The 57,671-nt window shown below is 72.0% G+C and carries 48 protein-coding genes and 1 pseudogene (1 of these 49 running past the window's edge); 21 read left to right on the top strand and 28 right to left on the bottom strand.

Translation table 11 applies throughout. The annotated features are described in order from the left end of the window. A protein-coding gene (locus PSH25_RS28220) for a SigB/SigF/SigG family RNA polymerase sigma factor (RefSeq protein ID WP_238661925.1) crosses the window boundary here: on the top strand, positions 1–735 show its 3' portion. The gene continues 72 nt to the left of window position 1, outside the view; 735 of the gene's 807 nt are visible here — the last part of the coding sequence; the start codon falls outside the window, past its left edge; its stop codon occupies positions 733–735. A 6-nt stretch (positions 736–741) separates the two neighbouring features. On the opposite strand, the gene PSH25_RS28215 is transcribed toward PSH25_RS28220, so the two are convergent. From PSH25_RS28215 to PSH25_RS28185, 7 genes are all read right to left on the bottom strand, one after another. Further along, on the bottom strand, positions 742–1,809 hold the full coding sequence (locus PSH25_RS28215) for a DUF2855 family protein (protein WP_238661924.1): 1,068 nt from the start codon (positions 1,807–1,809) through the stop codon (positions 742–744). Between the two features lie 98 nt (positions 1,810–1,907). Continuing rightward, complete coding sequence (locus PSH25_RS28210; protein ID WP_238661923.1) at positions 1,908–3,125, bottom strand: PP2C family protein-serine/threonine phosphatase; 1,218 nt, start codon at positions 3,123–3,125, stop codon at positions 1,908–1,910. A 124-nt stretch (positions 3,126–3,249) separates the two neighbouring features. After that, positions 3,250–4,755 carry a glycoside hydrolase family 130 protein gene (locus PSH25_RS28205; protein WP_238661922.1) on the bottom strand — a complete coding sequence of 502 codons (1,506 nt, stop codon included), beginning with the start codon at positions 4,753–4,755 and terminating at the stop codon, positions 3,250–3,252. Further along, positions 4,752–5,804 (bottom strand): glycosyltransferase, encoded by a 1,053-nt coding sequence (locus tag PSH25_RS28200; protein ID WP_238661921.1) that lies wholly within the window; start codon positions 5,802–5,804, stop codon positions 4,752–4,754. Before PSH25_RS28200 ends, PSH25_RS28205 begins: the two co-directional genes overlap by 4 nt. After that, positions 5,801–6,937, bottom strand: coding sequence for a glycosyltransferase (locus PSH25_RS28195; protein WP_238661930.1), 1,137 nt, complete (start codon positions 6,935–6,937; stop codon positions 5,801–5,803). Before PSH25_RS28195 ends, PSH25_RS28200 begins: the two co-directional genes overlap by 4 nt. Positions 6,938–7,053: 116 nt before the next feature. Further along, the gene (locus PSH25_RS28190) at positions 7,054–8,058 is read right to left on the bottom strand and encodes a glycosyltransferase family 4 protein (RefSeq protein ID WP_238661920.1); all 1,005 of its coding nucleotides are present in this window, start codon (positions 8,056–8,058) and stop codon (positions 7,054–7,056) included. Beyond that, entirely contained in the window at positions 8,055–8,228 is a 174-nt protein-coding gene (locus tag PSH25_RS28185; protein WP_238661919.1) for a hypothetical protein, read from the bottom strand. The genes PSH25_RS28190 and PSH25_RS28185 overlap by 4 nt, the downstream gene beginning before the upstream one ends. Before the next feature lie 420 nt (positions 8,229–8,648). Between PSH25_RS28185 and PSH25_RS28180 the strand changes: the two genes are divergently transcribed. After that, positions 8,649–9,830 carry a low temperature requirement protein A gene (locus PSH25_RS28180; RefSeq protein WP_238661918.1) on the top strand — a complete coding sequence of 394 codons (1,182 nt, stop codon included), beginning with the start codon at positions 8,649–8,651 and terminating at the stop codon, positions 9,828–9,830. Between the two features lie 7 nt (positions 9,831–9,837). Here the strand turns inward: PSH25_RS28180 and PSH25_RS28175 are convergent, their stop codons facing one another. From PSH25_RS28175 to PSH25_RS28165, 3 genes are all read right to left on the bottom strand, one after another. Next, positions 9,838–10,869 (bottom strand): medium chain dehydrogenase/reductase family protein, encoded by a 1,032-nt coding sequence (locus tag PSH25_RS28175; RefSeq protein ID WP_238661917.1) that lies wholly within the window; start codon positions 10,867–10,869, stop codon positions 9,838–9,840. A gap of 88 nt (positions 10,870–10,957) precedes the next feature. Further along, the gene (locus PSH25_RS28170) at positions 10,958–11,500 is read right to left on the bottom strand and encodes a TetR/AcrR family transcriptional regulator (protein WP_238661916.1); all 543 of its coding nucleotides are present in this window, start codon (positions 11,498–11,500) and stop codon (positions 10,958–10,960) included. 62 nt (positions 11,501–11,562) lie between these two features. Beyond that, positions 11,563–13,032, bottom strand: a complete 1,470-nt coding sequence (locus tag PSH25_RS28165) for an MFS transporter (protein ID WP_238661915.1) — start codon at positions 13,030–13,032, stop codon at positions 11,563–11,565. A 226-nt stretch (positions 13,033–13,258) separates the two neighbouring features. On the opposite strand from PSH25_RS28165, the gene PSH25_RS28160 reads away from it, so the two are divergent. Both PSH25_RS28160 and PSH25_RS28155 read left to right on the top strand, forming a co-directional pair. Continuing rightward, positions 13,259–13,738, top strand: a complete 480-nt coding sequence (locus PSH25_RS28160; RefSeq protein ID WP_238661914.1) for a winged helix-turn-helix transcriptional regulator — start codon at positions 13,259–13,261, stop codon at positions 13,736–13,738. Positions 13,739–14,193: 455 nt separating this feature from the next. Next, positions 14,194–15,435: an HNH endonuclease signature motif containing protein gene (locus PSH25_RS28155; RefSeq protein WP_238661913.1), complete on the top strand. Its 1,242-nt coding sequence runs from the start codon at positions 14,194–14,196 to the stop codon at positions 15,433–15,435. A 100-nt stretch (positions 15,436–15,535) separates the two neighbouring features. Here PSH25_RS28155 and PSH25_RS28150 read toward each other — a convergent pair whose 3' ends face one another. Continuing rightward, a complete protein-coding gene (locus PSH25_RS28150) occupies positions 15,536–16,072 on the bottom strand; it encodes a hypothetical protein (protein WP_238661929.1) in 537 nt (178 codons plus the stop codon). Between the two features lie 243 nt (positions 16,073–16,315). Here PSH25_RS28150 and PSH25_RS28145 point away from each other — a divergent pair, with 243 nt between their 5' ends. Further along, positions 16,316–19,342 carry a S8 family serine peptidase gene (locus tag PSH25_RS28145; protein WP_238661912.1) on the top strand — a complete coding sequence of 1,009 codons (3,027 nt, stop codon included), beginning with the start codon at positions 16,316–16,318 and terminating at the stop codon, positions 19,340–19,342. A 98-nt stretch (positions 19,343–19,440) separates the two neighbouring features. Beyond that, positions 19,441–21,963, top strand: a complete 2,523-nt coding sequence (locus PSH25_RS28140; RefSeq protein ID WP_238661911.1) for an ATP-binding protein — start codon at positions 19,441–19,443, stop codon at positions 21,961–21,963. Positions 21,964–22,076: 113 nt separating this feature from the next. Here PSH25_RS28140 and PSH25_RS28135 read toward each other — a convergent pair whose 3' ends face one another. Genes PSH25_RS28135 through PSH25_RS28110 form a run of 6 tightly spaced genes read right to left on the bottom strand, consistent with a single transcriptional unit; the run spans position 22,077 to position 29,491 of the window. Next, positions 22,077–24,326 (bottom strand): DUF8189 domain-containing protein, encoded by a 2,250-nt coding sequence (locus tag PSH25_RS28135; RefSeq protein ID WP_238661910.1) that lies wholly within the window; start codon positions 24,324–24,326, stop codon positions 22,077–22,079. Positions 24,327–24,372: 46 nt separating this feature from the next. After that, positions 24,373–26,460 carry an alpha-galactosidase gene (locus PSH25_RS28130; protein ID WP_238661909.1) on the bottom strand — a complete coding sequence of 696 codons (2,088 nt, stop codon included), beginning with the start codon at positions 26,458–26,460 and terminating at the stop codon, positions 24,373–24,375. After that, positions 26,457–27,017 carry a carbohydrate ABC transporter permease gene (locus PSH25_RS28125; protein WP_238661908.1) on the bottom strand — a complete coding sequence of 187 codons (561 nt, stop codon included), beginning with the start codon at positions 27,015–27,017 and terminating at the stop codon, positions 26,457–26,459. Before PSH25_RS28125 ends, PSH25_RS28130 begins: the two co-directional genes overlap by 4 nt. Further along, complete coding sequence (locus tag PSH25_RS28120) at positions 26,999–27,277, bottom strand: ABC transporter permease family protein (RefSeq protein ID WP_238661907.1); 279 nt, start codon at positions 27,275–27,277, stop codon at positions 26,999–27,001. The genes PSH25_RS28125 and PSH25_RS28120 overlap by 19 nt, the downstream gene beginning before the upstream one ends. Beyond that, positions 27,274–28,194 (bottom strand): carbohydrate ABC transporter permease, encoded by a 921-nt coding sequence (locus PSH25_RS28115; protein ID WP_124859248.1) that lies wholly within the window; start codon positions 28,192–28,194, stop codon positions 27,274–27,276. The genes PSH25_RS28120 and PSH25_RS28115 overlap by 4 nt, the downstream gene beginning before the upstream one ends. Before the next feature lies 1 nt (position 28,195). Next, the gene (locus PSH25_RS28110; RefSeq protein ID WP_238661906.1) at positions 28,196–29,491 is read right to left on the bottom strand and encodes an ABC transporter substrate-binding protein; all 1,296 of its coding nucleotides are present in this window, start codon (positions 29,489–29,491) and stop codon (positions 28,196–28,198) included. A 159-nt stretch (positions 29,492–29,650) separates the two neighbouring features. Between PSH25_RS28110 and PSH25_RS28105 the strand changes: the two genes are divergently transcribed. The 8 genes from PSH25_RS28105 (at position 29,651) to PSH25_RS28070 (ending at position 36,806) form a co-directional block, all read left to right on the top strand. Beyond that, positions 29,651–30,397, top strand: a complete 747-nt coding sequence (locus PSH25_RS28105; protein WP_238661905.1) for an SDR family NAD(P)-dependent oxidoreductase — start codon at positions 29,651–29,653, stop codon at positions 30,395–30,397. 35 nt (positions 30,398–30,432) lie between these two features. Then, positions 30,433–31,143 (top strand): FadR/GntR family transcriptional regulator, encoded by a 711-nt coding sequence (locus PSH25_RS28100; protein ID WP_238661904.1) that lies wholly within the window; start codon positions 30,433–30,435, stop codon positions 31,141–31,143. After that, on the top strand, positions 31,140–32,285 hold the full coding sequence (gene dgoD / locus PSH25_RS28095) for a galactonate dehydratase (RefSeq protein ID WP_238661903.1): 1,146 nt from the start codon (positions 31,140–31,142) through the stop codon (positions 32,283–32,285). The genes PSH25_RS28100 and dgoD overlap by 4 nt, the downstream gene beginning before the upstream one ends. 14 nt (positions 32,286–32,299) lie before the next feature. Next, the gene (locus PSH25_RS28090) at positions 32,300–33,133 is read left to right on the top strand and encodes a hypothetical protein (protein WP_238661902.1); all 834 of its coding nucleotides are present in this window, start codon (positions 32,300–32,302) and stop codon (positions 33,131–33,133) included. Positions 33,134–33,142: 9 nt separating this feature from the next. Beyond that, on the top strand, positions 33,143–33,763 hold the full coding sequence (locus PSH25_RS28085) for a bifunctional 4-hydroxy-2-oxoglutarate aldolase/2-dehydro-3-deoxy-phosphogluconate aldolase (protein WP_238661901.1): 621 nt from the start codon (positions 33,143–33,145) through the stop codon (positions 33,761–33,763). Continuing rightward, entirely contained in the window at positions 33,760–34,701 is a 942-nt protein-coding gene (locus PSH25_RS28080; RefSeq protein WP_238661900.1) for a sugar kinase, read from the top strand. Before PSH25_RS28085 ends, PSH25_RS28080 begins: the two co-directional genes overlap by 4 nt. 19 nt (positions 34,702–34,720) lie before the next feature. After that, positions 34,721–35,602 (top strand): SMP-30/gluconolactonase/LRE family protein, encoded by an 882-nt coding sequence (locus tag PSH25_RS28075; protein WP_238661899.1) that lies wholly within the window; start codon positions 34,721–34,723, stop codon positions 35,600–35,602. A 100-nt stretch (positions 35,603–35,702) separates the two neighbouring features. Next, positions 35,703–36,806, top strand: a complete 1,104-nt coding sequence (locus PSH25_RS28070; RefSeq protein ID WP_238661898.1) for an L-dopachrome tautomerase-related protein — start codon at positions 35,703–35,705, stop codon at positions 36,804–36,806. Between the two features lie 21 nt (positions 36,807–36,827). Here PSH25_RS28070 and PSH25_RS28065 read toward each other — a convergent pair whose 3' ends face one another. After that, positions 36,828–37,580: a dienelactone hydrolase family protein gene (locus PSH25_RS28065; protein ID WP_238661897.1), complete on the bottom strand. Its 753-nt coding sequence runs from the start codon at positions 37,578–37,580 to the stop codon at positions 36,828–36,830. A gap of 142 nt (positions 37,581–37,722) precedes the next feature. Between PSH25_RS28065 and PSH25_RS28060 the strand changes: the two genes are divergently transcribed. Further along, positions 37,723–38,694, top strand: coding sequence for an SDR family oxidoreductase (locus PSH25_RS28060; protein ID WP_238661896.1), 972 nt, complete (start codon positions 37,723–37,725; stop codon positions 38,692–38,694). Between the two features lie 18 nt (positions 38,695–38,712). Here the strand turns inward: PSH25_RS28060 and PSH25_RS28055 are convergent, their stop codons facing one another. The 8 genes from PSH25_RS28055 to PSH25_RS28020 all read right to left on the bottom strand — a co-directional run bounded on the left by PSH25_RS28055 (position 38,713) and on the right by PSH25_RS28020 (position 50,447). Further along, entirely contained in the window at positions 38,713–40,722 is a 2,010-nt protein-coding gene (locus tag PSH25_RS28055; RefSeq protein ID WP_238661895.1) for an FAD-dependent oxidoreductase, read from the bottom strand. A 103-nt stretch (positions 40,723–40,825) separates the two neighbouring features. Next, positions 40,826–41,506: a response regulator gene (locus PSH25_RS28050; protein ID WP_238661894.1), complete on the bottom strand. Its 681-nt coding sequence runs from the start codon at positions 41,504–41,506 to the stop codon at positions 40,826–40,828. Continuing rightward, the gene (locus PSH25_RS28045; RefSeq protein WP_238661893.1) at positions 41,503–44,052 is read right to left on the bottom strand and encodes a sensor histidine kinase; all 2,550 of its coding nucleotides are present in this window, start codon (positions 44,050–44,052) and stop codon (positions 41,503–41,505) included. Before PSH25_RS28045 ends, PSH25_RS28050 begins: the two co-directional genes overlap by 4 nt. 73 nt (positions 44,053–44,125) lie before the next feature. After that, positions 44,126–45,007, bottom strand: coding sequence for a potassium-transporting ATPase subunit C (locus PSH25_RS28040; RefSeq protein ID WP_238661892.1), 882 nt, complete (start codon positions 45,005–45,007; stop codon positions 44,126–44,128). Further along, complete coding sequence (gene kdpB, locus PSH25_RS28035; protein ID WP_238661891.1) at positions 45,007–47,202, bottom strand: potassium-transporting ATPase subunit KdpB; 2,196 nt, start codon at positions 47,200–47,202, stop codon at positions 45,007–45,009. The genes PSH25_RS28040 and kdpB overlap by 1 nt, the downstream gene beginning before the upstream one ends. A 20-nt stretch (positions 47,203–47,222) precedes the next feature. Beyond that, positions 47,223–48,878, bottom strand: coding sequence for a potassium-transporting ATPase subunit KdpA (gene kdpA, locus PSH25_RS28030; protein WP_238661890.1), 1,656 nt, complete (start codon positions 48,876–48,878; stop codon positions 47,223–47,225). Then, positions 48,878–48,967 carry a K(+)-transporting ATPase subunit F gene (gene kdpF / locus PSH25_RS28025; RefSeq protein WP_036390805.1) on the bottom strand — a complete coding sequence of 30 codons (90 nt, stop codon included), beginning with the start codon at positions 48,965–48,967 and terminating at the stop codon, positions 48,878–48,880. Before kdpF ends, kdpA begins: the two co-directional genes overlap by 1 nt. Before the next feature lie 439 nt (positions 48,968–49,406). Further along, positions 49,407–50,447 (bottom strand): TRM11 family SAM-dependent methyltransferase, encoded by a 1,041-nt coding sequence (locus PSH25_RS28020; RefSeq protein ID WP_238661889.1) that lies wholly within the window; start codon positions 50,445–50,447, stop codon positions 49,407–49,409. A 72-nt stretch (positions 50,448–50,519) separates the two neighbouring features. On the opposite strand from PSH25_RS28020, the gene PSH25_RS28015 reads away from it, so the two are divergent. Then, the gene (locus PSH25_RS28015) at positions 50,520–51,395 is read left to right on the top strand and encodes a zf-HC2 domain-containing protein (protein WP_238661888.1); all 876 of its coding nucleotides are present in this window, start codon (positions 50,520–50,522) and stop codon (positions 51,393–51,395) included. A 37-nt stretch (positions 51,396–51,432) separates the two neighbouring features. On the opposite strand, the pseudogene PSH25_RS33770 reads toward PSH25_RS28015, so the two are convergent. Then, positions 51,433–51,498: pseudogene (locus tag PSH25_RS33770) on the bottom strand (MarR family transcriptional regulator); the annotation flags it as partial. Between the two features lie 69 nt (positions 51,499–51,567). On the opposite strand from PSH25_RS33770, the gene PSH25_RS28005 reads away from it, so the two are divergent. After that, on the top strand, positions 51,568–51,957 hold the full coding sequence (locus PSH25_RS28005; RefSeq protein ID WP_238661887.1) for a hypothetical protein: 390 nt from the start codon (positions 51,568–51,570) through the stop codon (positions 51,955–51,957). 40 nt (positions 51,958–51,997) lie between these two features. Here PSH25_RS28005 and PSH25_RS28000 read toward each other — a convergent pair whose 3' ends face one another. Further along, positions 51,998–52,660, bottom strand: a complete 663-nt coding sequence (locus PSH25_RS28000) for a TetR/AcrR family transcriptional regulator (RefSeq protein WP_238661886.1) — start codon at positions 52,658–52,660, stop codon at positions 51,998–52,000. Positions 52,661–53,000: 340 nt separating this feature from the next. On the opposite strand from PSH25_RS28000, the gene PSH25_RS27995 reads away from it, so the two are divergent. From PSH25_RS27995 to PSH25_RS27980, 4 genes are all read left to right on the top strand, one after another. Beyond that, positions 53,001–54,167 carry an acyl-CoA dehydrogenase family protein gene (locus PSH25_RS27995; protein ID WP_238661885.1) on the top strand — a complete coding sequence of 389 codons (1,167 nt, stop codon included), beginning with the start codon at positions 53,001–53,003 and terminating at the stop codon, positions 54,165–54,167. After that, complete coding sequence (locus PSH25_RS27990) at positions 54,157–55,371, top strand: acetyl-CoA C-acetyltransferase (protein WP_238661884.1); 1,215 nt, start codon at positions 54,157–54,159, stop codon at positions 55,369–55,371. The genes PSH25_RS27995 and PSH25_RS27990 overlap by 11 nt, the downstream gene beginning before the upstream one ends. Before the next feature lie 14 nt (positions 55,372–55,385). Beyond that, positions 55,386–57,551 (top strand): 3-hydroxyacyl-CoA dehydrogenase NAD-binding domain-containing protein, encoded by a 2,166-nt coding sequence (locus tag PSH25_RS27985; protein WP_238661883.1) that lies wholly within the window; start codon positions 55,386–55,388, stop codon positions 57,549–57,551. Then, positions 57,548–57,671: CoA transferase (locus PSH25_RS27980; RefSeq protein WP_238661928.1), on the top strand; the 124-nt coding region annotated here is incomplete at its 3' end. The genes PSH25_RS27985 and PSH25_RS27980, both read left to right, overlap by 4 nt.

Here is a 57,671-nt window from a genome sequence, read left to right as displayed (position 1 = left end):
CTCCTCGCCGCCCTGGCGGCGACACCGGCGGACGACCCCCGCCGCCCAGCCGTGCGGGACCGCGCCATCGAGGCGTGGCTGCCGCTCGCGCGGCACCTGGCGCGCCGCTACGGCGGACGCGGCGCACCCGACGACGACCTGGCCCAGACCGCGTTCGTCGGGCTCATCAAGGCCGTGGACAACTTCGACCACAGCCGAGGTGTCGACTTCAGCGGGTACGCCATTCCCACCATCATCGGCGAGATCAAGCGGTACTTCCGGGACCGCACCTGGGCGGTGCGCGTGCCCCGCCGCCTCCAGGAGCTGCGTCTGTCGATCAGCGCGGCGAACAGCGCCCTGACCCAGACCCTCGGCCGCTCGCCGACCGTCGCCGACATCGCGTCCCACCTCGACGTGACCGAGGAGACCGTCCTGGAGGGGCTGGAGGGAGCGCGCGCCTACCGGGCCACGTCGCTGTCCACCCCGACCGGGGCCGACGGCAGCCGGGAACTCGGGGACACCCTCGGCGACGACGACCGGTCGTTCGATCTGGTCGAGATCCGCGTCGCCCTCGGCCCGGCCCTCGCCACGCTTCCGGCACGTGAGCGGCAGATCCTGAGCCTGCGCTTCCACGGCAACCTGACCCAGGCCCAGATCGCCGACCGGATCGGCGTCTCGCAGATGCACGTGTCCCGGCTGATCACCCGCTCGCTGGCCGCGTTGCGCCTCCAGCTCAGCGAGGACATCGCCGCCTGAGCCCGGTCAGAGTTGGATGACGTGGCCCACCCGTGGCGGCGTACGACCGGCGAGAACGTCGAGCCACGCGTGTTGCAGCGCCGCCGGGCCGGCACCCACCCGGACGTCCAGCCACCCGCTCACGACGGCGGCGAAGCGTTGCCAGGCCTCGGTGAACCGCTGGTCGAGCCCGTCGCGGCCCCAGTCGTGGCTGCGCTTGCGCATCTGCACCGGCGCGAAGAACACCTCCTCGGCGGCGTCGGCGTTCGGCGTCTGGTTGGTGAGCCCGACCGCGACGTCCCGGACGAGCCGGTCCCCGAGGCGCCGACGCAGGGCGGCACGGGTCGCGGGCGCGCCGGACAGGTCGAGGTAGACGGTCGGGACCACGTCGAGGGCGTCGATGTCGTCGTACGCGACGACCTCGTCGTAGCAGCCGAGCGACCGGGTGAACGCCAGGTTGCCGGGTGAGGTGAGACCGACCAGGCGCGGCCCGCGCCCGTGCAGCTCGAACGCGGCGGCGTACGCGGTCTTGCTCGACGCCGACGACACGAGCAGCGCCTCGGCACCGTGGAAGTCGTTGTCGACGACCTGGTCGGCCAGCATGAACGAGGTGAAGAACAGCGGCCGGAACAGGATCAGCAGATCCTCCTGGTCACGCTGGTACGCCGGGTCGCCGCTGGTCGACCGGTACGCGTTGTACGGCGACGGCAGCTCGGCCCGGTGCGGGCTCGCCTCCCGGAACCCGGACGCGTCCACCCGGTCCGGCCGCACCACGAGGTGACCGGCGGGCGGGAGGTAACCGTAGATCCGTTGCCCCACCTCGACCCCGGCCACCGCCGAGGCGACCACCTCGGCGAAGCCCCAGAGCGGCGGGAGGCCCCACTGCGGCCCGAGCCCCTGCGCCGCCGGCGGAAAGAACCGCCAGTAGCGCATCGAGTCGCCGAGCACCGCGTAGGTCACGTTGTTGGCGGTGAGACCGACGCGGTCCACGCGCAGCAGCGCCTCGCCCTCGGCCACGGCGGGGGTGGAGCCATCGACGAGCGTGGTCTGCCCGAGGTCGTCACGCGCCACGGCGAAGGTCCATGAGTCAGCCATGAGGTGACGCTAGACAGCCCCGCAATCGGAGACAAGTGCACTGCGAGTGCAAAATCCCACTGCGGGGTTCGCGGCTCGGCGACGCGGCGGGCGCGCGATTAGGGGCCGGTGCCGGCGGCGAGGTCGCGGAGGTGCGCGAGCGGCAGGTGCGGTGGCCGCCACTCCACGAAGAGGGCCGTCGCGTCGTCCTCGAGCTGGTCGTCCTGGTACCCGACGACCGCGTGGACCAGACGACGCATCGTCTCTGGGCTGGGCAACCCGTCGTTGAGAGCGCGGTTGACGAAGTCGACGAGCCGGTCCAGCCCGAACTGCTCCCCCTCCGCGCTACGCGCGTCGGTGATGCCGTCGGTGTAGGCGAGGATGCGGTCGCCCGGGTGCAGATTCTCCTCGTGCACCCGCGGTCGGTGCGGGGACAGGTGACCCAGGCCGAGCGGCAACATGGTCGGCCCCGGCAGCTCCCGAACGGCCTTGCCGTCGCGCAGCAACATCGCACCGGGATGCCCCGCGTTGATGATGCTGAGGCGCCCGGTCCGACGGTCCAACTCGATCAGCAAGCCGGTCGCGAAGAAGTTCGGGTGCTCGGATCGCACCCACCGGTCGATGCTGATCGCCGTGTCGACCAGGTCGAGGCCGCACCGACGGGCGTTGCGGTACGCGCTGACGACCAGCGAGGCCAGGGTGCTGGCCTTGATGCCGTGCCCACAGGTGTCGAAGAGCCCGACGCTGAGCACGTCATCGTTCAACGCGTAGTCGAAGATGTCGCCGCCGACGTCGTAGCACGGTTCGAGGATGGCGGTGACCACCAGATCGTCGGTGGCGAAGGTCAGCGGCGGGAGCAGGCCCCACACGATCTCGGCCGCCACCTGCATCGGCATCCGCCGCCGCATCCGCTCGACCACGTCACCGTAGAGCCGGCGGTTGACCAGGATCTGGGCGATGTTGACCGCCACCTCCCAGGCCGGACCGTCCATCTTCTGGTCGGCGGCGGCCGGCGAGACAATCTCCAGTACGCCCATCCGCTCACATCCGAGCAGCAGCGGCACCCAGACCCGGTCCGGGTTGTCGGGCGCGCGCTGGATGTCGAGGGTGGTGAAGGCCCGACCGGCGAGCGTCGTCTCGATCGGCAGCTGGTCCCGGTCGAGACCCGCGCCGAGCAGTGGCACGAGCAGGGTCTGCCTGTAGTCGGCCAGGTAGATCACGATCTCGCTGGCGTCGATCGCGGGCGCCGCCCGGGCGACCAGCTGCGACACCTCGTCCGGGCCGCCCCGGGGCGCGTTGAGCTGCAACCAACGCACCACCTCGCCGACGTCCGCCATGCTCCACCTCCCCCTGCAGCTCCTCCCCGCATGCAGGAGCACGTAGTGCGAGCGTGAGGCTACCTCGCCCGTCGCGCACCTGGCGTATGCCGAGTCGTCTCCTTGCCAGCGCGCGTCGTGCTCGTCAAACCGTCGGCGCTCTTTCGTCCCGATTGCCCGATGGTGGGGCCTCGACCATCGCGCTCAGGAGCGCGGACAGCGGCACAGTGGCGAATCCCACCCGCGCGTCGCTCGCCCCGTACGGCACCCACAGCTCACCGTCGTGCAGGAGCGCACCGCAGGAGTAGACGACGTTCGGTACGTACCCGTCCCGGTCGTTCTCGTCGGGTGCGAGAAGCGCACCGGGCAGGTGGGCGACGACCCGCTCGGGTGTGCGCAGGTCGAGCAGGAGCGCACCGATCGCATAGCGACGCATCGGCCCGACACCGTGGGTGAGCACGAGCCAGCCGACGTCGGTCTCGATCGGTGATCCGCAGTTGCCGACCTGAATCAACTCCCAACTCTCGCCCGGCGCGTGCAACGGGGTCGGGGCCTGCCAGCGGTTCTCGCCGTCCAGGGCGGTCAGGCCGATGGTCTCGCCGTCGGCACGGCACAGGGCCAGGTGCCGGCCGCCGACGGTACGCGGAAACAACGCGAGCCCCTTGTTTCGGGCGCCCGGCCCGCGCATCGGGGTCATCTCGAACCGGCGCAGGTCGTCGCTGGCCAGTGCGCGGGTGGCGATGTTCCGGCCGTCGTAGGCGGTGTAGGTGGCCCGGTACACCGGCCCGGACTCATCGACGAAACGAACGAACCGCGCGTCCTCCATGCCGTTGCTCTCCGCCGGGGTGGCCGGCCACAGCACCCGTTGGTGCAGGACCGTGTCGGCGGGGAAGGCGGTGGCGTAACTACCGGCGTTGGTACGACGCAGTTGTTCCACGGTCCCCAGCCCGGTGCTACGCGAGAGCAGATCGGGTGGCAGGTTGCCGAGCACCCGCTCGAAGGCGGCCTCGTCGTACCACTCGGGCAACGCGTCAAGCACCGTGGCCGCGACCTCGTTGTCGCAGTCCTCCTCGGCCAGGCCGGCAACGAGCAGGTCCCGGCGGTGCCGTACGCCCGTCCGCTGCCCGACGGCCAACGGCCCGGTCCGATCGGCGATCGTGAGCTGTTTCCCCGGTCCGACGATCGCGCTGGCGAACCCGATGGAGGACACGTGGCCCTCCCCGACCTGGCGCAGGCTGACCGCGACGCGCAGCTGCCCGGGGCCGAGATCGGTCTGGTCCGGGTGGGTCACCATCGACGGGTTGCACAGGGCGGCGGCCTCGACGGCGTACTCGTGGCTGAAGTAGGCGCCGACCAGCAGCCGGCTGTTCGGCGAGAGGTCCCGGGCCCGCGCGGCGCGGTGCCGGACCAGGTCGTAGTGGTGGTGGAAGGTGCCGGCCAGGTCGCGGTGTCGGGCACCGAACCGGTCCAGGGTGTCCCGCAGCAGCCGGGCGGTCTCCTCGTCGTCGAGGCGCGCGACCCGGTCGATGAGCGCCTGCGCGCGGGTCCGTACCACTGCGGCATCCTCACCCGGCACGAAGAGCTTGACGATGACGCGGCGTGGATCCGGGGTGAGGGTGACGTCCTGCCGGACGGCCAGGCTCCGGGTCACGACCACCGCCGGGCGTGCTGGAGGGTGGAGATGAGCGCGAGGGTGGACTCGGCTCCCTGGTTGAGGTTGGGCCCGTGCGCGGTCAGCCCGTCGTAGCCACCGCCGGTCGCCGGATCCCACATGGGCGTGCCGAGGTCGTTGTCGCCGAGGAACCACCCGACCGCCTGCCGCACCTCGTTGTCCCACTCCGGGTCCCCGGTCACCGCGGCCGCCGTGGCGCAGGCATCGGCGAAGGCGGCAACCTCGATCGGCTGCTGGTCGTGCCGCGGCCGGACGGCGCCGCGCCGCCAACCCCCGGCGGGTACGACCGACAACCGCCCGTCACGGAGCTGGACATCGCGCAGCCAGGTCAACATGCGCAGGCCGTCGTCGAGAGGTGGACCACCCTCGCGAAGCTGACTCGCGGCGATGACCACCTCGGCGAGGGCGGCATTGGCGTACGTCAACTCCTGCCGTGGCCACGGCCACCCGGGATCGGAGCCCGGGGGGCCGATCGTGCTGGCCGCGTCCGCCAGCAGGGACGCGGCGGCGACATGGCCCGGGTGACGACGGAGCACCTCGACCGCACCCAGTGCGGCGAAGGTCATCGTGTGCGGGGCCTTGGCCCGCCGGCCGGCACCCCGGCTGAAGGCGACCAGCGCCTCCTCGCGTACCCATGGGGCGGGGCTGCGGGCGGCGGCCGTGCCCAGGCCCCACAGGGCCCGACCCCACCAGTCGCCGAGCCCTGGTTCGTCGACCCAGCGGCGATCGTGCCCGAGCCGGTTGCGGAACGCGCCGCCGGCGTCCTGCGCGTGGGTGAGGAACGCCAGGTATCGCTCCGCCAGCCGGAGCAGTTCCTCGCTCGGCTCCGGCTCGCGGCTGACGACCACCAGGCCACGGGCCACGTCGTCGGTGCAGTAGCCGTGCTCACGCCGGACGATGGCGTGCCGTGCGTGCTCGAACAGACCGGTGTCGTCGCTCAGCCGAGCCAGGTGCGCGAAGCTCGGCGCGGGTGCCGTCGCCCAGCGCCCACCCGTCGACATCCGGGGGCGTCCGGTGGTCGCCGTCACGCCGGCACGGCGCTGGCGGCCGGCGAGCGGGCGTCGACGAGCTGTTCGGCGAGGGCGTCGTAGCGGGCCGCCACCGCAGGCCAACGCAGGTGCGCGGCCAGTGGACGAACCCGCCCGGCCAACCGGGCGGTCAGGCCCGGTTCGATCAGGACCCGCCGGATCGCCTTGGCCAGCGCCGCCGGGTTCTGGTGGGGTACGACCAGACCAGGCCCACCGGTCAGCAGCTCGACGGCGTGCGGGAACGCCGTCGCCACGACGGGCACCCCGGCGGCAACCGCTTCGATGAGTACGCCGGAGGTGACCTGTTCGCGGGAGTCGTAGGGCAGGACGACCACGTCGGCGGAACGGATCAACCGACCCAGTGCCTCCTGGTCGTGGTAGACGTCCTGGTAGTCGACAGCGTGCGCGACGCCCAACTGGGCACCGAGCTGGTGCAGCCCGGCCCGGTACGCCTCACCGTGGTGCTCGATCACCTTCGGGTGGGTCCGCCCCGCCACCGTGTAGGTCGGAGTCGGTTCCAGATCCTGCAACCGGGCGAGGGCCCGCAACGACCACTCGATGCCCTTGCCCGGCCCGAGCAGCCCCCAGGTCAGCAGGTGCGGGCGGGTACGCCGGTCGACGGGTACACCGGCGAGTTCGGCCGCGCCGTGCGGGATCACCGTCACCTTGCCCGCTGGCACGGCGTACCCGACGAGCAGCCGGTCCCGGGCGGTGTCGGTCATCGTGACGACTGCACCGGCGGTCGCCACGATCTGCTCCAACAGGGATTTCTGCCGGGCCGAGGGCTGGCTGAGCACGGTGTGCAGGACCACGATGCTCGGCACGCTGAGCCGCCGCAGCAACGGCAGGACCTCCTCGCCGTCGGTGCCGGGGTAGATGCCGTACTCGTGCTGGACGATCGCCACGTCGTACGCGTTCAGAGCGGCCGCCGCCTCCCGCCAACCGGCCGGGTTCCGCGCCGACCAGGTGTGCACCACCCCGGGAACGGGCCGCTGGTCGTCGCCGTGATCGGTGACCCGGACGATGCCACCGCGGGTGCCGTCGGCGGTCAACTGGGCGGCGAGGGCCGCGTTGAAGGTGGCCAGTCCGCACCGGGTCGGTGGGTGGGTGCTGAGGAATCCGTAGCTGAGCATGAACGTCGGGCCTTCCGGTTGTCGGCCACCGCAGGAGTACGGGGTGGGCCTCACGCGGGAACGGCGCACGCCGGTCAGCGTGTGTGACCGGCGGAACGGAGAGCGGTGCGGTTCAGTCAGTTGCGGAGGAGCTTGTCGTAGACGGCGAGATAGTCGGTGACCATCCGGTCCGCGCTGAAGCGCTCCAGAGCCCGCGCCCGACACTCCACCCGATCGAGGCCGGCGACCCGGGTGATCGCTTCGACGGCCTGGTCGACGGTGGAGACGAGGAGACCCGTCACCCCTTCGTCGACGACCTCGGGCATGGACCCCCGCTTGTAGGCGACGACCGGAGTGCCACAGACCATCGATTCCACGACCGACAGCCCGAACGGCTCGTCGAAGGCGATCGGGTGCAGCAGTGCGGCGCTGTCACCCAGCACCTCGGCACGCCGTCGCGGACCCACCGACCCGAGGAAAACGACCTGATCGCCGTCGATGTGCGGGGCAACCTGTTCGGCGAAGTACCGCTCGTCCTGCACGATCCCGCAGATGGTCAGGGGTCGGCCGGCGCGGCGGGCGATCTCGATCGCGGTGTGGGTGCCCTTGTCCGGGTGGATGCGGCCGAAGGCGGCCAGCCCCGGACCGGCCTCGCCGGTGAACGGCAGTCCGCCGACGTCGACGCCGTGGTACACCGTGGCCACGTAGTCGAGCTCCGACGCCCGGTCGGCGTCGGAGATCGACACGTACGACGAGCGGGCTCGGCCATAGGCGGGCAGGATCCCCGCGCCGGAAAAGCCGTGCACTGTGGTCAGCAGCGGCGCGCGGCAGTGTTCCGCGAACGCCAGGGGCAGCCAGTCCAGGTGACTGTGCACCAGGTCGAACTGCGCCGAGCGGGCCATCGCGTGGGAGACGTGCATCGCCTCCCACACCCGACCGTCCAGGTCGGGGTCGTCCGCGTACCCCCGTGGGCAGACTCCGTCGAGTTGGGCGGATGTGACGGAGTCGAGTGTCGCGAAGAGCGTCACATCGACCCCGCGGCTGACCAGCCCCTCGGCGAGCAGGCCGGTCACCTGCTCCCACGGGCCGTAGTGGTGTGGGGGCGTACGCCAGGCGACCGGTCCGAGCAGCGCAATCCTCAAGGGGAGGACGCGTCGACGAGATCAGCTGGGTTGAGGTTCAGAGTGGCGAGCAGCCCGGAGTGCTTGGCCGGGTCCACGCGCTCCGGCAGCTCGCGCTCGACCCAGTCGGCCCGGGCCTGCTGGCCCCGGTCGCGAAGTGCGGTGACGATCCGGTCCCTGGCGATCCTCATCTGGTACTCCCCTGGTTAAGGTGTTCAAAACGATCATTCGCACGGACAGCGGTGCGCACGCGCGGTTGGATCCGGACCACCAACCGTTCCGACCGTGATGACGGGCGAACCCGACGGCCGGGACGTGGTCGGCGATCGGCCAGCACGACCAGCGAGTCGCGGCGACGGGGATGACGTTCGGTAACGCCCCTGATGGGCTGATGGCGACGGCGTCTGGCGGCCACCGGGGTCCCGGGCGACATGTTCACCGTACGCCCTCGTGACGTGCGGCTGCACACGCACGGGCAGCCGGGCCGGTCGGAAGGGGCCGCGCAGCCGCCTGGATCCGGCACCTCGACGAGTCCGGTGCACCGGCTTTGCCCGAGTTGTCGCCTGGATCTCACTAGGATCGAAGGTCCGGAGCACGTAGGCGGGCACCTGATGACGACCGACCAAGCGGTAGGGCTGACCCGCGAGGATGAGGGGCCCCAGCGGGCGACCCTGCTGGAACTCTTCCTCGATCTGGTGTTCGTCGCCGCGCTCGCCCTGACGTCGCGAACCCTGGCACAGCGTCTCGACTGGGTCGGGCTCTTCGAGACCGTGGTGCTGTTGATGGCCATCTGGTGGGTCTGGGCAGCAAGCGCCCTGGCCACCGAGCTCCAACACCTCGGCCACCCACCGATCTTCGCCGTGACGCTCTGGGTCATGTTCGGGACGATCCTGATGGCGGGGGCGCTGCCCGAAGCCTTCGCCGGGCACGGGCTGGTCTTCGCGGGCGCGTACGTGGCGATCCAGGTGGGACGTGGCACCTTTCTCGTGGCCGCGCTGGGCGGTCGGATGGAGCAGCAACGCTCCGGTCGGTTGATGTTCTGGTTCGCCGTGTCCGCCGTACCGTGGCTCGCCGGTGCCTTCGTCAGCGGTCCGGCCCGGGGCCTGCTGTGGACCGCCGCGCTCGCTGTCGACTACGCGGCCGCCTGGCTTCGTTACCCCGCACCGCGGATCGGTCGTCTACCCACACGCCACTACGCGGTGGCGGCCGACCACCTGGCGGAGCGCTACCAGCAGATCTTCACGCTCACTCTCGGCGATCTCATCCTCGTCATCACCCTGACCTACGCCGCCCACGACCTGACCATCGAGCGGACGGCGGCACTCCTGATCGGGTTCGCCACGACCGTGCTGCTGTGGCAGATCTACGTCCACCGCGCCGGGGCCCTGCTGAAAGCCGCCATCGAGGCTTCCCGGGATCCGGGCGGGTTCGTACGGTCCGCGCCCAACACCCACCTCCTCATGGTGGCCGGCGTCGTGGCCGCCTCCGCCAGCTTCGAGGCCATCATCAGCGAGCCCGCCGAGGAGACGTCGCCGTGGTTGGCCGGCGTCCTCCTCGGCGGGCTCGCACTGTTCCTGCTCGGACGCGCCCGGTTCGAGTACGAGGTGTTCAGCCGCGTGTCGCCGTCTCGACTGCTCGCGCTGCTCGCGTTGGCGGTCGCGGGACCCGTCCTGGTGCTGACCCCGGCACTGGTGGCGGGCCTCGCCGCGGCCCTGGTGCTCGCCGGAGTTGCCGTCACCGACAGCATCCGGGCCCGCGGAAAGCCGCCCGAACCACCAATGCCCTCGACGTAGTCGCTGATCAGGGCTCCAGCACCACCTTGCCGGCCCGACTGCGGTTCTCGGCGAACACCAGTGCCGCGGAGACCTCGCTGAGGGGATAGCGGGCGGCGATCTGCGGCACGATCACGCCCTGCAGCAGCAGGTCGAGCACGATGCCGAGGTCGGTGCGCAGGCGACGACGGAACGCGGCACGGCGGGTGAGCTGACCGGCCCAGAAGTTGTAGAAACCGGCCCGGTGGCCGTTGGGCAGCGCGTTCCAGGTATAGAGGCGGGTCAGCAGCTTCACGAAGACCCACACGACCGACTGTCCGGTGCCCACGGCGGCGGCGTTGCCGTAGACGACCAGCTTGCCACCGGGGGCGAGCAGGGCGTACGAGGTGCGTACGCCCGGGCCGGCGACCGGGTCGAAGACGGCGTCGACGCCACCCGGCGACAGCTCGCGGACCCGCGCGGCCATCTCCGGTTCGCGGTAGTCGAGCGGTTCGACGCCGAGTTCGCGCAGCCCGGCGTGGTGCCGTGCGGCGGCGGTGCCGATGACCCGCAGGCCGAGGTGCCGGCCGAGTTGGACGAGCACGCTCCCCACGCCGCCGTTCGCGCCGTGCACGAGGATGGTCTGCCCCGCCGTCAGGTCGGCGTCTCGCAGCATCTGCCAGGCGGTCACCCCGTTGACCACGACGGTCTCGGCCGCGACGGGGTCCAGACCCAGGGGTACGGCGGTCAGGGCGTCGATGTCGACAAGCGCGTACGTGGCCCAGGCACCGGTCTTGGTGACCGCCGCCACCCGGGTGCCGACCAGCGTGTCGTCGCCGCCGGGACCGACCGCCCGGACGGTGCCGACGAGGTCGTAGCCGGGCACGAACGGAAACTTCGGCTGGCCGGGGTAGAGAGCGTGGCGCATCTGCTGCTCGGCGAACGAGATGCCGGTGGCCTCGACCTGGATGAGCGCCTGCCCCCGGGCGGGGACGGGCATCGCGCGCCGGTGCAGCAGGAGGCCGTCGGGCTCCACGATTCCGGGCAGCACCACTTCGGTGATCGTCGTGTCGGTGGTCATCGGGGTTCTCCCTTGTTTGTAAGTGGGCACTCACACACTTATTGGGCTCGAAAAGTGGGCCGCCGAAGCGGCCCGGCAACGGGGTCGGTCAGGGGTGGCGAATGCCGGCGGTCAGGGCGCGAGCCCAGGGCTCCGGGACCTGCTCCAGGCCGGCGGTCACGATCAGGTGACAGAGCTGGCCGTACGCGAAGAACTGCTGCACCTGTGCGTCGCTGGCACCGGCCCGACTCTGCACGAAGGTCGCCACCCGCCGGTAGCCGGCGCGCACCGCCTCGGCGATCTCCGGGATATCCGTGACGGCCTGCGCCTGCACTTGGAAGAGCAGAAGATCACGATCGGCGATCAGCTCCGCGTAGGCACCGCCCATGGCGTCGAGGATCTCCTCCGGGCTGTCGCCCCCGGCGCGCTCCGCACCCGCCTCGATCGCCGCGGCGATCCGGTCGAAACACGCTCCGGCCGCCGCCACGAACAGGCCGAGCTTCCCGGAGAAGAGCCGGAAGACGTACGCCTCGGAGATGCCGGCGGCGGCGGCCACGGCGGTGACCGGGGTGGCGTGGAAGCCGGCGCGCGCGAACACCGACACGGCGGTGTTCAGGACGGTGACCCGGCGGGCCTCGGCGGTGGATCGCATGTTTGTAAGTGTGCACTCACAAACAAGCACCGTCAAGCCCGCCGCTCGACCAACCTGTATTCCTACTGGTGGTGCGGCCGGTTGCGGATGAGGGTGAGCGCGAGCACCGCAGTGACGAGGAAGACGACACCGTTGATCCGCAACCCGGCCTGCACACCGGAGGTCAGCGCCTCGGCGATCGCCGCCCGGACCGGGTCCGGCAGCGGTTGGTCGCCGTTGGCGCCGGAGGCCACCGCCGCCTGCACGGCGGTACGGGTGGGTTCGCCGACCTGGTGCGCGGCGAGCCGGTCCGGCAGGTCGGCCACCATCGTGGTGGTGAGGAGCGTGCCGAGCAGGGACGAGCCGAGCACCGAGCCGACCTGGCGTGCGGCGTTGACCGCACCGGAGGCCATGCCGGCCTGGGCGGGCGCGACGCTGGCCAACGCCGCCGCCGTCGCCGGGGCCACCACCAGACCGCTGGCCGCGCCGAACAACACGAACAGCGCCCAGCGGTCACCGAACGACGTGGTCGGCCCCTGGTTCGCCAGCGCGAAGCTCGCGACCGCACCGAGGACCAGGCCGAGGGTCAACGGCGCTTTGAATCCGGTACGACGGATCGCGCGCCCGGCACCGAAGGCGACCAGCACGTAGGCGCCGAAGAGCACCAGCATGCGCCAGCCGGTGTCCAGCGGGCTGAGCGCCTGCGCACGTTCGTGGAAGAGGACCAGCAGGATCGCCACTCCGGTGAAACCGAACAGCGACACCGCGCCGACGACCATGACGGCGCTGAACGACGCGGACCGGAACAGCCGTACGTCGAGCATCGGCGCGCTGGTCCGCAGCTCGACCAGGACGAACGCGACCAGCGCGACGGCCGCGACGACCCAGGCCGCCGACACCACCGGGCTGGTGTAGCCGACCTTGCCGCCCTGGATCAGCGCGTAGACGGCGGCCGCGATGGCGACGGTGCCCAGCAGCAGTCCGGGCACGTCGAGTCGGGCGGCGTTCGGCCGGGACTCGGCTACCCCGACGACGGCGACGACGAGGGTGACCAGGCCCAGCGCGATCGTCGACAGGTAGACGCTGTGCCACTGGTAGTGCCGCAGCAGGGTGCCCGCGATGAGCGGGCCGATCGCGAGCCCGATGCCGGACGCCGCCGACCAGGCGGTGATGACCTCGGTCCTTCGGTGCGGGTCGGTGAAGGTCGCGCCGAGGATCGCCAGGCTGTTCGGCAGGATCAGGGCCCCACCTAGACCGGCCACCAACTGCCCGACGATCACCCAGGCGACGGTCGGAGCGCCGGCCACGACGCCTGCGCCGACGATCATCGCGACGACCCCGGCGCCGAACATGCGCCTACGCCCGTAGCGGCTGCCCAGGGTGGCCGCGGACAGCACGACGCTCGCCACCATCAGGGTGTAGGCACTGGGGATCCAGACCAGGGTGGTCGGGTCGACCCGCAGGTCCCGCTGGATCGTGGTCAGCGCGGAGACCGTCGCGGTGATCTGCAGGAACGTGATCATCGCGCCCAGACACATGGCGATCAGGGTCACCGGGCGGGAGCCGCGCAAGGATGAGCGGGCGGCGCCGGCCGGCCCGGGCGCTGCCGGTCCGGGCGGGTTAGGTCCGGGTGGGGTCGCTCCCGGTGGAGTCGAGGCTGTGGCGCTGGTGGTCACTGAAGATCCTTCAGGCTGGTGGTCTGACTTGCGTTTGCTGAAGTCAGCACGCCCCAGTGAAGCACCTGGCTAGCCCTCACGCAAGTCAGGTACGCTGGACGGCATGGAGGACCTACGAGACGATCGCGAATCCTGGACGAGCGAGAACTGCTCGGTAGCCCGGGCGATGGACATCGTGGGCAGCCGGTCGACGGTCCTGATCATGCGCGAGGCCCTGCTCGGCACCCGCCGCTTCGACGACTTCGTCCGCCGGGTCGGCGTCGGCGAGCCCGCCATGGCCGCCCGACTCAAGGAGATGGTCACCGCCGGGCTGCTCGAACGAATCCCCTACCGGGAGCCCGGGCAGCGCACCCGCCACGAGTACCAACTCACCCGCAAGGGCCGCGAACTCCTGCCCGTCATCACCGCACTGCGCAACTGGGGCGACACCTGGGCCGCCACCGACACCGGCCCCTCCATCGTCACCACCCACCACGGCTGCGGCGAGCCGATCCGCGCGGTGCTCCGCTGCGCCGCCGGCCACGAGATCGCGGACGGCGACATCGACATCATCGCCGGCCCGGGCCTCGTCCGGCGCGACTGAACCTCCGGCCACGGCCGAGCCAGCATCCCTGCCGCCACCCAGGTCGCGCGGTAACCCCCCGGTCCGACAACCCTTCCTGGCCACGAACCTTCGCCGTGCCCGCCGCCGGGCCTCACCACGCACCCTGCGGCACTGTCTCGCATGCCATGCCGCGGGCCCTGCGGCCTCGCACGCCCCATCGCCCCCAGGTGCGGCATCTCGCGGCATCTGGGACGCCGTCTCGCACCCCTCACGTACGCCGCCCCGCGTCGCATCGCCGAAACGTTTACCGAAGGGCCACCCGAAGCCGCAGCGGAAGGTTCGAGCAGTGACGGCATTCACCTGCGACCATCCTCCGAGCGGAATTGCCGGCATGTATCCAGCCGCGGCGCGGCCTGCCAGATACACGCCGGCCGCCGTCAATCCAATCGATCATGATGACTGAAAGTGTCGTACACCTGTTCTAGTCTCGGGTCGTGGTCGAGGAGTTGGCGCAGGCAGACGACTCGGTCGCCGCCTGCGTCGACGCCCCGGCCTGGGCCCTCCCGGAACATGACCTGATCGCCGCGCTCGACGCCACACACCGCCTCGAGCAACGCCTCGCCGCCGTCAAACTCGCCCTGATCCGCGAGGTCGACGGCCGGGGCACCGCCCGCGCCCAAGGCGCCTCCAGCACCGCCGTGTGGCTGCGCGACCGCCTGCGACTCACCATCCCCTCCGCCCGCCGCCTCGTCGACCTCGCCACCACCCTTGACACCAGTAACCCCGGCATCCGACAAGCGCTGGCCGACGGCGTCATCAGCCTGGACCAGGCCCGGGTCATCGCCGACACCGTTGAGACCGTGAACAGGTCGGCCGACGCCGAGACCGCCGACAAAGCGGTCGGTGTGCTCACCGACTGGGCCCGGCAGTTCGACCCCACCCACCTGCGCAAACTCGGCACCCGCATCCTCGACCACGTCGCCCCCGACGCCGCCGCCCAGGCCGCACTCGACGCCGAAGCACGCCGCGCCGCCCACGACCTCCACCTCACCCTGTCCGAGCAGACCGACGGCCGCCTCCGACTCACCGGCACCCTCGACACCGAAACCGCCGCCCTGCTCCGCGCCGCCATCGACCCACTGACCACCCCGTCCGGACCAGACGACACCCGATCCCCCGGGCAACGCCGCCACGACGCCCTCGCCGAGGTCTGCCGACTCACCCTCCGAACCGGCGAACTGCCCGACAACGGTGGCGACTCCGCTCAGATCGTCATCACCACCACCTACGACGCGCTCACGGCAAAGCTCGCCGCAGGCACCCTCGACACCGACCTCAGCCTGACCCCGGACACGGTGCGTCGACTCGCCTGCGACGCCACCATCCTGCCCGCCGTCCTCGGCGGCACCGGCCAACCACTCGACGTCGGCCGACAACGCCGCCTCATCACCGGACCACTGCGCCGCGCCCTCGTACTCCGCGACCGCGGCTGCGCGTTCCCCGGCTGCGACCGACCACCCCGCTGGTGCCACGCCCACCACATCCAGCACTGGGCCGACGGCGGCCCAACCAGCCTCACCAACGCCGTACTGCTCTGCGGCCACCACCACCGCCACCTGCACCACAGCGACTGGACCGTCCAACTAGCCGGCGACGGCCACCCCGAATTCATCCCACCCACGTGGCTCGACCCCGAACAACTCCCCCGCCGCAACCACTACCACCGACGAACGTAGGAGCAGCCAGCCGACGCCGAGCAGCCTCTCAAGCCGGGCAACCACATCCGCGCGTGGTCCCGGGCGGCCCATGTCTGCCGGAGGCGCAGAACTGCCCGCTTCAGGGTGTCGCCACCGCCAGGCGCAGGCCAGTGCTGGCACGTCGGGGTAGCGGGCGGCGGGCGCCTGCCTCGTTGCTCGTTCCACGACCCGGCGCTGCTCGTTGGTGCCCCGCCATGCCTTTGGTGGGCACGCGGCGTTCACCGCAGCCGTCGTAGAGGTCGATCGCGACCAGGCCGGCGGCGCTGACGGCGAGGTGGGCGTCGAGGATCGCGCCGAGCGCCACCTCGACCTGCGGAACCGGCAGGTGTTGGAATCGGGCCAGCCCGCTCGTCGTGCACGGTGGCCGGTTCAGGACGCCGCCGTCGCACCCGGGGTAGACGAGAGTCGGACCAGCCGCGCCGTGGATCGTCCGGATTGAACGGACGATGGCCGGACAGCGGACGGCGGCGTGCACCGCGACGGCACGGTCGAGGGAGCCCTCGACCGTGGCGGCCGTCTTGACGAGCCGGCGGTGGCCCGCCTCCTCGACCGCGTAGGACAGGCATCCGGGGCCCTGGGCGTCGAAGACCACGAGGGCCGACTCGACCGACGGCACGGGCAACCGACCACATGGCATAGATCTCCCGAGCCGGCGCTCCCAAATGACGCGCAAAGTACCCGTTGTGTTACGAGCTTGTTTCCAAGATGACAGCCAGGTTACGGGTGCTTCTCGATGATCGGTACCGATCCTAGGTTTCGGCCACCGTCATCAGTCGTGGCGGCCGGCACCGAACGTGGAGGCAACGACGTGCCACAACCGAACGCACATCGGACCGGACGGGCCAGGTACGGGGTCAGCATGCTGGCCGCCGTGGCGCTGACCGCGGCCGGCCTGACCAGCCCGCCTGCCAGCGCCACCGCCGGGCCGGCCAGCAGTGGGCCGACCGCCCGCTACCTCGTCCAGCTCGCCGAGGAGCCGCTGGCCACCTACACCGGCGGGGTTCCCGGGATCGCCGCGACCAAGCCGGCCGACGGGGCCAAACTGAACCGCACGTCCGGCAACGCCAACGCGTACCGGGATCACCTGCGCCAGCAGCGTAGGTCGGTGCTGGACCACGTCGGTGTGCCAGCCGACCGCACCCGCGTCACCATGGAGACCGCGTTCAACGGCTTCGCCGCCGACCTGACCGGGCCGCAGGCCGCCCGGCTGCGCGCCAGCAAGGGTGTCCGAGCGGTGTACGAGAGCCAGAAGGTGCACGCCGCCACCTCGCACACCCCGGACTACCTGGGCCTGACCGGCAATGGTGGAGTGTGGAAGAAGGAGTTCGGTGGAGACTCCCACGCCGGTGAGGGCGTGATCATCGGGGTCATCGACAGCGGCTACTGGCCGGAGAGCGCGAGCTTCGCGCCGCTGCCCAGCCCTCGCCCCGACCAGGCCGTCATCGACGCCAAGTGGAAGGGCACCTGCGACGTCGGCGTCGAAGCGCCGGTCACCTGCAACAACAAGGTGATCGGGGCGCGCTGGTACAACGACAGCGGCATCGCCGAAGCGTTCCCGGACGACTACTCCTCGCCGCGCGATCGCAACGGCCACGGCACCCACACGGCCAGCACCGCGGCCGGCATCCACGGCGTGCGGGCCACGTCGGGCACCCAGGACCTGGGCATGATCTCCGGGATGGCACCGGCCGCGCGGTTGGCGATCTACAAGGCTCTGTACGACAACGGTGCTGGCGGAGCGACCGGCACCGACATCGACATCGTGCACGCCATCGACGACGCGGTCGCGGACGGCGTCGACGTGATCAACTACTCGATCGGTGACGACACCGAGCGGTTCGGGGCGGTCGACGCGACGTTCTTCAACGCGGCCGCCGCCGGGGTGTTCGTCGCCGCCGCCGCCGGCAACTCCGGCCCGTTCGCCAACACCGTCGACAACTCGACGCCCTGGCTGACCACAGTGGCCGCGAGCACGACCGACCGGCAGAACACCCGGAAGCTCACCCTCGGCAACGGCACCACCATCGCCGGTGTGGGCATGGGCGAGACCGGTGTCGGGCCGGCCCGACTGGTCTTCGCGAAGGACAGCGCAATCGACCCGGACGGCGCCTACGGTGCCGGCCTCTGCGCCGACGACACGTTGGATCCGGCCAAGGTCAAGGGCGCGATCGTGCTCTGCCTGCGGGGCGAGATCCCGCGTACCGACAAGAGCATCGAGGTGGCGCGGGCCGGCGGCGTCGGCATGGTGCTGTACAACGACGAGCTGAACTCCCTGAACGCCGACGTGCAGGCCGTGCCGACCGTGCACATCAACGAGGTCGACCTGGCCACGGTCACCGCGTACGTCGCCAAGGGCGACGCCACGGCGACCATCTCGCCGAGCAAGCTGGAGACGGTCGAGGCGCCCTCGGTCGCCGCGTTCTCCTCGGCGGGCCCGTCGAACCTGAACGCCGGTGAGCTGCTCAAGCCGGACATCAGCGCGCCCGGTCAGGACATCGTCGCCGCGTTCTCTCCGTCCATCGGCGGCAACGACTTCGCGCTGGAGTCGGGCACCTCGATGGCGGCGCCGCACATCGCCGGCATCGCCGCCCTGCTGCTGGCCAAGCACCCCGGCTGGTCGCCGGCGGCGGTCCGCTCGGCGCTGATGACCAGCGCGGTGGACAAGACCGACAAGGGCAACCCGATCAAGATCGGCACGTACGACGCGACTCCGCTGAACTACGGTGCCGGCCAGGTCGAGCCGGGCAGCGCCTTCGACCCGGGCCTGGTCTACGACTCCAACCAGCAGGACTGGATCCAGTACCTGTGCGGGGTCTCCGCCGACCGTGGCAGCGACTACGGGCTCGGCGACCTGGACGGCTGCGACACGGTCGGCGCGATCGACACGGCGCAGCTCAACTACCCGTCCATCTCGCTGGGCCGAATGGTGGGCAAGCAGGCGGTGACCCGTACGGTCACCAACGTCAGCGACAAGACCAGCACCTACTCCTCGTCGGTGCAGGCTCCGCCGGGCTACGAGGTCAAGGTCACCCCGAAGAAGTTGCAGATCCGTCCGGGCAAGAGCGCCCGCTTCACCGTCGAGGTCACCAACACCGGTGGTGCCTTCGACACCTGGGCCGACGGTTCGCTGACCTGGCGCGACCAGTACAAGCACGCGGTACGCAGCCCGCTGGTCGTGCACAACTCCGGGCTGGTCGCCCCCGACGCCATCACCGGCAAGGGCACCTTCGGCAGCGTCCCGATCGCCGCCGAGGTCGGCTACCAGGGCCAGCTGATCTCCCAGCTCTCCGGCCTGACCTCGGGCACCAGCAACGTGGTCACCCTCAAGGGCGACGGGCCGAGCTGGGACTGGAGCACGTCCGACAACCTGCCGGTGCCGCTGCCCGCGTCGATCAGCAGGAGCACGCTGCACGTGCCGGCCGGGACCCGCAGCCCACTCGTCCAGGTGACGTCAAAGCGGCCCACCTGCTCCCACATCGACTGGGACGACGAGGAGGGGGTGATGGAGTGCACCGAGTTCAGCCTCAACGTCTATGACAAGTTCGGGAAGTTCGTCACCGCCACGGCCAGCGGCCGGGACGGCGCCAAGGTGACCCTGCCGGACGGCGCCGGGGACTACATCGTGGTCGTCGAGCAGGAGTTCACCGAGAACATCAAGGACGGCGCGAACGCGTACACCGTCACCAGCTACCTGCCGGGCGCGCCGGGCACCTCCACCGGCCGGTTCACCATCGACCCGAAGCAGCGCAGCGTGCAGCCGGGCGCGACGGCGAACCTGACCCTGCGCTGGTTCGGTCTCGCCCCGGGTCAGCGCTACCTCGGGGTGCTGGAGTTCCGCAACGGTGACGGCTCGCTGAAGACCGTGCCGGTCACCGTCCAGTCCTGACCGTGCAGACGGCCCGGCGGTCCGGCATGTGACCCAGGTCACCGCCGGTCCGCCGGCCCACCGCCGCGCCGGGCAGAGGTGATCTGCTCGGCCCCACGGTGATCGACGGCGACGAGAACAAGACACGGGGCGGCGGGAGCCAAACTCCCGTCCGCCCCGAACGTCTGCGCGGGCCCGTCGAGTTCGTCGGCCGGGCGGCGGAGTTGGCCCAGCTCCGCCGGCTCGTCGCAACCCCACCCTGCCTGATCCTGCTGGAGGGTGAGCCCGGCATCGGCAAGAGTCGACTCGTCGCCGAACTGCTCGCCGAACTTCCCGGGCGGCACCTCATCGGTGAGTGTGACGACGTACCCGAGCCCTTCCCACTCGGCGTGCTGCTGGACGCGATCCGGGGCGGCGCCGACCAACTCGGTCCGCTCAGCCCGGTGGCTGGCGCCCTCGCGCCGCTGCTGCCCGAACTGGCCGACGTACTGCCGGACGCGCCGCCCCCGTTGACCGACCCGGCGGCCGAGCGACATCGCCTGCTCCGCGCCGTCGCGGCGGTGCTCGCCGCGCTGAGCCCCGCCACCCTTCTGCTGGAGGATCTGCACTGGGCGGACCCGGCGACCTGCGAACTCCTCCGTTACCTGAGCACTCACCCGGTGGAGGGGCTGGCCGTGGTGCTGACCGCGCGTACGGCGACGCCGGGGAGCAGTACGCCGATCCACGACGCCCTGGCGCGGACTCCCCCGTGGAGCGTCACGCGCGTTGCGCTCAGCCCGCTGGACGCCGACGACGTACGCCGGCTGGCGGCCCGCACCCTGCGCCTCGATGATCCGCCGCAGCGGCTGACCGCCACCCTGCTCGACCGCACCGCCGGCATCCCGTTCGTGGTCGAGGAGGTGCTGCGGACGCTCGCCGAGCGGGGCGGCGACCCGTTGGCCGACGACAGCGTCCCGTTCGTCCTCCGTGACGTGCTGCTCTGGCGGCTGCGCCCGCTCGACGAGGCCACCCGGGAGGTGCTCGGCGCGGCGGCCGTACTGGGGATGGCGCCCGACCAGCGCATCCTCGCCTCGGTGCTCGGCCTGGACCGGGTGGCGATCGGCGCGGCGTTGACCGCCGCACACCGGGCGGGCCTGCTGCACGACGCCGGGGACGGCCTGCGGTTCCGCCACGACCTGGCCCGACAGGTGGTGTACGACCTGGTGCCCCGGGAGAGCCGGGAGTGGCTGCACCTGCGGGTGGCGCGAGTGTTGGAACAGGAACTGCCGAGGCCGGTGGCCCAGCTGGCGCACCACTACCGTCGGGCCGGCAGCGGGGCCGACTTCGTCCGCAACGCCGAGGCCGCCGCCGACCTGGCCACCGAGCGCGGCGACGACGCGACCGCCGCCAGCTTCCTGCTCCAGACGATGGACATCGCCGAGCTGCCCCGGCCGGTACGGGTTCGGCTCGCCGCCAAGCTGGGCCGGTCGGCCATCGACGGGCTCAGCCAGGCCGAGGCGATCCCGGTGCTGGAACGGCTGCTCGCCGACCGACGGCTGCCGCCGGGTGCCCGGGGTGAGCTGGGTCTGGTGCTCGGCCGGATGCTGCGTCAGCAGGGCGAGGCGCTGCGCGGGTACACCGAGATCGAGCGTGCCGTGCCGTACCTGCGCGCGCCGCGCCGCAGGGCCCCGGCGCTCGCGGTGCTGGCGGCCCCCGACACCGTCGTCGGCCGGCACGTCGACGACCACCTGGCCAGGTGCGCGGAGGCCGAGACCGCCGCGGCGGCCAGCGGGGATCCGGCGGCGCACCTCGCGGTCCGCATCGCCCGAGCCTCGCTGCTGCTGGAGCTGGGCGACCCGGCGGCCTGGGCGATCATCTCCGAGCTGCGCGCGTCCGCCGAGTTGGCCGACCGGCCCCGCGAGCATGCGCGGGCCTGCCTGAACTGGGCACAGGGCGCGCTGCACGCCGGCCATCCGGAGCAGGCCGGAGCGCTGCTGGCGGCCGGTCGGGCGCTTGTCGACGAGACCGGGTACGAGCGGCTGACGTCCCTCGTGGAGGCGACCGAACTGTCGCTGGACCGGGCCGCCGGCCGACTGGACGGGCTCGCCGAGCGGCTCGGCCGGTTGATCACCACCAGCGAGCGGATGCCGGTCACCCTGCTGGACGCGCGGGTCGAACTGGCGACCGTGCTGGCCCGTACCGCCGGCACCGCGGGCGGCGGCAACGCCGAGCAACCCGGCGGCACCGCGGGCGGCGGCAACGCCGAGCAACCCGGCGGCAGCGCCGCAGGCCACGGCAGGAAGGGGCGCGACGAGGTGGAGGTGGCCGAACGGGCGCTGCGGGAGGTGGTGGCCGACGCCCGGCGGGTCGGTGCGATCTGGCCGCTGGTGCAGGCGCTCTCGGCGCTGGCCCGGCTCACCCTGGCCGGGCGTCCGGACGAGGCCGCCCGGCACGCGGCGGAGGCGCTGGCGCTGGTACGCGGAAAGGGCATCCTGGCGTGGGCCGCGGAGGCCGTGTTGGTGCTGGCAGAGGCGGCAGCCGCAGCCGGTGATCCGGGGCGGGCCGCGGGAGCGGTCGCCGAGTTGGAGGCCGGGATCGCGGGCCGGGACGCGCCGCTGGCCCTGGCCGCCCTGCGCCGATGCCGGGAACTCGTTCCGGCCTGAGCCAGGCTGGCCTGAGTCGACCACGACCCGAGCCACCGTGCTGAGCACGAGGCCGACCCGGCGGCCGGATGGTGCCGGTGGCGGGCCGCCGGCCGACGGCCCGCCACCGTGGATCAGAGGGTGATCTGGTGCACCCGGTCGTCCACGCCTCGTACCGCGAGCCAGGCGCTGCCGTTGGCACCGGCGGCGGCCCCGGGCGCGCCCCGGAACGCGTCGGTGGCGAACTCACCGCGTCGGAACCAGCCGCCCCAGGCGCCGTCGGCCAGGTTGCGCTGCCAGAGCCGGTTGTCGGCGGCCAGCGCGAACAGGTAGACCCGGCCGGAGGTGGCGAGCAGGGTCGGGCTGCCGCTGGTGGTGCCGCCCAGGTTGGTCCAGGCCGACCAGGTGGTGCCGGTCCGGCTGCTCCACCACACCTCGTCGGTACGACTGCGGACCGCCACGTGCAGCACGCCGGCGTCGTCAACGACCGCGCTCGGCCGACCGTAGAACGGCCGGTTCTCAGGCGCACCGACGCCGGTCCAGCCGGCACTCGGCGTACGCGACCAGAGCTTGCCGTCGGCACCGCGGGCGACGAGGGTCCACTGCGTCGGGCTGGTCCAGGCCACCGTGGGCGCGTCGGTAAGCGTGCCGCCGAGGCTGCGCCACGGCCCCCAACTGCCGGCAACGTAACTGCGCTGCCAGGCGGCGTTGTCGGTGCCGCGGACGAAGACGTCGAGCCGCCCGCCGGCGGAGCCGTACGCCGCCGGCTGGCCGAGGATCCGGCCGCCGACCGGGCCGCCGAGGGAGGTCCACCCGGTGCCCCAGGTCGCGCCGGTGCGGGTGTTCATCGCCAGCGCGCCGGAGGCGTCGCGGACGAAGGCGGTGGCGTGCGTGTCGTCCACCCGGACCAGCGCCGGGCTGGCGGTGGCGGTGCCACCGAGGTCGGCGCCGGCGACCTGGTCGACGCCGGTCAGGCCGAGCATGGCCACCCCGTGCGCGGGCACCTCGACGGTGTACGAGCCGGTGAACGGCTGCTCGCCCGTGGTGCCCGGCTGGGCGTCCACGGTGGAGCGGGACCACAGGTCACGGACCCGAACCGGCCCGCCGAGGGCGACGTCGGCGAAGTTCACCGTGATCTGCTGGGCGGTGTCGTGCCGGTTGAGCAGCGCGACGGCCCGCTTGCCGGAGCCGGCGAGCACCTTGCTCCAGACCTGCGCGTCGGTGCCGGTGTCGGCGACCTTGACGCCCTGCCGGACCAGCGGGTCCTGGTCCACCGCGATGATCTCCGGGTTGGTCAGCGCCGAGATCATCTCCCTCGGCAGGCCACGCGGGTCGGAGCCGATCACCAGGGGTGCGGCCATGATGGCCCACATGCCGAGCTGCGTCTTGGACTCGTCCAGGCTCAACTCGTACCCGCCGCCGGGCAGCGGACGCATGGGCAGCAGGTAGTCCGGGTCGTTGTAGTGCCCCGGCCCGGTGGCCGCCGGGTGGTACGCGTTGACGTCCATGTTGCGCAGCACCCACGGATACGCCCACTGCGGCGTCGGGTCGGTGAGCCCCACGTCGGTGTAGGTCCGCCACGAGTCGGCGATGGTGGGCGCGTACGTGTAGCTCCAGGTGGAGAGCTGCTCCGGGGTGTACGGGCCGCCGCCCCAGTCCGAGCTGACCGGGTTGCAGATGTTGAGCAGCATCGGCCGGGGCGACTGGCGTACGGCCTCGGCCAGCTCCCGGAAGGTGGTCTCCGGGTCGAGGCCGGCGGCCCGGCCGCAGAGCCAGTCGGCCTTGAGCGCGTCGAAGCCCCAGCCGGCGAACTGGGCGATGTCCGCCTGGTAGTGACCGTTGCTGCCGAGCCCACACTGCCCCGGCAGGTACGGGCCGGCGTCGGTGTAGATGCCGGCCTTCATCCCCCTGCTGTGGATGTACGCGGCCAGCGCGGCCATTCCGCCGGGGAAGCGGGCCGGGTCGGCGACGAGCTGACCGGCCTCGTTGCGCGGGGTGGGCGCGGCCCAGTTGCCGTCGATCCAGACGTAGGTGTAGCCGGCGTCCCGCAGGCCACTGTTGACCATGTAGTCGGTGACCGACCGTACTTCGGCCTCGGTGGGATCGCCGCCGAGGCCGAAGTAGGTGTTCCAGCCCTGGTAGGGCGTCGGGGCGAGGCCGCTGTTGAAGAAGGTCGGCGCGCCCTGGTCCTCCGCGCCGGTGGCCGCCGGGGCGTGACCGGGCCCGTGGCCGGCCTGCGACGGGCCGGCATGGGGTAGGCCGGCGTGGGGTGGGCCGGCGTGGGGTGGGCCGGCGTGGGGTGGGCCGGCCATCGCCGGCATCGGGCTGGCCAGGCCCAGGCCGAGCACGGCCAGGGCAGCGGTCAGCGGTCGGTTCAGGCGCATGGAGGTACTCCTGTCCCTCGGGGGTGGGGGTGGTGGTGCTCCGATCTCAGTCGCGGGTCAGCACGATGAGGTCGGCGTCGTGGGTCGCGCTCCACCGCACGGGCAGGCCGACGGTGGCGAGGTGGCTGCCGGAGTAGTGCCGGTCGCCGTGCGCGTAACGGGCCGCCGGGTCGAGGCCGCGCAGGGGCAACCGGACCGGGCGGGACGGAAGCAGCCCGGCGCCGTCGAGCCGGCCGGTGTGCCAGGCCAGGACGACCACCCGGTTCTCGTCCGGCGCGGTGTACTGCACCGCACAGCGGGCCTGGTCGGGGCCACCGATCAGGTGCACTTCGCCGTACGTGACGACGTCCCGGATCTCCTTGTAGCGGGCGATCCAACCGGCCGCCTCGGCCCGCTCGGCCGGGGTCCACGCCCGGATGTCCGCGCCGATGCCGAGCACACCCGCCATCGCCAGGACGAACCGGAACGCCAGCGTTCGGGGTCGGCTGTCGAACAGGCCGGGCGCGTCGGTGACCCAGGAGCTGAGCAGGTGCGGGGCGTTGGCGTGCAGGAAGCCGTACTGGATGGCCAACCGGTCCAGTGGGCCGGTGTTGTCGCTGGGCCAGAAGACGTCGGCCCGGGCCGCCATCGCCAGGTCGGTCCGCGCGCCGCCTCCGGCGCACGCCTCGATCAGCACCCCGGGGTGGTCCCGGCGCAACCGCTCGTAGATCCGGTGCAGGTTGGCGACGTGCGCGCCGTCGAGGTCGAGCGGGCCCACCCCACCGGGTCGACCCGGCTCGGTACGCGGCCGGTTGAAGTCCCACTTCAGGTAGTCGATATCGTACCGACGCAGCAGATCGTCGACTGTGGAGTGGACGAACTCGGCGACCTCCGGCCGGCCCAGGTCCAGCAGGTACTGGTTGCGGACCGGGGTGAGCGGTCGGCCGTCGACGGAGTAGACCCAGTCCGGGTGCTCGGCGTACAGCGAGGACTTCGGGTTGACGCACTCCGGCTCGACCCAGAGCCCGAAGTTCAGCCCGAGCGCGCGGACGTCGGCGATGAACGTGTCGAACCCGGCCGGGAACTTCGCCGGGTCGGGTGTCCAGTCGCCCAGCCCGGCGGTGTCGTCGTCGCGGCCCACGAACCAGCCATCGTCCACGACGAACGTCTCCACGCCCAGCTCGGCGGCGATCCGGGCGAGCGCGAGCTGGCTCTGCGCCTCGACGGCGAAGTAGGTCGCCTCCCAGGAGTTGTAGAGCACCGGACGGGGGGTGAGCCGCTCCCCGGCCAGCAACCGCTGGTGGGTGTGCCAGACCCGGGCCAACCCGTCCAGGCCGTCCGGGCTGTACGCCCCGGTGGCCACCGGCAGGGTCAGCCGCTCGCCGGCGGCCAACTCCAGCGGGCCGTCGACCAGCTGACGGCCGACCCGGACCCGGGTCAGGCCGCCGGTGTCCCGCTCGGCGCTGATCTCCCACGAGCCGGTCCAGGCCAGCGCCATCCCCCACGCCGGACCGGCCGGCTCGGCGGTGTCGCGTACGGCCAGCCAGGGCACGTGCAGATGCCCGGGTACGCCCTGGGAGCTGCCGATGCTGAAGGTGCCGTGGCCCAGCTCGACGTGGGAGAGCTGGAACTCCTGCTCCCACTGCCCCCACTGGTGGCTGAGCAGCGCGCCGTGCGGCGTCGGTACGCAGAACCCGCCCGATCCGGCCCGGACCACCCGCAGCGCGTGGGTGCCGTCGTTGGTCAGCTCGACCCACCGCTGCACCACGTCGGTGCCGACGGGCACCCGGTAGTGCACGGTGGCGCGCAGCCCGGTGACCGGGTCGGCGAACTCGACGGCCAACTCCCGCTGGTCGGCGTCGATCCGGGCGTCGGTGTGCGCGAAGCCCACCCGGCGCTGCCCGTTCGCCGTCTCGATCACCAGGTCGGCGCCGGTGAACGGGCGGTCGGCGTCGGTGGCGTACTCGATGGGGGCGGCGTCCCCGGCGGTGAGGAACGGGACCGGGCCGTCGTAGGCGACCGGTGAGGGCCCGTCGGAGACGCCGTGCGGCCCCCACGCGACAAGCTCCAGCCAGCGGCCGTGCCCGGGCACCGTCACGGTGTACTCGGTGTGCGTACCGCGCAGCGTCCAGCGCTGCCCGGCCTCGGCGGTCACTTGACCGCTCCGAGCGCCAGACCGGAGACGAAGTGCCGCTGGAAGCGGAGAAACACCGCGACGGTGGGAACGGCCGCGATGACCGTGCCGGCGGCGATCACGTTCCAGGACGAGACGAACTGGCCCTGGAGGGCGAGCAGCGCCGGGGTGACCGGCATGTTGTCGTCGGTACGCAGCACGGTGATCGCCCAGAGCAGGTCGTTGAAGATCCAGGTGAAGGAGAGCGCCCCGAGTGCGGCCAACGCCGGTCGGGTCAGCGGCAGCATCACCCGGGTGAAGATCTGTGCCGTGCCGGCGCCGTCGATGGTGGCCGCCTCCTGGATCTCGCCCGGCAGATCCCGCATGAAGCCGTGCAGGACGAACGTGTAGAAGCCGAGCCCGAAGCCGACCTGCACCGCGATCAACGCCCAGAGCGTGTCGTACAGGCCGGTCAGCTCGCTGAACTTGGCCACCGGGATGAGCAGGATCTGCGGTGGGAGCAGGTTGCCGGCGAGCATCAGCAGCAGGATGGTCCGCCGCCCGGGGATCCGGAAGCGACTCAGCGCGAACGCGGCCATCGCGGCCAGCCCAGGCTCAGCGCCACCGACGGGACGGTGACCAGCATGCTGTTGATCAGCGCACGCAGCTCGCCACCGTCGGTCCACGCCTGCCGGTAGGTGTCCAGGGTGAACGACCGGGGCAGGCTACCCACGCCGTGCGCGGCAATGTCGTCGAACGACCGGGTGGACATCACCACCACCCAGAGCACCGGGCCCAGCCAGAGCAGCGAGAGCAGGATCATGCCGGTGTGGAAGGCCCCGGTACGGAGCTTGTTCATGACGCTTCCTCCCGGAACGCCCGGACCAGGTAGCCGAGGATGACGGCCAGCGCGAGCACGAAGATCACGACAGCGATCGCCGAGGCGTAGCCCAGCCGCAGGCTCTGGAACGCGGTCGAGTACATGTAGGTGCTGAGCAGCTCCGACGAGTGGTACGGCCCGCCCTTGGTCAGTGACCAGACGATGTCGAACGAGCGCAGCGAGTCGATCACGATGACCGACAGCACGACGGCGTTGACCCCCTTGAGCTGGGGAATCGTGACGTGCCGTAGCCGCTGCCAGGCGTTGGCGCCGTCCATCCGGGCCGCCTCGTGCAGCGCCGGGTCGATTGCCTTCAACCCGGCCAGGAACAGCACCATCACGTAGCCGATCTGCCGCCACAGCGCGGGCAGGATCACCGCGTACAGGGCGGTCTGCGGGTCGGCGAGCCAGGGCCGGATCAGCTGCTCCAGGCCCACCGCTCGCAGCAGCGTGTCGGCGATGCCGTCGGGTTGGTAGAAGACCCGCCAGACCAGCGCGGTCACCACCAGTGAGAACACCACCGGGGTGAACAGCGCGGCCCGGTAGAAGCCGACGAAGCGCCGCTCCTTCTGCAGGACCAACGCCATGCCGAACCCGCCCAGCACGGAGAGGCCGCCGAACAGCACCAACCAGATCACCGTGTTGACCAGCGCACCCCGGAAGGTGGCGTCGCCGGCCAACTCGACGTAGTTGTCGGTGCCGACGAAGGTCGGCGGTGTCATCCCGTCCCAGCGGGTGAGGGAGAACCAGAAACCCTGGATCGCCGGCCAGAAGACCCAGACGCTCTCGACCGCGAACGGCACGAGGACGAACGCCACCAGCAGCGGCGACAGTCGAGCCGACCGTCGCCGCCGCCGGGTGGGGGTGACCGAAGTCGTGGAGATCGTTGCTGTCACGTCAGCCCTTGAAGACCTTCTCGGCGCCGGCCTGCCACTCCCGCAGGATCGCGTCGATCTGGTCCGGCTTGTCGATGAACTTGGTCAGCGCGGTGTCCGCGGTCGGCTGGAGGGCGTCGCTGGAGTCGCGGTTGAAGAACTGGGTCAGCTCCTTGGCCTCGTTCAGCATCGCCTTGCCCTTGGCCACCAGCGGCGAGTCCGACGCCTTGGCCTTGGGGTTGGCCGGCAGCACGATGCCGGAGCTGGCCTTGACGTACGCCTCCTGCGCCTCGACCCCGGCCAGGTAGCTGAGCAGGGCCTTGGTCCCGGTCGGGTTGGCGGTCTTCGCGCTGGCGAAGAAGCCGTCGGTCGGCGCCTCCTCGGCCAGTGGCACCGCCGGGTCGATGATCGGGAAACGGAAGAAGTCCAGGTCACCGAGCGCGTCCTTGGGTGCGGCGTCGGCGAAGAAGGTGCCGATCAGGAACATGCCGGTCTTGCCGGCCAGCAACGCGGTGGTCGCCTCCTGGAACGGGTACGCCTTGCCCTTGGGGTCGAAGTAGGGCAGTGCCTCGCGCCAGCGGGTGAAGACCGCCTTGACCTTCGGGTCGTCGAAGCGCTGCTTGCCGGCGAGCAGCTCGCGGTGGAACGGCGCGCCGTTGATCCGGATGTTCAGGTAGTCGAACCAGGCCGAGGCCACCCACGGGGTGTCGCCGAGGCCGATGCCGATCGGCGGGACGCCCTTGCTCTTCAGCGTCTCGCAGAGCGCCAGGAACTCGGTCCAGGTCTTCGGCTCCTGCACGCCCCACTTGGCGAAGTTGGACTTGCGGTAGAAGAAGCCCCACCAGTAGTTGTTCATCGGCACGAAGATCTGCTTGCCGCTGGCGTCGGTGGAGAGGGTGCGCAGCGACTGGGGGTAGTCGTCCAGCGACTTCCACACCTCGGAGACGTCCAGCAGCAGGTTCTTGCTGGCGTAGTCGTTGGCGACCGAGCCCGCGTACCAGGTGTAGAGGTCCGGCGGGTTGGCCGAGGTCAGGTAGGTCGGCAGTTGGGTCCGGAAGGTCTCCGAGGCGATGGTGTTGAGGCTCGCTGTGCCCTTGCCCTGCGCGTTGAAGGTCTCGATCAGCTTCTCCATCGCGGCCTTGGCCTGCGGCGAGGAGAGGTTGGACTGGATGGTGACCGCACCTGAGCCGTTGCTCGTCGTCGGCCCGCTGGCGGAGCTGGCGCACGCGCTGAGGAACGAGCTGGCGCCGAGCGCGCCCAGGCCGGCGAGCCCGAGGTGGCCAAGGAATCGCCGGCGACCGGGGTCGAAGTCGCTCACGGAGGTATCCCTTCCTTTACGACACTCAGCGTCACCACGCGATGTGTCGTCCATGTGAATGCTGTGACGAGAAGGTTGCATCGCCCCTCGTCGGCTGTCAAGATATCTTCGTAATTAATGATTAGACGAGACCCAGGCGGAGGTCAGGTGGATCAGCCTATGCGCCGGCTTGACGGCAAGAACGCGCTGGTCACCGGCGCGATGGGTGGGATCGGCGCGGCCATCGCCCGGCGGCTCGCCGCCGAAGGGGCAGGCGTCGCGCTGCTCGACGTGGCCGACCCGGCCCCGCTGGCCGAGGAACTGACCGCGCAAGGCCACCGTGCACTGTCCGTAGTGGGTGATGTCAGCGACGAGGCCGACTGGACCGCCGCCGTGCGCGCCGTACGGGACCGCCTCGGCCCGGTCGACATCCTGGTCAGCACCGCGTACGCCGTCCGGGTCGCCCCGGCGCACGAGACCAGCCGGCAGTCCTGGGACCACCAGCTCGGCGTCAGCCTCACCGGTTCGTTCCTCGGCGTCCGCGCCTGCCTGGACGACCTGCGGGCACGCTCGGGCGCGGTCGTGCTGATCTCCTCGGTGCACGCGCTGGTCGGGTTGCCCGGCCGGCCCGCGTACGCCGCGGCCAAGGGCGGCCTGGTCGCGCTCGGCCGCCAACTCGCCGTGGAGTACGGCCCGCAGGTCCGGGTCAACACCGTGCTGCCCGGGCCGATCCTCACCGCCGCCTGGGCCGACGTGTCCGAAGAGGACCGGCAGCGCAGCGTCGCGGAGACCGTCGCGAAGCGCTTCGGCACACCGGACGAGGTGGCCGCCACTGTCGCCTTCCTCGCCTCGCCGGACGCCGCCTACGTCACCGGCGCGAGCCTCGTGGTGGACGGTGGCTGGACAGCGGTGAAAGCCTCGGCCTGAGAGATCGATACCGACCAGCGAAAAGGCCAGGAGCATTGGCACAGTACGCACGCCGCGGCGTCCACGGGCAGACCGTCGAAGCGATCGCCCGTCGCATCCTCACCGGCGAGATCGCCGCCGGCGCGACCCTCAACATCGTCGCGCTGCAGGAGGAGTTCGGCGTCAGCCTCACGGCGCTCCGCGAGGCGCTGAAGGTCCTCTCGGCCAAGGGCATCGTCGACGCCCGGCAGAAGCGCGGCACCTTCGTCCGACCCCGTGCGGACTGGAACCTGCTCGACGGTGACGTGATCCGCTGGCAGTTCGCCGAGGGCACCGACCAGCGGTTGCTCGACCAACTGCACGAGGTGCGCGCCATCATCGAGCCGGCCGCCGCGCGGCTGGCGGCCACCCGGGCCACCGAGGACGACCTGACCGCCCTCGACCGGGCACTGGCCGAGATGGCCCAGGCCAACGGTGATCCCGCCGCCGCCATCGCCGCCGACCTCGCCTTCCACCGCGCGCTGCTCACCGCGACCCACAACGAGCTGCTGGAGCGGATGGAGGTGGTGATGGAGACCGGGCTCGCCGAACGGGACCGGCTGGTGCACGGCGGCACCGCACACGACGACCCGGTGCCCAGCCACCGCGCGGTGGTCGACGCGCTGCGCGACCGGGACGAGACGGCGGCCGAGACCGCGATGCGTCAGTTGCTGGACAAGGCCGTCCGCGACGTCGAGAAGGCACGGGGACGAAGGGGCAGTCGGTGAAGATCGAGCGGATCGAGACCTTCCTGGTCGCGCCACGGTGGTTGTTCTGCCGGGTGGAGACCGACGACGGGCTGGTCGGGTGGGGTGAGCCGGTCGTCGAGGGCCGCGCCGAGGTGGTGCGCAGCGCGGTCGAGGTGCTCTCCGAATATCTGCTCGGCGCGGACCCCCTGCGCATCGAGCAGCACTGGCAGGTGCTCACCAAGGGCGGCTTCTACCGCGGCGGCCCGATCCTCTCCAGCGCGGTCGCCGGCCTCGACCAGGCGCTCTGGGACATCGCCGGGCAGGCGTACGGCGCGCCGGTGCACGCGCTGCTCGGCGGGCACGTGCGCGACCGGGTACGGATCTACTCGTGGATCGGCGGGGACGAACCCGGCGAGGTGGCCGACGCCGCCGCCGCGCAGGTCGCCGCCGGCCTCACCGGGGTCAAGATGAACGCCTGCGGGCGGCTCTCGCCGATCCCCACCTCGGCCGAGGTGGACGCCGTCATCGGCCGGGTGGCCGCCGCCCGGGAGGTGCTCGGCCCCGACCGGGACATCGCTGTCGACTTCCACGGTCGCGCCGGCATGGCCGCCGTCCGCCGGATCCTGCCCGAGCTGGCCGCCCTGCGCCCGTTCTTCGTGGAGGAGCCGGTCCTGCCCGACCAGGCTCACCACCTGCCCGACATCGTCGCCAGCACGCCGATCCCGGTGGCCACCGGTGAGCGCCTCTACGGTCGGTCCGAGTTCCTCGGCCCGTTGCAGGCCGGGGTCGCCGTGGTCCAACCGGACCTGTCGCACGCCGGTGGGATCTCCGAGGTCCGTCGGATCGCCGCGCTGGCCGAGACGTACGGCGCGCTGCTCGCCCCGCACTGCCCGCTCGGCCCGATCTCCCTGGCGGCCAGCCTCCAGGTGGCCTTCGCGACGCCGAACTTCCTGATCCAGGAGCAGAGCATCGGCATCCACTACAACGCCGGCTCGGAGTTGCTGGACTACCTGGTCGACCCGGAGCCGTTCCGGTTCGTGGACGGGCACATCGCCCGCCTCGACCGGCCCGGGTTGGGCATCACGGTCGACGAGGCGGCGGTCCGCAAGGCCGCCCAGAGCCCGCACGCCTGGCGCAACCCGGTCTGGCAGCACGCCGACGGGTCGTTCGCCGAGTGGTGACCGACGCGCGGCCGGTGGCTCTGCGAATGGCGTACGACGCCGCGCACGGCGGCCGGTGGACGAGTCTGCACGGCGGTGGCCGGGAGTGGCTCTGGCGTGGCCCGGAACCCGGCCGGCACGAGGTACGCCCCGACGACGCGTTCGTCGACGCCGGCGGCCTGGAGGAGTGCCTGCCCACCGTGCGCGGCGAGCCCGACCACGGCGAGGTGTGGTCGCGGCCGTGGCGCAGCGCCGCCCCCGGCACCGTGGTCATCGAGCGGCCGACGTTCACCCTCACCCGCCGGATCACCGACTCCGGCGGCGTGGTGGTGGCCGACTACCGCCTGGCCGCCGACCCCGGGTACCGGTTCGTCTGGGCCGCGCACGCCCTGCTCGACCTCTCCCCCGCCGCCCGCCTGGACGCGCCCACCGGCACCCCGACCCGGCTGCACCCGGAGGCCGCCGCGCTCCTGCCGCCGGGCAGTTGGCCCACCGGCGACCCGTGGTTGACCGGGCCGTGGCCGGCCCCGGCCGGGCTGACCCTGGCCGGGCTGACCCTGGACATGTTCGGGCCGGACGACGGGACCGCGCTCGGCGCGGTGCTGCTCGACTGCGCCCGGGTCCAGGTGCTCGACGGACCGGACCGGCTGACTCTGGAGCTGGAGTGCGCCGGCCAGCCCCGCAGCACCGCGCTCTGGCGCAACCTGGGCGGCTGGCCGGCGAACCGCCCCTACCGCAGCGTCGGCATCGAACCGATGCTCGGCGCGGCCTTCGACCTGGCCGACGCCGGCCCCGACGACGCGGCGGTCGTCCCGGCCAGCGGCGAGGTCGCCTGGCGACTCACCATCTCCGCCCACCGCATCCACTGAGGACACGTGATGAACCTGCTCGACGAGCTGCGTACCCATCGACTGCTGGCCATCGTGCGCGGCCCGGACCCGGCCGCCGCGCTGGCCGCCGTGCTCACCCTGGCCGAGAGCGGCGTCGCCCTGGTCGAGGTCTCGATGACCAGCGCCGACGCGCTCGGCATCCTCCGCCGGGCCCGGGCCGCTCTCGGGCCCGACTTCGCCCTGGGCGCCGGCACCGTGCTCACCGCCGAGGACGCCCGCGCGGCGGCCGACGCGGGCGCCGGCTTCCTGGTCACCCCGGCGATCGCGGCGAGCCTCGCCGAGGGTGGCCGGCTCGGGCTGCCGGTGCTCGCCGGTGCCCTCACCCCCACCGAGGTGGTGCAGGCCACCGACGGCGGGGCCGCCGCGATCAAGCTCTTCCCGGCCTCCCTCGGCGGGCCCGACTACCTCGGCGCCCTGCGCGACCCGTTCCCCGGTACCGCGTTCGTGCCGGTCGGTGGGGTCGATGCGGACGGCGCGCGGCACTACCTCGACCGGGGCGCGACAGCGGTCGGCGTCGGTTCCCCGCTGCTCGGCGACGCCGTCCGAGGCGGCGACCCGGCGGCGTTGCGGGAGCGCGCCGCCGCCTTCCTCGCGGCGGTCCGGCCATGACCGACCTGCTCACCCTCGGCGAGACGATGGCGGCGTTCCGCACCACCGGCCCACTGCGACTGGGCGGCACCGCCGATATCTCCGTCGCGGGCTCCGAGTCGAACGTGGCGATCGGCCTGGCCCGGCTCGGCCACCGGGCCGCCTGGGTCGGTGTCACCGGTGCCGACGAGCCCGGCGAGCTGGTCCGCCGGACGCTGCGCGCCGAGGGCGTCGACCTGACCTGGTCCCGGGTCGACGCGACCGCCCCGACCGGGCTGATCCTCTTCGAGAACCGGGTCGCCGACATCAACCGGGTCACCTACCACCGCGCCGGGTCGGCCGGCTCCCGGCTGGGCCCGGCCGACGTGACCCGGGCCTTCGACGCTCCCGGGCCACCACCCCGGCTGCTGCACGTCACCGGCATCACCTGCGCGCTCGGCGTCGAGCCGTACCAGGCGGTGGTGGAGGCCGTACGACGCGCCCGCGCGGCCGGCAGCACGATCTGCCTGGACGTCAACCACCGCAACCGGCTCTGGTCGGTCGCCGAGGCCGCCGCCGCGCTGCGCCCGCTGCTGCCCTCGATCGACCTGGTGATCGCCTCCGACGACGAGTTGGCCGTGCTGACCGACGCGACCGACCCGGCCTCGGCGTTACTCTCGGCCGGCGTCACCGAGGTCGTGGTCAAACACGGTGCCGGTGGCGCGACCAGCCACCGCGCGACCGGCGCCATCCACCGTCCAGCCCGGACGGTGCCGGTGGTGGACACCGTCGGCGCGGGCGACGCCTTCGTCGCCGGGCTGCTCTCCGGCTGGCTGGACGGCGTCGACGCGCCGACCCGACTGGACCGGGCCGTCACCGCCGGGGCGTTCGCGGTCGCCACCCGGGGTGACTGGGAGGGCCTGCCCGACCGGGCCGAGCTGGCGCTGCTCGACCACGGCCCCGGCGGTACGGTCCGCTGACGACCCTTGGAGGAGCACCATGGAGCTGACCGAGCCGACCGTCTGGAGCACCGACCGGCTGGAGTTGGGTGAGGGCCTGCGCTGGGTCGACGACCGGCTGGTCCTGGTCGACCTGCTGGCCGGGCGACTGTTGGAGACCGACGGCGACGCCCCGACCCCGCTGCGGGAGCTGCGCCGCCTCGACGTGCCGCTCGGCGCGGTCGCCCCGGTGGCCGACCGACCCGGCGAGTGGTTGGCCGCCGCCGGGACCAGCGTCACGGTGCTGCCCGCCACCGGCGACCCCCGACCGGTCGTCGAGCTGGTCGCCGACGCGCCCGAGCCGACCCGGATGAACGACGCGGTCGCCGACCCGCACGGCCGCTTCTGGGCCGGCAGCATGACGTACGCGATGGTGCCCGGCGGGGGCACGCTGTTCCGCCTCACCCCGGGCGCCGAGCCGGTCCCCGCGGTGACCGGGCTGACCATCCCGAACGGGCCGGCGTTCGACGCGGCCGGCACCACCATGTACCTGGCCGACACCCCGCGCGGCGAGATCGACAGGTTTACCGTCGACCCCGCCACCGGGGCCCTGAGCGGGCGGGAGCCGTTCCTGCGGCTGTCCCCCGCCGACGGCGGCCCGGACGGCATGACGCTCGACGCGGCCGACCACCTCTGGATCGCGCTGTGGGGCGGCTCCGCGGTACGCCGCTACCGGCCCGACGGCACCCTCGACCGGGAGATTCGACTGCCGGCCAAGCAGCCCGCCGGCATCTGCCTGGGCGGTCCCGACCTGCGGCGACTCTTCATCGGCACCGCCCGGGTGGGGCTGGAATCGGCGGGCCCGCAGGACGGCGCGCTGCTCGCGGTCGACGTCCCGGTGCCGGGCCTGCCCGCCGCACGGGCCGGAGCGCCGGCGACCTGATCGGAGGCATACCGGACGCCAGGGCGGGAACAACCGCACCGAAGCGCGGTACCAGCCGACCGGTAGGGAGCGAGCCGATGAGCACCATGGGGCGGACGTCATGAACGGGCCGGTCGGCGACGAGCCGATGGGCGAGCTGGAGCTGGTGCACACCTTCACCGGCCCGATGCCGACCGGGGTGAGCGTCTCGCACCGGGGCCGGATCTTCGTCAACTTCCCGAAGTGGGGCGACGAGGTGCCCGCCACCGTCGTCGAGCTGCGCGACGGCCGGGAGGTGCCCTACCCCGACCAGGCGTGGAACGACCCGTCCGGCGACGACGACGCGGGCGCGTTCGTCTCGGTGCAGAGCATCGTGGTGGACCCGGCCGACCGGCTCTGGGTACTGGACACCGGCAGCCCGATGTTCCAGCCCACCAAGCCGGGTGGCCCCAAGCTGGTCCGGATCGACCTGGACACCGACACGGTCGCCCAGGTGATCACCTTTCCGACCGACGTGGCGCTGCCGACGACGTACCTCAACGACGTCCGCTTCGACCTGCGGCGGGGCGAGTCGGGGGTCGCGTACATCACCGACTCGGCGGACTCCGGGCCGAACGGGATCATCGTGGTGGACCTGGCCAGCGGAGCCTCCTGGCGGCGGCTGCACGACCACCCGTCCACCAAGGCGGAGCCGTTGACGTCGTTCCGCCCGGTGGTCGAGGGCCGGCCGTTCCTCGAACGGCCGGCCGACGGCCCGCCGAAGCCGGTGAGCATGGGCTCCGACGGCATCGCCATCTCCGCCGACGGCACCCGGCTCTACTACTGCCCGCTGGCGTCCCGGCGCCTGCACAGCGTCTCCACCGAAGCGCTGGCCGACCCGGGCGTCACCCAGGAGGCGGTCGCCGCGACAGTGGTCGACGAGGGCGACAGAGGCACCGCCTCGGACGGGTTGGAGAGCGACGACGCGGGGCGGCTCTACCTCACCTCGTACGAGCACAACGCGGTGCTGCGTCGACTGCCCGACGGCGAGTACGAGACCCTGGTGCACGACCCGCGCCTGCTCTGGCCGGACACCATGTCGGTGGCCACCGACGGGTACCTCTACGTCACTGCCAACCAACTGCACCGGCAGCCGCAGTACCAGCGGGGCAAGGACTTGCGCCGCAAGCCGTACGCGCTGTTCCGCACCCGCATCGATGCCGGCCCGGTGCTGCTGCGCCGCTGAGCACCGGCGCTGCGAGCGTGATCAGGCGGGCAGGGTGCGGTCCAGGAGGTCGAAGAGCGCGGCCCAGTGACGCTCGGTGGCCTGCTCGTCGTACGCCGGGGTGTCCGTCATGGTGTAGCCGTGGTGCGCGCCGGTGTACACCTCGGAGCGGTAGCGCACCCCGGCGGCGTCGAGCGCCTTCTCCAGGGTGGCGATCTGCTCGGGGGTCATCGACTGGTCAGCGTCGGCGTGCCCGAAGTACACCTCGCCGGTGATCGAGCCGACGCCGAGGTGTGGGCTGTCCGGCGCGTCGGTGACGATCCGCCCGCCGTGGAAGCTCGCCACCGCGGCGATGCGGTCCGGGTGCGCCTCGACGGCCCGCAGCGCGTTCGTGCCGCCCATGCAGTAGCCGGTGATGGCGACCGGGCCCGGCCGGACGTCGTCGCGGGTGGCCAGGAAGTCGAGGTACGCGGCGGTGTCCCGGTTGATCACGTCGGGGGTCAACGCGCCGACCAGCGGCATGATCTTCTCGAAGAGGGCGGCGCGCTGGTCGGCCTCGCCGAGGCGGGACAGGTCGAACAGCGGTGCCCGGCCGGCCCGGTAGAACAGGTGGGGCGTCAGCACCAGGTAGCCGCGTTCGGCGATCCGCTCGGCCATCTCGACCAGGCGGGGGCGCGGCCCGAAGGCGTCCATGAAGAGCAGCACCGCCGGGAACGGACCGTCGCCGTCCGGTCGGGTGAGGGACGCGTCCGCGATCCCGTCGCTGGTCGGGATGTCCACCGTCGTCGTCAGCACCGTGCCTCCTGGTACGCCGATCTTGGTCCCGTTCGGAACGTTACTCGCCGGGGAGGGAGTAGGGCACCGGTCCGCCAGCCAGGGACTGCCGATCCCTGGACAAGGCCACCCTGGGCGGTGGCCGGAGCCTGACCCAGTGTTGGTGGCGACCGATGAAGACACCGTTGACCTGGGGGTTGTCGTGCTCGACCTGACCGTTCCGGAGCTGACCGGAAAGCTCGCCGTGGTGACCGGCGGCAGCGACGGGCTGGGCCTCGGCCTGGCCGCCCGGCTGGCGCGCGCCGGTGCCGAGGTGGTGCTGCCGGTCCGCAACCCGGCCAAGGGCACCGCCGCGCTGGAGGCCGTCCGGGCCGCCGCTCCGGGTGCCGTCGTGTCGACCCGGCCGCTGGACCTCGCCTCGCTGGGGTCGGTGGCCGCGCTGGCCGACACGTTGCTCGGTGAGGGCCGACCGATCCACCTTCTCATCAACAACGCGGGCGTGATGAGCCCTCCCACCCGACATGCCACCGCGGAAGGTTTCGAGCTCCAGTTCGGCACCAACCACCTCGGCCACTTCGCGTTGACCGGACGGCTGCTGCCGCTGCTCCGGGCGGGGCAGGCCCGCGTCACCACGATGTCGAGCAGCGCCGCCCGCTCCGGCCGGCTGGACTGGGACGACCTCCAGAGCAACCGCAGGTACGCGTCGATCCGCGCCTACAACGCCTCGAAGCTGGCCACCCTGCACTTCGGGCTGGAACTCGACCGGCGCAGTCGGGCCGGCGACTGGGGCATCGTGAGCAACGTCGCCCACCCGGGCACCACCATGACCAACCTGTACGCGTCCGGCCCCAATCTGGGCCGCAGCCGCCCCTCGCTGCACCACTCGATCATGAGTCGGCTGGCCCGCTGGGGGATCCTGGTGCATTCGGTGGATGCTGGGCTGCTTCCTGCCCTGTACGCGGCCACCAGCCCACAGGCGCAGGGCGGCCGGTTCTACGGCCCGGACGGTCTGGGCCAGTTCACCGGCGCGCCAACCGAGTTGACCGTCTACCGCTCGGCGCGCAGCACCGACGACGCCGCCCGGCTCTGGGCCGCCTCCGAGCGGCTGGTGGGCGTCGAGTACCCCGGCAACTGACTGGGGCGCCCGACGTTCTCAGGCGGGGACGAACCGGACCGCGTCGGCGACCACGAACCCGTTGGTCTCCTCGGTGCGGATCAGCACGCTGCCGTCGCTGCCCGCCGTGAACGGGTAGGTGCCCAGGGGCACCCACTGGCCGCCGGCCTGCCGCTGGTCGACCGTCTTGGTGATCATCCCGCCGGCGTACGCGATGTCCACCGGCACGTTGGTGGCCCGGTTCGCGTGCGCGGTCCAGCGCAGCTGCACCGTCCACGAGCCGGCGGTGGGCAGCGTCGGGCGGAACCGCAGCCGGTTGACCCCCTTGTCGACGTTGCCGTCGTGCTCGTAGTCCGGGCCGTAGTAGCCGCCGGTGCTGCTGCTGCGTACCCACGTCCCGGCCCGGGTGATCCCACTTGCCGACGCGTTGTCCAGGATCACCTCGCTGCCGGAACCCCACTCCAGCACCCCGCCGTCCTGGCGCAGCCGGGCCTGGAGGGCGGGCACGGAGACGGCCTGTACGGCGAGGTTCCCGGCGAGCGCCAGGGACGCCGCGGTGGCCGCGGCCTGCCCGAGGATCATGAACACGGGTTCCATCCGGATCGAGCCGTACGCGATGTGGCTCGCCGAGAGGCAGACCGGCACCAGCAGGTTGGCGCACTGCGCCTGGTGCGGCACGATCGCTCGGTAGCTCACCGGGTACGGCGCCGGCACGCCGATCTGCACGTCCCCCTCGTTGCGGACCCGGCCGTCGACGACCACCCGCTGACAGTTGTGCGAGTCCATCGTGTAGCTGGCCAGGCCCACCGAGTCGGTGGCGCGTACCCGGCCCCGACAGTCGGCCTCGGTCATCACGTACGCGGAGACCATCCGGCGCGCCTCGCGGATGTAGAGCATCGGCGGCCAGCCGCCCGTGCTGGTGAACTCGTCCACCGGCAGCCCCCACCGGGCGGTCGAGTCACGTACCGACGCCGGCAGTCGGGGGTCGTTGGCCAGGAACCACATCAGCCCCTGCTGGTAGGTGCGGTGCTCGGCGATGATGCTCTCCCGCGCCGCCCAGCTCGCCGTCGGGTACGCGTAGTTGAAGCCGATGTTGTCGGTCGACACCGCGCCGTTGTTGTTGGAGTCGGTCTTCCCGCCGCCGATCGAGTGGGTGGAGAAGTACGGTCCCGGGTAGCCGGCCTGGATGTGTCGCAGCAGCAGCTCGTACCGGATCGGGTCGTAGCCGGACGGCTTGCCGAACGGGATCCGGTTGGCCGCCTGGGTCAGGCACATCCGGAAGCAGTACGCCTGGATCCGGTCGTCCCCGCTGCCCTGCGGGGCGAGCGGGGTGGCGGAGATGCCCGGCAGCAGGCCGCTCGCGGGCGAGCCGGCCGTCACGTACGGGTCGACGGGGTAGACGAACTGGTGGGTGTTGCGCGACTGCACCCCGTTGATCGTCTCGCCGTAGGTGTCGTTGGACTCCCGCCCGACGGTGAACCCCACCCCGGCCATGGCCAGCAGGTCGCCCTCGTAGGTGGCGTCGACGAACACCCCGCCCCGGTAGATCGACCCGTCCTCGGTCCGCAGCTCGGTGATCCGGTTGCCGGTGCGGCCGAGGCCGCTCAGCCGGGCGTTGACGATCACCGGAACGCCCGCCTCGGCCAGCATCTCGGCGAAGACGGCGGCGGCGACGTGCGGTTCGAAGGTCATCCGCAGCGGCGACGTCGGCGTGAGGGTTCCACCGTGGTACTTCACGTACACCCGGCGGTAGAACTCGGCGGCCAGCCCGCCGATGGACGCCTGGACGCCGGTGTCGGTGGCGCCCAGCCCGGCGGTGCTCAACCCACCCACGTGGCTGGTGGGCTCCACCACCACGGCGGTGCGGCCGAGCCGGCGCATGGTGATCGCGGCGGCCAGCCCGCCGGAGGTGGCACCGTAGACGACCAGGTCGGCGGTGGTGATGGCGGCTCGGGCGGGGTCGGCGCAGAACGGGCCGTCGAGACTGGCCAGGACGAGGCCGGCGCCGCCGACGGTCAACAGCCGACGACGGGACAGGTGCAGGGGCACGGCGGGGCTCCCGGGGGGTCACCGGTGGAGGGGACGGTTACAGAAGCACGCCGCTGCCGCTGCGAACGAGATTCTTCAATCTCTGCCGGCGGGTGTCAACGGGTCACGGCCGGTAACGGTAGCCCATTCCCGGCTCGGTGATGAGGTGCCGGGGGCGGGCCGGGTCGTCCTCCAGCTTGCGCCGCAACTGGGCCAGGTACTGCCGCAGGTAGTTGGTCTCGTTCTGGTACTCCGGCCCCCACACGTCGTGCAGGAGCTGACGTTGGCTGACCAGCTTGCCGGGGTGACGCAGCAGCTTCTCCAGCACGCTCCACTGGGTGGGGGTCAGCTTGACCTCGGTGCCGTCGTCGCTGCGCACGCTGTGGTCGGCCAGGTCGACGGTGTGCTGACCGATCCGCAGTGCCGGCACCGCCTCGCTGGGCGCGCCGAGGCGGCGGGTGACCGCGCGGATGCGGGCCAGCAGTTCCTCCACCCCGAACGGCTTGGTGACGTAGTCGTCGGCGCCCGCGTCGAGCGCCGCGACCTTGTCCTCACTGCCGGCCCGGCCGGAGAGCACGATGATCGGCACGGTGGTCCACCCCCGCAGGCCCCGGATCACCTCCACGCCGTCGATGTCGGGCAGGCCCAGGTCCAGCACCACCAGGTCGGGCGGGTGGCTGGCGGCGGCCTTCAACGCGGCGGCCCCGGTGCCGGCGACGTCCACGTCGTACCGGCGGGCACGCAGGTTGATGCGCAGGGCACGCAGGATCTGCGGCTCGTCGTCGACGACCAGGATGCGCGTCATTCCTGCGGCCCCTCCGAGGTGGTCGGCGCGGCCGGCAGCCGCAGCACCATGGTGAGCCCACCGCCGGGGGTGGTCTCCGGGGTGATGCTGCCACCCATCGCCTCGGCCAACCCCCGGGACAGGGCAAGACCGAGACCGACGCCGGTCTGGTTGTCCCGGTCACCGAGGCGTTGGAACGGCAGGAAGACGTGCTCCCACTGGTCCTCCGGGATGCCCGGCCCTCGGTCGATCACCCGCAGCTCAACCTGGCCGGCGTGGGCGCTGGCGGTGATCGTGGGCGGCTGACCCGGCGGGCTGTACCGCAACGCGTTGGCGACGATGTTGACCAGCACCCGTTCCAGCAGGCCCGGGTCGGCGGTGGCGGCCGGCAGGTCGGCCGGGATGTCCGTGCCGACCGTCGCGGCCGCCGGGCCAAGTTCGTCCAACGCCAGGGGTACGGCGTCCTCCAGGCCGATCGCGGTCGCCGAGATGCCCAGCACGCCCGCCTGGAGCCGGCTCATGTCCAGCAGGTTGCCGACCAGCCGGGCGAGGCGGTCCAGTGACTCCTCGGCGGTCTCCAGCAACTCCTCGCGGTCGGACTCGTCGAACTCGATGTCGTGGCTGCGCAGGCTGGTCACGGCCGCCTTCGCGGACGCCAGCGGCGTACGCAGGTCGTGGCTGACCGCCGCGAGCAGCGCGGTGCGCATCCGGTCGGCGGCGGCGAGGGGCCGGGCGGTGGCGGCCTCCTCGGCGAGCCGTTCCTGGCGCAGCGCGACGGCGGCCTGGGCGGCGAACGCCTCGACGATCCGCCGGTCGGCGGCTTCCAACCGCCGGCCGCTGAGCACCACGGTGATCCGGTCGTCGACAGGTACCGCCGTCTCGCCGCCGTCGGGCGTGCAGGCCGGCTGCTCGCCGACGCTGGCCACCACACACCAGGCGTGCTCCTCGCGGGCCCGCTCCGGACGCCCGCCGGCCTCCTCGGCCAGCTCCAGCACGCTCACCGCGCGCAGCCCGAAGGTCTCCCGGAGCTGATCCAACAGGGCGGGCAGGGGACGTTCGCCGCGCAGCACACCACCGGCGACGGCGGCGAGGGTCTGCGCGTCGGCGGCGGCCCGCGCGGCCTCCCGGGTACGCCGGGCGGCCACGTCGACGATCCAGCTCACCGCCAACGCCACACCGACGAAGACGGCCAGGGCGAGCAGGTTGTCCGCCTCGGCGATGGTCAGCGTGCGGAAGGGCGGGGTGAAGAACCAGTTGAGCAGCAGCGAGCCGCCGAGCGCGGCGACGAGGGCCGGCCACACCCCGCCGACCAGCGCGACCCCGACCACCCCGGCGAGGAACAGCAGGATGTCGTTGGTCAGCGTGAGGTCGGGCAGGGTCTTCAGCAGCAGGGTGAGCAGCGGCATGCCCAGCACCGCCAGGCCGAAGCCGAGCAGCCGGCGGCGTCGGGACAGCGCCGCCGGCACGGCCGCCGCCCGGCGACCCTTGCCGGCCTGTTTGTGGGTGACCAGGTGCACGTCGATCGAGCCGGAGAGCGCGGTGGTGGTCACCCCGACACCCCGGGCGAAGATCTGCGCGAGGCGACCCCGCCGGCTGGCGCCGAGCACCAGCTGGGTGGCGTTCACGCCCTGGGCGAAGTCCAGCAGCGCGGCCGGCACGTCGGTGCCGAGCACCTGGTGGTACGTGCCACCCAGGCTCTCCACCAGCACCCGTTGCCGGGCCAACTGGGCCGGGTCGGCCCCGGCCAGGCCGTCGCTGCGGGCCACGTGCACGGCGAGCAGGTCCGCGCCCTTGCTGCGAGCCGCGACCCGGGCCGCGCGACGGACCAGCGTCTCCCCCTCCGGGCCGCCGGTCAGCGCGACCACCACCCGTTCCCGGGCCTCCCAGGTGGCCGCGATGCCCTGCTGGCTGCGGTAGCGGTCGAGCTGCTCGTCGACCTTGTCGGCCAACCAGAGCAGCGCCAGCTCACGCAGCGCGGTGAGGTTGCCGACCCGGAAGTAGTTGCCCAACGCGGCGTCGATCTTGTCGGGTCGGTAGATGTTGCCGTGCGCCATCCGTCGGCGCAGCGCCTCCGGGGTCATGTCGACCAGCTCGACCTGCTCGGCGGCGCGGACGATCTCGTCCGGCACGGTCTCCCGCTGGGTGGTGCCGGTGATCTGCGCGACGACGTCGTTGACCGACTCCAGGTGCTGCACGTTGACCGTGGACAGCACGTCGATGCCCGCGTCGAGCAGCTCCTGGACGTCCTGCCAGCGCTTGCCGTGCCGGGAACCGGGCACGTTGCTGTGCGCCAACTCGTCGACCACCGCGATCTGTGGCCGGCGGGCCAGCACCGCGTCCAGGTCCATCTCGGTGAACTCCGCGCCCCGGTAGTCCATGGTCCGGCGGGGCACCTGCTCCAGGTCGCCGAGCATCGCGGCGGTGTGGTGCCGGCCGTGGGTCTCCACGAAACCGATCACCACGTCGGCGCCGCGCGCGGCCCGCCGCTGGGCCTCCTCCAACATGGCGTACGTCTTGCCGACGCCGGGGGCGGCCCCGAGATAGATGCGCAGTTCTCCACGTGGCACGGGGACCATCCTCCCTGGTCAGATCGGCGGGCGGGGCCGCGCCCGGTCGGCACGGCCCCGCCTGCGCGCGTGCTCAGCGTGCGGCGAACTGCTTGTCGAGGGCGAGGTTGAGCTCCAGCACGTTGACGCCGGGTTCACCCAGGAAGCCCAGCCCACGCCCGTCGGTGTGCTCCCTGACCAGCTTGCGGACCGCCGCCGGGTCCGCGCCGCGCTCCCGCGCGACCCGGTTCACCTGCAACTCGGCGTACGCCGGGCTGATCTGCGGGTCGAGGCCGCTGGCGCTGGCGGTGACCGCGTCGGCGGGCACCGCCGGGTCGGCGGGCGCGTCGCCCCGGATCGGGGTGATGACCCCACCGGCGGCCACGTAGTCCTCGCCGGGCTGGGCCAGCTCCACCGCCACCCCCTGGTAATCGGGGACGAACGGAGTCGCCGGAGCGGCCTGGTTGACGCTGACCACCCGGGTGACCGGGCCGGTCAGACCGTCGGCGCGGAAGACCGCGAGCACGGCACCCACCCCGTCGGCGGTGCAGTACGGGCGTCGACCGTCGACGCCGTTCAGCTCGCCGACGGACCTGCTGCGCCCGCACACCTGGGTGAGCAGGCTCTCGCTGGACTCCTCCGGGTCGGTGGCGATGGTGTCGACCACGCTCTCCGGGCCCAGGTTGCTGGCCGAGGTGGAGGTCGGGTCGTAGCCGTCGCCGGCGGCGGAGGGGCGGGACTGGAAGTACCGGGCGACGGGGTTGCCGTCCGCGTCGGTGAAGGACTGGCCGATCAGCGCGCTGCCGACCGTCGTCCCGCCCGAGGAGATCAGCGAGCCGTCGCTCTTGTGGTTGAGGCCGGGTAGCTGACCAACCGCTACCAGGGCCAGCGGGTAGACCAGGCCGAGCAGCACCGTGAAGACGAGTACGGCGCGCAGCGCGGCGAGGTGTTGGGCAATCCAGGTGGGTAGACGCATCACGAAATCCCCGGGATGAACTGGATGAGCAGGTCGATGAGCTTGATCCCGATGAACGGCACGATGATGCCGCCCAGCCCGTACACCAGCAGGTTGCGGCTGAGCAGCTTCGACGCGGCGGCCGGCCGGTACCGCACGCCGCGCAGGGCGAGCGGGATCAGCGCGATGATCACCAGGGCGTTGAAGATGACCGCGGCGAGGATCGCCGACTCCGGGCTGGACAGCCGCATGATGTTCAGCGCGTCCAGGCTCGGGTAGAGGCCGGCGAACATGGCCGGGATGATCGCGAAGTACTTCGCGATGTCGTTGGCGATGCTGAACGTGGTCAGCGCGCCACGGGTGATCAGCAACTGCTTGCCGATCTCGACGATCTCGATCAGCTTGGTCGGGTCGGAGTCGAGGTCGACCATGTTGCCGGCCTCCCTGGCTGCCGACGTACCGGTGTTCATCGCCACCCCGACGTCGGCCTGAGCCAGCGCCGGCGCGTCGTTGGTGCCGTCGCCGGTCATCGCGACCAGCCGGCCACCCTCCTGCTCCCGCTTGATCAGCGCGAGCTTGTCCTCCGGCGTCGCCTCGGCCAGGAAGTCGTCCACCCCGGCCTCGTCGGCGATCGCCTTCGCGGTACGCGGGTTGTCGCCGGTGATCATCACGGTCCGGATGCCCATCCGACGCATCTCGTCGAACCGCTCGCGCATGCCGGACTTGACCACGTCCTTCAGGTGGATGACACCGAGCGCACGGGCGGGCGCACCGTCGACGTGCTCGGCGACGACAAGCGGGGTGCCGCCGGTGCCGCTGATCGCGTCCACGATCTCGCCGACCTGCTCGGTCGGGTGGCCGCCGTTCTCCCGTACCCACTTCATCACCGCGGCGGCGGCGCCCTTGCGGACCCGGCGGGCCGTGCCCACCGCGCCGCCGTCCACGCTGGCGTCCGGGGTAAGGTCGACGCCGCTCATCCGGGTCTGCGCGGTGAACGGTACGAAGGTGGCGTGCGGCATCACGCCGGGCTCACGCTCGCGCAGCCCGAACTCGTTCTTCGCTAGGACGACCACCGAGCGCCCCTCCGGGGTCTCGTCGGTCAGGCTGGACAGCTGCGCGGCGTCGGCCAGCGTCGCGGCGTCGACCCCCTCGACCGGTACGAACTCGGCGGCCTGCCGGTTGCCCAGCGTGATGGTGCCGGTCTTGTCCAGCAGCAGGGTGTTGACGTCACCGGCCGCCTCGACGGCCCGGCCGCTCATGGCCAGGACGTTGCGTTGCACCAGCCGGTCCATGCCGGCGATGCCGATGGCGGAGAGCAGCGCGCCGATGGTGGTGGGGATCAGGCAGACCAGCAGCGAGATCAGCACCACGCCGGTGACACCGGAGTCGGTGATCGCGCCACTGTTCGGCGCGGCCGCCTGGTACGCCTTGGAGAAGATGGCCAGCGGCTGGAGGGTGACCACGGCCAGCAGGAAGATGACCGTGAGCGCCGCGAGCAGGATGTTCAGCGCGATCTCGTTCGGCGTCTTCTGCCGGTTGGCCCCCTCGACCAGGGCGATCATCCGGTCGATGAAGCTCTCCCCCGGCTTCTGCGTGATCTTCACGATGATCTGGTCGGAGAGCACCTTGGTGCCGCCGGTGACCGCGCTGCGGTCGCCGCCGGACTCCCGGATGACCGGGGCCGACTCGCCGGTGATGGCCGACTCGTCGACGCTGGCGATGCCCTCGACGATGTCGCCGTCGCCGGGGATGATGCCGCCCGCCTCGACGAGCACGACGTCGCCCTGACGCAGGTCCGGCGCGGGCACCGCCTCGTCGCGGTAGGTGTTGGCCCGTGCGCCCGGCTGCCAGTCGATCAGCCGGGTGGCGATGGTGTCCTTCTTCGCCTGCCGCAGGGTCGCGGCCTGGGCCTTGCCCCGACCCTCGGCGACCGCCTCGGCCAGGTTGGCGAAGACCACTGTCAGCCAGAGCCAGATGGTGATCGCCCAGGCGAACACCGACGGGTCGGTCACCGCCAGGACGGTGGTGAAGGCCGCGCCGACCTCCACGATCAGCATCACCGGGTTGCGCCACAGCGTGCCGGGGTTGAGCTTGCGAACCGCGTCCGGCAGGGACCGGATCAACTGCTTGGGGTCGAGCAGGCCCCCGCCGATCCGGTTGCCCTGGGTGGCGGGTGTGCCGGGAAGTTGCGCTGTCGGGGCGGACGTGACGGACATGTCCTCGTTCCTCATGATGGTCAGAGCCCCTCTGCCAGCGGGCCGAGCGCGAGCGCGGGCAGGAAGGTCAGCGCGACGAGGACGACCGTGACGCCGACGACCATGCCGATGAACAGCGGTCGGTGGGTCGGCAGGGTGCCCGCGGACGCGGGGGTGGGTGCCTGGCGGGCCAGCGAGCCGGCCAACGCGAGCACGAATATGAGCGGCAGGAACCGGCCCAGCAGCATGCACAACCCGAGGGCGGTGTCCCACCAGGTGGTGTTGACGGTGATGCCGCCGAAGGCGGAGCCGTTGTTGTTGCTGGCCGAGGTGAACGCATACAGCACCTCGGAGAGGCCGTGCGGGCCGACGTTGAGCGCCGTGGAGTTGTTGCCGGTGGCAAACGCCGCCGCCGTACCCACGAGCACCAGGATCGGCGTGATCAGGAAGTAGAGCGAGGCGAACTTGATCTCGCGCGACCCGATCTTCTTGCCCAGGTACTCCGGAGTGCGACCCACCATCAGCCCGGCCACGAAGACCGTGATCACCGCGAGGATGAGCAGGCCGTACAGACCGGAACCGGTGCCGCCCGGCGCGACCTCGCCGAGCATCATGTTGACCATGGTCATCATGCCGCCGAGCGACGTGAACGAGTCGTGGAACGAGTTCACCGCACCGGTCGAGGTGAGCGTGGTGGCGGCGGCGAAGGTCGCCGAGTTCGACACGTCGAACCGCACCTCCTTGCCCTCCATCGCCGCACCGACCGCCTGCGGCACCGTGCCGTGGCCGGCCAGCTCGAAGATGTTGGTGATGGCGACGCTGAGGAACGCGAGGATGCCCATCACCGCGGCGATGGCGTAGCCCTGCCGGTTCTGCCCGACCATCCGGCCGAACACCCGGGGCAGGCTGAACGGGATCAGGAAGATCAGGAAGATCTGCAGCCAGTTCGTCCAGGTGGTGGGGTTCTCGAACGGGTGCGCGCTGTTGACGTTGTAGAAGCCGCCACCGTTGGTGCCCAGCTCCTTGATCGCCTCCTGGCTGGCGACCGGACCACCGGTGATGGTCTGGGTGCCGCCGGTCAGCGTGCTCACGTCGGTGCCGGCGGACAGGTTCTGCACCGCTCCGCCAATCATCAGCGCGATGGCGCCGAGCACCGCGATCGGCAGCAGGATCCGCAGCGTGATCCGGGTCAGGTCGACCCAGAAGTTACCGAGCTGCCCGGTGCGGCTGCGGGCGAAGCCGCGTACCAGCGCGACCGCCACCGCGATGCCGACCGCCGCCGAGACGAAGTTCTGCACGGCCAGGCCGGCCATCTGCACCAGGTGGCCCATCGTCGACTCACCCGAGTACGACTGCCAGTTGGTGTTGGTCACGAACGACACGGCCGTGTTCCACGCGCCGTGCGGCACCACCGGGTCGAACCCCAGCGACAGCCACAGGTGGTTCTGCACCCGCTGGAACAGGTACAGGAACAGGATCGAGACCGCGGAGAACGCCAGCACGCTGCGGGCGTACACGCCCCAGGTCTGCTCGGCGGCCGGGTTGACCCCGACCAGGCGGTAGACCCCCCGCTCGCCCCACGACTGCTTGGTGCCGGAGACCGCCCGGAACATGTAGTCGCCGAACGGCTTGTAGACGGCGACGAGGGCCGCCACCAGCGTCAGCACGAAGATGACGCCCGCTGTTGTCATGGTCATCAGAAGCGCTCCGGAAACAGCAGGGCGAACACCAGGAACGCGCCCAGGACGATCGCGAGCACCAGACCGACGGCGTTGACCGCGTTCACAGCTTCTCCACCGCCCGGACCACCAGGGCGAGCACTGCGAACAGCGCCACCGTCAGGATCACGAACACCACGTCAGACACGCTGACTCCTCAGCCGGAAAGGTTCGTCGCGACCGCCTTCCGGTCGCGCCGGGCAATCAAAGCCCCGCCACCCGCCGAACGGCAGGGGTCATAACGCGACCATGACGGCGGCGAACCATTTCTTGACGTGGTTTTCACACCCGGCCGCTGAACAGGTGAAATGCGGCACAGACCCTCGCTGGTCCGCCGGACCAAGGCCAGTTGTCCGCCCTTTGCTCTGCACCCGCGGAGGCGACACTTACGGTCCGTAGCTGGTGCCTCCGCGGGTGCAGAGCAAAGGGGACGCAGGCACGCAAGAGGCCATGCGCAACCCCGGACGGGGTGGCGCATGGTGCGGTGAGGGCGGAGGTGCGAGGCCGTCAGGCCGGGCGGCGGGCCACCAGCACGTCCCGCATGATCGACTGGTCCACCCGGTGCCGCAGCGCGCGGTAGGGCTCGGTGTCGACCACGATCAGGCCGGCGTCGGCCAACGCCGCCGCCGCGTCGTCCCGGCTGGCGACGTGGGTGTTCCAGGAGACCCCGAGCGCACCGCCGGGGCGCAACAACCGGGCCCAGACCGGCGCGGCGTCCGCGAGCAACGCCAGCGGGTCGCGGGTCAACCCCTGCCCAGCGGTACGACTGCCGTGCTGCACGCCGTACGGCGCGTCGGCGACGACCAGGTCCACCGTCTCCGGGCGGAAGAACTCCGCCGACCGGGCGGTGTCGGCGTTGACCACGTCCAGCAACTGGGTCTGGCCGGCCTTGTGCTCCTCGCGGGTCGGCGCCAGCTCGATCCGCACCCGTCGGCCGACCACCTTGCGCTCCCGCCGCACCGGCCCCGACTCCAGCACCCGGTGCTTGACCCGCTTCTGCTTCAGCCAGGTGGTGATGAACGCCCGGTACGCCTCGACGTCCTTCTGGTCGCGCTCGATGCCGGCGGCGTCGAAGCCGTACATCAGCGCCTGGTTCAGGGTGGTGCCCCGACCACAGAGCGGGTCGAGCACCCGGAACCGGCGGCTGGTCATCTCGGTGGCCCAGTCCGACGCGAGCAGGGTGACGTTGAGCAGCAGCTTGGTGAACTGCTCGTTGGTCTTGCCCGGGTACTTCTGGATGGTGAGCAGGTCGTCGTCGTAGCGGTCCAGACGGCTCCACTCGATCGGCCGCAGCAGCTCGCCGACGATCTCGAAGAGCGCGTACCCGGCGGAGAGGTTGCCCAGGACGGCCAGGTCCCGCTCGGTCAGCCCGTCGCCACTGAAGGTGACGTAGGACGCCCCGCCGACGACCTCGGTGTCCAGCTCGCCGATCCGGCCGTCCAGCGCCGAGCGGCCGAAGATCTCCAGCTCGGCCCGGGTGAGGTCGACGGCGGCGCGGGCGTACACCCGGTTGGTGGCGGGCAGGATGAGCAGGCCGTAACGCGTCATGATCCGGCGAGTATTCCACAACCAGTCACGATCGCCGGGAACCGGAGCGGCCGCCGGAGCGACTACCGATACATGGGGTGTGAGCAGTGGCGGGAGGTCCTGTCCGCGCAGCTGGACGGGGAGGAGACCGCCGCCGAACTGACGGCGGTGCAGGGGCACCTCGACGGGTGCGCCGAGTGTCGGGCCTGGTTCACGGCGGCGGCCGCGGTGACACGTCGGGTTCGTACCCGATTGGTGGTCGAGGTGCCCGACCGGACGGCGGCGATCCTTGCCGCCAGCGCGGCGGCACCCGCCCGTCAGCGGTGGTGGCAGCGCCTGACCGGACGAGGTCGGCTGGTCACCGGCCTGCGCCCGGCGTTCGGGCGTGCCGGGTCGGTCGCCGGAGGGCTGCGCGCGGCGTTCGGACGTGGCCCGCTCGTCGTCGGCCTGCGCTCGGCGCTCGGGCTGCTCGGCGCGGTGCAACTGGTGCTCGGCCTGGCCCAGGTGGGCCGGGGCGCGACCGCCGACCACCTGCACCCCACCGGCCAGCACCTGTGGCACGAGTCGGCGGCGTGGAACGTGGCCGTCGGCGCCGGCTTCCTGTTCGTGGCACTGCGCCGCAGCCCACCCGCCGGGCTGTTGCCGATGCTCAGCGCGTTCGTCGGCACGCTGCTGCTGCTGTCGGTCAACGACCTGGCCACCGGATCGGTGGGCGGGGAACGGCTGATCAGCCACGGCTTCCTGGTGGTCGGCTACCTGATCACCGTGCTGTTGTCCCGGCCCGGCCTGCGCCCCGGCGGGCCAGCACCGCAGCGGCAGCCCACACCGTCCCGCTGGCGGTTCGGGGCCGACGAGGTGGACCGGCCACTGCGGGTGGTACGCCCCGAGTCCTATCCGGCGCAGGCCGCCGACCGGTACGCCGCCCCGGCGGCGCGTACCGATCAGGCCGGCGACCGGCGAGCCGCCTGATCGCCGACAGCCCCGACCTGATCAGCTGTTTACGGCGGTCGCTAGGGCTGCGCTCGCGCCGGACGTATCCGTTGCGCTCAAGTTCGTCGATGACCGCGACCATCGGGGTCTGTCTAGTTCGGTTCGCTCGCTACGCTGACGATCAGCGAGCCGACCTCACTGGGAGAGTCGAATGAAGATGCGCGTCATCCTCACCATCGTCGGCGTGATCACCGCGACGCCCGCACTTGCCCTGTTCTGGCCGCAACTGCTGACCAGCAGCTATGGATTGGCCGACCCCGACCGCATGACCACTGCGCTGCTCCAGCACCGGGGTGTGCTGCAGGCGGCCCTTGGCGCGGCCGTCATCTGGGGAGCCTTCCACCTGCCAGCCAGAGTGCCGGCGGCGGCGACGGCCATCATCACCAAGTCGGTGTTTCTCGCCCTGACCGTCGTCGACGTCCGCATGCGGGCCGACATGAACCTCATCTCGCTGGTGTTCGACCCGATCGCCATCGTCATCCTGACCATCGCCATCGTTTTTCACCTCCGCGAATCGTCCCCCGCCGCCGCACCAGCCTGAAGCCCGGCGCTGGTGCGGCCCCGGCAAGACGTGGGTTCCGTCAACGGCGAAACGATCGCGCAGGCGCCGGCCGGGTCGAACCGTCATCGGCGAGGACCTGCGGGATGACCTGTTCGACGATGGTCAGCAGGGTCGTGGTGAGCAGCAGGTGCACCTGGGCGCGGGTCAACGCCCCACGCTGGAGCCACTCCCGGGCCGTCGACGTGGCCAGCCCGCCGTACGCACGGACCATCCCGCGCAACTCCTCGCGGTGCTCCGCCTCGCCGGCCAGCCCGACGGCGACCAGCATCCGGTCCGCGGCGACCTCCTCGGCCTCGGCGAGCACCCGCTCCACGTCGGCGTCGCCGCCCATCCCCCGGGCGGTGACCGCCGCCAGCCACGAGGTGCTGTGCCGGGACACCACGTCGAGGAACCAGGTGACGCTGGCGTCGACCCGGGTCCGGAGATCACCCTTGGGCAGCCGCTCCAGGGCAACCTCGGGGATGGTCACCATGACCCGGACGACCTCCAGGTAGAGGTCCTTCTTCGCCCCGAAGTAGTGGTTGACCAGGCCGCGAGCTACGCCTGCCTCGCGGGCGACGTCGGTGGTCGACACGTCCGCGTACGGGCGCTCGCCGAACAGCCGGACCGCGCAGGCCAGGATCTGCCCACGCCGGGCGTCCGGCTCCAAACGGCGGCGGCGCGGGGCCGTCTCGACACTCATCTGCCCGACCCTATCGACAGCTCACCGACCAACCGCCGTTCCTCACCTTGATCACTTGATGCTCAGTAGTCGTCAGAGCTGTCTCTGAGCTTCTCAGCATCAAGTGATCGCCGCAGGCCCGGGCGACGCGGATGGAGTGGCGGGTTGCACCGGTTGGCGATTGCCTTCGCCCCAGATTGGCGAACATCTGGACGCGAACTCCGTCGAGCAGGGCCGGAGGCGTGGCACTCATCGCCCGGTTCTCGCTCGGCCTGCTCTTTCGCGGACGTCCCGACGGCCTGGGCCCGGCGGCTGATCAGACTTATTGACATGCCGCCAACAGCGCGCGAGGGTGATGCACATGCCGACACCCCCGCCCGACGGCTCCCCCTCATCCTGGCGCGAGCCGGAGCATGACGACCTGGCCGAGTTGGCCCGCACCTTCTTCACCAAGGAGGTGTTGCCGCACGCCGAGCGCCTGCTGACGCAGGGCCATCCGGACCGTGAGCACTACCGGCGCGCCGGTGAGCTGGGGCTGCTCGGCCTGTCCGTTCCGGAGGAGTACGGCGGCGGGGGCGGCGGGTTCACCCACGAGGCGGTGCTGCTGCACGAGCAGGCGTACGCCGGGGAGGGCAGCCTCGGCCTGGCCGTCCACAGTGGCATCGTGACCGGTTACCTGGTCGCGTACGGCAGCGAGGAGCAGAAGCGGCGCTGGCTGCCCGGCCTGTGCAGCGGTGAGTTGGTCGGCGCCATCGCGATGACCGAGCCGGACGGTGGCTCCGATCTGCAGGCGATGCGGACCCGGGCGGTCCGCGACGGCGACGACTACCTGGTGACCGGCGCGAAGACGTTCATCACCAACGGTGGTCTGGCCGATCTGGTCATCGTGGCCGTGAAGACCGACCCCGAGCAGCGGGCGTCCGGCGTCTCGCTGCTGGTCTGCGAGGTGGGTGGCGACCCGGCGGGGTTCCGGCGAGGTCGGCTGCTGTCCAAGATCGGCCTGCACGCCAACGACACGGCCGAGTTGTTCTTCGACGAGTTCCGGGTGCCGGCGGCCAACCTGCTCGGCGGTGCCGAGGGGCTGGGCTTCATCCAGCTCATGCAGCAGCTCCCGCAGGAACGGCTGGTCATCGGCGTCGGCGCGGTCGCGGCCATGGAACGGGCGGTCGCGCTGACCGTCGCGTACGCCAAGGAGCGCATCGCCTTCGGCAAGACCCTGATGGGTCACCAGAACACCCGGATGGTGCTCGCGGAGTGCGCCACCCGCGCCCGGGTCAGCCGGGTCTTCCTGGACGACTGCATCGTCCGACACACGCGTGGCGACCTGGACGTGGCCACCGCGGCGATGGCGAAGTCGTGGCTCACCGACGGTCAGTGTGAGGTCGTCGACCGGTGCCTGCAGCTCTTCGGCGGCTACGGCTACACGACGGAGTACCCGATCGCCCGGATGTACGCCGACGCCCGCGTCCAGAAGATCTACGGCGGCACCAACGAGATCATGAAGGAGTTGATCGCCCGTGCCCTCTGAGGCGTACGTCTATGACGCGGTCCGCACCCCGCGCGGACGCGGCCGGGACACCGGGGCGCTGCACGGGGTCAAGCCGATCTCCCTGGTGGTCGGCCTGGTCGACGCGTTGCGCGAGCGCAACCCCGGCCTGGACGTGGGCCGGCTGGAGGACCTGCTGCTCGGCATCGTGACCCCGGTCGGCGAGCAGGGCGGCGACCTGGCCCGGGCCGCCGCGCTGCTGGCCGGGCTGCCCGACCAGGTGGGCGGGGTGCAGCTCAACCGGTTCTGCGCCTCGGGGTTGGAGGCGGTCAACTCCGCCGCGGCGCGAATCCGCTCCGGCTGGGAGCATCTGCTGCTCGCCGGCGGGGTCGAGTCGATGTCCCGGGTGCCGATGGGCTCCGACGGCGCGGCCTGGGCCACCGATCCGCAGACCGCGCTGGCCACGTCGTTCGTGCCGCAGGGCGTCAGCGCCGACCTGATCGCCACCCTGGAGGGCTTCACCCGCGACGACGTGGACGGCTACGCGCTGCGGTCGCAGGAGCGGGCCGCCAAGGCCTGGGCCGGCGGGTACTTCACCCGTTCCGTGGTGCCGGTCCGCGACGGCAACGGGCTGGACATCCTCACCGTCGACGAGCACCCGCGCCCGGAGACCACCCGGGAGGCGCTGGCCAGGCTCACCCCGTCCTTCGCCACGATGGGCGAGGCGGCCGGCTTCGACGCGGTGGCGTTGCAGAAGTTCCACTGGTTGGAGGCGATCGAGCACGTCCACCACGCGGGCAACTCGTCAGGCATCGTGGACGGCGCCGCGCTGGTGCTGATCGGCTCGGGCGACGTCGGTCGGGATCTCGGCCTGACCCCGCGCGCCCGGATCGTCGGCGCGGCGGTCACCGGCGCCGACCCGACGCTGATGTTGACCGGCCCGATCCCGGCCACCCACAAGGCGCTCGCCGTCGCCGGGTTGACCCTCGACGACATCGACCTGTTCGAGATCAACGAGGCGTTCGCCGCGGTGGTGCTCAAGTACGTCCGTGACCTGGGCCTCGACCCGGACCGGGTGAACGTCAACGGTGGCGCGATCGCGCTCGGCCACCCGCTCGGCGCGACCGGAGCGATGCTGCTCGGTACGGCGTTGGACGAGTTGGAGCGCCGCGACCTGCGCCGCGCCGTGGTGACCCTCTGCATCGGCGGCGGCATGGGCGTCGCCACCGTTCTCGAGCGCTGCTGACCCGGAGGACGACCATGACCAACACCATCCGGTACGACCGCGGCGCCGACGGCATCGTCACGCTCACCCTGGACGACCCGACCCAGTCCGCCAACACCATGAACCGGGCGTACGCCGCCTCGATGAGCGCGGTACTCGACCGACTGGAGGCCGAGCCCGATCTCGTCGGTGTGATCGTGACCAGCGCGAAGTCGACCTTCTTCGCCGGCGGCGACCTGCCCGAGATGATCCGGGCCAGCCGGGCCGACGCGCCCGACCTGGCCGACCTGCTCGGCACCATCAAACGGGACCTGCGTCGGTTGGAGACGCTGGGCCGGCCGGTGGTCGCCGCGGTCAACGGCTCGGCGCTCGGCGGTGGCCTGGAGATCGCGCTCGCCTGCCACCACCGGATCGCGCTGGACGCGCCCGGCAGCCGGCTCGGGCTGCCCGAGGTGACCCTGGGTCTGCTGCCCGGGGCGGGCGGTGTCACCCGGACGGTACGGATGCTCGGCCTGGCCGGCGCGCTGACCACCGTGCTGCTCACCGGCCGGCGGATGCGCCCGGCCGACGCCCTGTCCGCCGGGCTGGTCGACGAGGTGGTCGCCACGCCGACGGAGCTGCTGGAGCACGCCCGGGCCTGGATCGCGGCGAACCCGCGCCCGGCACAACCGTGGGACCGACCGAACTACCGGATGCCGGGCGGCACCCCGGCCAGCCGCTCGCTGGCGGCCCAGCTCCCCGCGTTCCCGGCGACGCTGCGCAAGCAGCTCAAGGGCGCCCGGCTACCCGCACCCGAGGCGATCCTGGCCGCCGCCGTCGAGGGCGCACAGGTCGACCTGGAGACCGCCCTGACCGTGGAGACCCGGCACCTGATCGGTCTGCTCACCGGGCAGGTCGCCAAGAACATGATCCGCGCGTTCTTCTTCGACCTGAAGGCCGTCAACGGTGGCGCGGGCCGACCGGCCGATGTGGACGCCGCACCGGTACGCCGGGTGGCGGTGCTCGGGGCCGGCATGATGGGCGCGGGCATCGCGTACGCCTGCGCCAGCGCCGGGCTGGACGTCGTGGTCAAGGACGTCACACCGGAGGCCGCCGGGCGGGCCCGGGAGCACGCCGAGCGGTTGCTGGCCCGCAGGGTACGCAAGGGCCGCGCGACCGAGGCGGACGCCCGCGCCGTGCTGGACCGGATCACCACCACCGACCGGGTGGACGCGCTGGCCGGCTGCGACGCGGTCATCGAGGCGGTCTTCGAGGACCCGGCGCTGAAACAGCAGGTCTTCGCCGAGGTGCTGCCCGTGTTGGCGCCCGACGCGCTGCTCGCCTCCAACACCTCCACCCTGCCGATCACCGGGCTGGCCGCCGGCGTGGACCGGCCGGCGGACTTCATCGGCATGCACTTCTTCTCGCCTGTGGACCGGATGCCGTTGCTGGAGATCGTGGTGGGCGAGCGGACCGGGGACGTGGCGCTGGCTCGGGCGTTCGACCTGGGCCGACGGATCGGCAAGACCCCGATCGTGGTCAACGACGGCCGGGGCTTCTTCACCAGCCGGGTGATCGGCCGGTTCATCGACGAGGCGGTCGGCATGGTCGCCGAGGGTGTCCCCGCCGCGTCGGTGGAGCAGGCCGCCCTCCAGGCCGGCTACCCGACCGGGCCGCTGGCGCTGGCCGACGAGGTGAGTCTCACGCTGATCCAGCGGATCCGCCGCCAGTTCGAGGCGGTCAGCGAGGAGTTTCGGCCCCTGCCGGCGCACCGCCTGGTGGACGAGCTGGTCGACGCGTACGACCGGCCGGGGCGGGCCGCCGGACGCGGCTTCTACTCCTACGACGACGGCACCCGGGGCCGGCTGTGGCCCGGCCTCGCCGACCTGACCACCGAGACGGGTCGGGCGGTGCCGTTCACCGACCTCCAGGAGCGGATGCTCTTCGCCGAGGCGCTGGACGCGCTGCACTGCCTCGACGAGGGGGTGCTGCGCACCGAGGCCGACGCCAACATCGGCTCGATCTTCGGCATCGGCTTCCCGGCCTGGACGGGAGGGGTGATCCGCTACGTCCGGCAGTACGCGGGCGGCCCGGCCGGTTTCGCGGCCCGGGCCACCGAGTTGGCCGACCGCTACGGCGAGCGGTTCACGCCCCCCGCCGACCTGGTCGACCGGCTCGCCACCTCGGCCGACCGCCCCGCCGAGCCGGTGGGCGTCGCGTGACGGCGGCTCGCGGCGGGCCGCTGGCCGGGATACGGGTGGTCGAGCTGGCCAGCCTCGCGCCTGCGCCGTTCGGCTGCATGGTGCTCGCCGACGTCGGCGCGGACGTGGTGCGGGTGGACC

Origin of the sequence: Micromonospora foliorum, from assembly GCF_022229015.1 — a bacterium.
GTDB classification, from domain to species: Bacteria; Actinomycetota; Actinomycetes; order Mycobacteriales; family Micromonosporaceae; genus Micromonospora; species Micromonospora foliorum.
Note: the sequence above shows the minus strand (reverse complement) of the source record. Positions and strands in the feature narration are given on the sequence as shown.

What these genes read in the sequence shown, in the direction of transcription:
- PSH25_RS28040 (WP_238661892.1), bottom strand. Translation starts at nt 45,007, where the DNA reads ATGCGTCTACCCACCTGGATTGCCCAACACCTCGCCGCGCTGCGCGCC.
- PSH25_RS28020 (WP_238661889.1), bottom strand. Translation starts at nt 50,447, where the DNA reads ATGACGCGTTACGGCCTGCTCATCCTGCCCGCCACCAACCGGGTGTAC.
- PSH25_RS28050 (WP_238661894.1), bottom strand. Translation starts at nt 41,506, where the DNA reads ATGACGCGCATCCTGGTCGTCGACGACGAGCCGCAGATCCTGCGTGCC.
- PSH25_RS28195 (WP_238661930.1), bottom strand. Translation starts at nt 6,937, where the DNA reads ATGCTCAGCTACGGATTCCTCAGCACCCACCCACCGACCCGGTGCGGA.
- PSH25_RS28210 (WP_238661923.1), bottom strand. Translation starts at nt 3,125, where the DNA reads ATGGCGGACGTCGGCGAGGTGGTGCGTTGGTTGCAGCTCAACGCGCCC.
- PSH25_RS28160 (WP_238661914.1), top strand. Translation starts at nt 13,259, where the DNA reads ATGGAGGACCTACGAGACGATCGCGAATCCTGGACGAGCGAGAACTGC.
- PSH25_RS27995 (WP_238661885.1), top strand. Translation starts at nt 53,001, where the DNA reads ATGCCGACACCCCCGCCCGACGGCTCCCCCTCATCCTGGCGCGAGCCG.
- PSH25_RS28005 (WP_238661887.1), top strand. Translation starts at nt 51,568, where the DNA reads ATGAAGATGCGCGTCATCCTCACCATCGTCGGCGTGATCACCGCGACG.
- PSH25_RS28180 (WP_238661918.1), top strand. Translation starts at nt 8,649, where the DNA reads ATGACGACCGACCAAGCGGTAGGGCTGACCCGCGAGGATGAGGGGCCC.
- PSH25_RS28070 (WP_238661898.1), top strand. Translation starts at nt 35,703, where the DNA reads ATGAACGGGCCGGTCGGCGACGAGCCGATGGGCGAGCTGGAGCTGGTG.
- PSH25_RS27985 (WP_238661883.1), top strand. Translation starts at nt 55,386, where the DNA reads ATGACCAACACCATCCGGTACGACCGCGGCGCCGACGGCATCGTCACG.
- kdpB (WP_238661891.1), bottom strand. Translation starts at nt 47,202, where the DNA reads ATGTCCGTCACGTCCGCCCCGACAGCGCAACTTCCCGGCACACCCGCC.
- PSH25_RS28170 (WP_238661916.1), bottom strand. Translation starts at nt 11,500, where the DNA reads ATGCGATCCACCGCCGAGGCCCGCCGGGTCACCGTCCTGAACACCGCC.
- PSH25_RS28175 (WP_238661917.1), bottom strand. Translation starts at nt 10,869, where the DNA reads ATGACCACCGACACGACGATCACCGAAGTGGTGCTGCCCGGAATCGTG.
- PSH25_RS28120 (WP_238661907.1), bottom strand. Translation starts at nt 27,277, where the DNA reads ATGAACAAGCTCCGTACCGGGGCCTTCCACACCGGCATGATCCTGCTC.
- PSH25_RS28085 (WP_238661901.1), top strand. Translation starts at nt 33,143, where the DNA reads ATGAACCTGCTCGACGAGCTGCGTACCCATCGACTGCTGGCCATCGTG.
- PSH25_RS28215 (WP_238661924.1), bottom strand. Translation starts at nt 1,809, where the DNA reads ATGGCTGACTCATGGACCTTCGCCGTGGCGCGTGACGACCTCGGGCAG.
- PSH25_RS28135 (WP_238661910.1), bottom strand. Translation starts at nt 24,326, where the DNA reads ATGCGCCTGAACCGACCGCTGACCGCTGCCCTGGCCGTGCTCGGCCTG.
- PSH25_RS28185 (WP_238661919.1), bottom strand. Translation starts at nt 8,228, where the DNA reads ATGAGGATCGCCAGGGACCGGATCGTCACCGCACTTCGCGACCGGGGC.
- PSH25_RS28000 (WP_238661886.1), bottom strand. Translation starts at nt 52,660, where the DNA reads ATGAGTGTCGAGACGGCCCCGCGCCGCCGCCGTTTGGAGCCGGACGCC.
- PSH25_RS28125 (WP_238661908.1), bottom strand. Translation starts at nt 27,017, where the DNA reads ATGGCCGCGTTCGCGCTGAGTCGCTTCCGGATCCCCGGGCGGCGGACC.
- PSH25_RS28075 (WP_238661899.1), top strand. Translation starts at nt 34,721, where the DNA reads ATGGAGCTGACCGAGCCGACCGTCTGGAGCACCGACCGGCTGGAGTTG.
- PSH25_RS28080 (WP_238661900.1), top strand. Translation starts at nt 33,760, where the DNA reads ATGACCGACCTGCTCACCCTCGGCGAGACGATGGCGGCGTTCCGCACC.
- PSH25_RS28105 (WP_238661905.1), top strand. Translation starts at nt 29,651, where the DNA reads ATGCGCCGGCTTGACGGCAAGAACGCGCTGGTCACCGGCGCGATGGGT.
- PSH25_RS28145 (WP_238661912.1), top strand. Translation starts at nt 16,316, where the DNA reads ATGCTGGCCGCCGTGGCGCTGACCGCGGCCGGCCTGACCAGCCCGCCT.
- PSH25_RS28015 (WP_238661888.1), top strand. Translation starts at nt 50,520, where the DNA reads ATGGGGTGTGAGCAGTGGCGGGAGGTCCTGTCCGCGCAGCTGGACGGG.
- kdpA (WP_238661890.1), bottom strand. Translation starts at nt 48,878, where the DNA reads ATGACCATGACAACAGCGGGCGTCATCTTCGTGCTGACGCTGGTGGCG.